Annotated in this window: 43 protein-coding genes and 1 tRNA gene (2 of these 44 only partly in view); 22 read left to right on the top strand and 22 right to left on the bottom strand. The window is 66.9% G+C overall.

Annotated elements, in window-relative coordinates:
- Positions 1-194: the final stretch of a redox-sensitive transcriptional activator SoxR gene (soxR, locus tag AC5RUM_RS05595; RefSeq protein WP_494034019.1), read on the top strand. It extends 262 nt beyond the left edge of the window; the window shows 194 of its 456 coding nt (coding positions 263-456); the start codon falls outside the window, past its left edge; its stop codon occupies positions 192-194.
- Between the two features lie 44 nt (positions 195-238).
- Here soxR and AC5RUM_RS05590 read toward each other — a convergent pair whose 3' ends face one another.
- Positions 239-1,096 carry a prephenate dehydratase gene (locus tag AC5RUM_RS05590; RefSeq protein ID WP_494034018.1) on the bottom strand — a complete coding sequence of 286 codons (858 nt, stop codon included), beginning with the start codon at positions 1,094-1,096 and terminating at the stop codon, positions 239-241.
- Between the two features lie 114 nt (positions 1,097-1,210).
- Complete coding sequence (locus AC5RUM_RS05585; protein WP_494034017.1) at positions 1,211-1,642, bottom strand: hypothetical protein; 432 nt, start codon at positions 1,640-1,642, stop codon at positions 1,211-1,213.
- Between the two features lie 120 nt (positions 1,643-1,762).
- Between AC5RUM_RS05585 and AC5RUM_RS05580 the strand changes: the two genes are divergently transcribed.
- Positions 1,763-2,482: a Maf family protein gene (locus AC5RUM_RS05580; RefSeq protein WP_494034016.1), complete on the top strand. Its 720-nt coding sequence runs from the start codon at positions 1,763-1,765 to the stop codon at positions 2,480-2,482.
- A gap of 124 nt (positions 2,483-2,606) precedes the next feature.
- Positions 2,607-4,463: an acetyl/propionyl/methylcrotonyl-CoA carboxylase subunit alpha gene (locus AC5RUM_RS05575; protein ID WP_494034015.1), complete on the top strand. Its 1,857-nt coding sequence runs from the start codon at positions 2,607-2,609 to the stop codon at positions 4,461-4,463.
- Positions 4,464-4,526: 63 nt separating this feature from the next.
- On the opposite strand, the gene AC5RUM_RS05570 is transcribed toward AC5RUM_RS05575, so the two are convergent.
- On the bottom strand, positions 4,527-5,939 hold the full coding sequence (locus tag AC5RUM_RS05570; RefSeq protein WP_494034014.1) for an MFS transporter: 1,413 nt from the start codon (positions 5,937-5,939) through the stop codon (positions 4,527-4,529).
- 280 nt (positions 5,940-6,219) lie between these two features.
- On the opposite strand from AC5RUM_RS05570, the gene AC5RUM_RS05565 reads away from it, so the two are divergent.
- The 4 genes from AC5RUM_RS05565 (at position 6,220) to AC5RUM_RS05550 (ending at position 12,246) form a co-directional block, all read left to right on the top strand.
- Positions 6,220-7,689: an MFS transporter gene (locus AC5RUM_RS05565; protein WP_494034013.1), complete on the top strand. Its 1,470-nt coding sequence runs from the start codon at positions 6,220-6,222 to the stop codon at positions 7,687-7,689.
- Between the two features lies 1 nt (position 7,690).
- Complete coding sequence (locus tag AC5RUM_RS05560) at positions 7,691-9,922, top strand: molybdopterin oxidoreductase family protein (protein ID WP_494034012.1); 2,232 nt, start codon at positions 7,691-7,693, stop codon at positions 9,920-9,922.
- Positions 9,919-11,481, top strand: coding sequence for an FAD-dependent oxidoreductase (locus AC5RUM_RS05555; RefSeq protein ID WP_494034011.1), 1,563 nt, complete (start codon positions 9,919-9,921; stop codon positions 11,479-11,481). The genes AC5RUM_RS05560 and AC5RUM_RS05555 overlap by 4 nt, the downstream gene beginning before the upstream one ends.
- A gap of 90 nt (positions 11,482-11,571) precedes the next feature.
- Positions 11,572-12,246, top strand: a complete 675-nt coding sequence (locus AC5RUM_RS05550; protein ID WP_494034010.1) for a hypothetical protein — start codon at positions 11,572-11,574, stop codon at positions 12,244-12,246.
- A gap of 51 nt (positions 12,247-12,297) precedes the next feature.
- Here the strand turns inward: AC5RUM_RS05550 and AC5RUM_RS05545 are convergent, their stop codons facing one another.
- Entirely contained in the window at positions 12,298-13,716 is a 1,419-nt protein-coding gene (locus tag AC5RUM_RS05545; RefSeq protein ID WP_494034009.1) for an NAD(P)H-quinone dehydrogenase, read from the bottom strand.
- A gap of 104 nt (positions 13,717-13,820) precedes the next feature.
- On the opposite strand from AC5RUM_RS05545, the gene AC5RUM_RS05540 reads away from it, so the two are divergent.
- Together AC5RUM_RS05540 and AC5RUM_RS05535 are read left to right on the top strand one after the other, a co-directional pair.
- A complete protein-coding gene (locus AC5RUM_RS05540; RefSeq protein ID WP_494034008.1) occupies positions 13,821-14,639 on the top strand; it encodes a purine-nucleoside phosphorylase in 819 nt (272 codons plus the stop codon).
- Positions 14,640-14,729: 90 nt separating this feature from the next.
- Positions 14,730-16,469: a phospho-sugar mutase gene (locus tag AC5RUM_RS05535; RefSeq protein WP_494034007.1), complete on the top strand. Its 1,740-nt coding sequence runs from the start codon at positions 14,730-14,732 to the stop codon at positions 16,467-16,469.
- Positions 16,470-16,502: 33 nt separating this feature from the next.
- Here the strand turns inward: AC5RUM_RS05535 and nirD are convergent, their stop codons facing one another.
- Positions 16,503-16,868: a nitrite reductase small subunit NirD gene (gene nirD / locus AC5RUM_RS05530; protein WP_494034006.1), complete on the bottom strand. Its 366-nt coding sequence runs from the start codon at positions 16,866-16,868 to the stop codon at positions 16,503-16,505.
- 294 nt (positions 16,869-17,162) lie between these two features.
- Between nirD and nirB the strand changes: the two genes are divergently transcribed.
- The 6 genes from nirB to AC5RUM_RS05500 all read left to right on the top strand — a co-directional run bounded on the left by nirB (position 17,163) and on the right by AC5RUM_RS05500 (position 24,283).
- Positions 17,163-19,793, top strand: coding sequence for a nitrite reductase large subunit NirB (nirB, locus tag AC5RUM_RS05525; RefSeq protein ID WP_494034005.1), 2,631 nt, complete (start codon positions 17,163-17,165; stop codon positions 19,791-19,793).
- A gap of 1 nt (position 19,794) precedes the next feature.
- The gene (gene cobA, locus AC5RUM_RS05520) at positions 19,795-20,829 is read left to right on the top strand and encodes a uroporphyrinogen-III C-methyltransferase (protein WP_494034004.1); all 1,035 of its coding nucleotides are present in this window, start codon (positions 19,795-19,797) and stop codon (positions 20,827-20,829) included.
- 14 nt (positions 20,830-20,843) lie between these two features.
- On the top strand, positions 20,844-22,013 hold the full coding sequence (locus AC5RUM_RS05515) for a uroporphyrinogen-III synthase (RefSeq protein WP_494034210.1): 1,170 nt from the start codon (positions 20,844-20,846) through the stop codon (positions 22,011-22,013).
- Positions 22,014-22,240: 227 nt separating this feature from the next.
- Positions 22,241-23,137, top strand: coding sequence for an FAD-dependent oxidoreductase (locus AC5RUM_RS05510; RefSeq protein WP_494034003.1), 897 nt, complete (start codon positions 22,241-22,243; stop codon positions 23,135-23,137).
- A gap of 121 nt (positions 23,138-23,258) precedes the next feature.
- Positions 23,259-23,999: a deoxyribose-phosphate aldolase gene (gene deoC / locus AC5RUM_RS05505; RefSeq protein WP_494034002.1), complete on the top strand. Its 741-nt coding sequence runs from the start codon at positions 23,259-23,261 to the stop codon at positions 23,997-23,999.
- 50 nt (positions 24,000-24,049) lie between these two features.
- Positions 24,050-24,283 (top strand): hypothetical protein, encoded by a 234-nt coding sequence (locus tag AC5RUM_RS05500; RefSeq protein ID WP_400578056.1) that lies wholly within the window; start codon positions 24,050-24,052, stop codon positions 24,281-24,283.
- 79 nt (positions 24,284-24,362) lie between these two features.
- Here the strand turns inward: AC5RUM_RS05500 and AC5RUM_RS05495 are convergent, their stop codons facing one another.
- The gene (locus AC5RUM_RS05495; RefSeq protein ID WP_494034001.1) at positions 24,363-25,187 is read right to left on the bottom strand and encodes a metal-dependent hydrolase; all 825 of its coding nucleotides are present in this window, start codon (positions 25,185-25,187) and stop codon (positions 24,363-24,365) included.
- Positions 25,188-25,191: 4 nt separating this feature from the next.
- Positions 25,192-28,863 (bottom strand): transcription-repair coupling factor, encoded by a 3,672-nt coding sequence (mfd, locus tag AC5RUM_RS05490; protein ID WP_494034000.1) that lies wholly within the window; start codon positions 28,861-28,863, stop codon positions 25,192-25,194.
- Positions 28,864-29,065: 202 nt separating this feature from the next.
- Between mfd and AC5RUM_RS05485 the strand changes: the two genes are divergently transcribed.
- The 3 genes from AC5RUM_RS05485 to AC5RUM_RS05475 are packed head-to-tail and all read left to right on the top strand — an operon-like array spanning position 29,066 to position 31,401.
- Complete coding sequence (locus AC5RUM_RS05485; RefSeq protein ID WP_494033999.1) at positions 29,066-30,631, top strand: SDR family oxidoreductase; 1,566 nt, start codon at positions 29,066-29,068, stop codon at positions 30,629-30,631.
- A 47-nt stretch (positions 30,632-30,678) separates the two neighbouring features.
- Entirely contained in the window at positions 30,679-31,176 is a 498-nt protein-coding gene (locus AC5RUM_RS05480) for a DUF2505 domain-containing protein (RefSeq protein WP_494033998.1), read from the top strand.
- A 3-nt stretch (positions 31,177-31,179) separates the two neighbouring features.
- Entirely contained in the window at positions 31,180-31,401 is a 222-nt protein-coding gene (locus tag AC5RUM_RS05475; protein WP_494033997.1) for an SCO4848 family membrane protein, read from the top strand.
- A gap of 65 nt (positions 31,402-31,466) precedes the next feature.
- Here AC5RUM_RS05475 and sufU read toward each other — a convergent pair whose 3' ends face one another.
- From sufU to AC5RUM_RS05430, 9 genes are all read right to left on the bottom strand, one after another.
- Entirely contained in the window at positions 31,467-31,916 is a 450-nt protein-coding gene (sufU, locus tag AC5RUM_RS05470) for a Fe-S cluster assembly sulfur transfer protein SufU (protein WP_400578066.1), read from the bottom strand.
- A gap of 30 nt (positions 31,917-31,946) precedes the next feature.
- A complete protein-coding gene (locus AC5RUM_RS05465) occupies positions 31,947-33,272 on the bottom strand; it encodes a SufS family cysteine desulfurase (protein WP_494033996.1) in 1,326 nt (441 codons plus the stop codon).
- 492 nt (positions 33,273-33,764) lie between these two features.
- A complete protein-coding gene (locus AC5RUM_RS05460; protein ID WP_494033995.1) occupies positions 33,765-36,599 on the bottom strand; it encodes a LuxR C-terminal-related transcriptional regulator in 2,835 nt (944 codons plus the stop codon).
- The gene (locus AC5RUM_RS05455; RefSeq protein ID WP_494033994.1) at positions 36,577-39,315 is read right to left on the bottom strand and encodes a helix-turn-helix transcriptional regulator; all 2,739 of its coding nucleotides are present in this window, start codon (positions 39,313-39,315) and stop codon (positions 36,577-36,579) included. The genes AC5RUM_RS05460 and AC5RUM_RS05455 overlap by 23 nt, the downstream gene beginning before the upstream one ends.
- Positions 39,316-39,466: 151 nt before the next feature.
- Positions 39,467-40,051 carry an aminoacyl-tRNA hydrolase gene (gene pth, locus AC5RUM_RS05450; RefSeq protein WP_494033993.1) on the bottom strand — a complete coding sequence of 195 codons (585 nt, stop codon included), beginning with the start codon at positions 40,049-40,051 and terminating at the stop codon, positions 39,467-39,469.
- A gap of 121 nt (positions 40,052-40,172) precedes the next feature.
- Entirely contained in the window at positions 40,173-40,778 is a 606-nt protein-coding gene (locus tag AC5RUM_RS05445; RefSeq protein WP_494033992.1) for a 50S ribosomal protein L25/general stress protein Ctc, read from the bottom strand.
- Between the two features lie 306 nt (positions 40,779-41,084).
- The gene (locus tag AC5RUM_RS05440; RefSeq protein WP_400578073.1) at positions 41,085-42,065 is read right to left on the bottom strand and encodes a ribose-phosphate diphosphokinase; all 981 of its coding nucleotides are present in this window, start codon (positions 42,063-42,065) and stop codon (positions 41,085-41,087) included.
- The gene (gene glmU, locus AC5RUM_RS05435; RefSeq protein WP_494033991.1) at positions 42,062-43,549 is read right to left on the bottom strand and encodes a bifunctional UDP-N-acetylglucosamine diphosphorylase/glucosamine-1-phosphate N-acetyltransferase GlmU; all 1,488 of its coding nucleotides are present in this window, start codon (positions 43,547-43,549) and stop codon (positions 42,062-42,064) included. Before glmU ends, AC5RUM_RS05440 begins: the two co-directional genes overlap by 4 nt.
- A 119-nt stretch (positions 43,550-43,668) precedes the next feature.
- Positions 43,669-43,740 (bottom strand) — tRNA-Gln (locus AC5RUM_RS05430).
- 248 nt (positions 43,741-43,988) lie between these two features.
- Here AC5RUM_RS05430 and AC5RUM_RS05425 point away from each other — a divergent pair.
- On the top strand, positions 43,989-44,588 hold the full coding sequence (locus AC5RUM_RS05425; protein ID WP_400578317.1) for a TetR/AcrR family transcriptional regulator: 600 nt from the start codon (positions 43,989-43,991) through the stop codon (positions 44,586-44,588).
- 493 nt (positions 44,589-45,081) lie between these two features.
- On the opposite strand, the gene AC5RUM_RS05420 is transcribed toward AC5RUM_RS05425, so the two are convergent.
- The 5 genes from AC5RUM_RS05420 to AC5RUM_RS05400 form a co-directional block, all read right to left on the bottom strand.
- The gene (locus tag AC5RUM_RS05420) at positions 45,082-46,908 is read right to left on the bottom strand and encodes an ABC-F family ATP-binding cassette domain-containing protein (protein WP_494033990.1); all 1,827 of its coding nucleotides are present in this window, start codon (positions 46,906-46,908) and stop codon (positions 45,082-45,084) included.
- Between the two features lie 70 nt (positions 46,909-46,978).
- On the bottom strand, positions 46,979-47,941 hold the full coding sequence (locus AC5RUM_RS05415) for a 4-(cytidine 5'-diphospho)-2-C-methyl-D-erythritol kinase (protein ID WP_494033989.1): 963 nt from the start codon (positions 47,939-47,941) through the stop codon (positions 46,979-46,981).
- 97 nt (positions 47,942-48,038) lie between these two features.
- Entirely contained in the window at positions 48,039-48,926 is an 888-nt protein-coding gene (rsmA, locus tag AC5RUM_RS05410; RefSeq protein ID WP_494033988.1) for a 16S rRNA (adenine(1518)-N(6)/adenine(1519)-N(6))-dimethyltransferase RsmA, read from the bottom strand.
- A gap of 215 nt (positions 48,927-49,141) precedes the next feature.
- The gene (locus tag AC5RUM_RS05405; RefSeq protein WP_494033987.1) at positions 49,142-50,320 is read right to left on the bottom strand and encodes a resuscitation-promoting factor; all 1,179 of its coding nucleotides are present in this window, start codon (positions 50,318-50,320) and stop codon (positions 49,142-49,144) included.
- A 267-nt stretch (positions 50,321-50,587) separates the two neighbouring features.
- A complete protein-coding gene (locus AC5RUM_RS05400; protein WP_494033986.1) occupies positions 50,588-51,475 on the bottom strand; it encodes a TatD family hydrolase in 888 nt (295 codons plus the stop codon).
- A 220-nt stretch (positions 51,476-51,695) separates the two neighbouring features.
- Here AC5RUM_RS05400 and AC5RUM_RS05395 point away from each other — a divergent pair, with 220 nt between their 5' ends.
- Genes AC5RUM_RS05395 through AC5RUM_RS05385 form a run of 3 tightly spaced genes read left to right on the top strand, consistent with a single transcriptional unit; the run spans position 51,696 to position 56,842 of the window.
- The gene (locus AC5RUM_RS05395) at positions 51,696-52,814 is read left to right on the top strand and encodes an AAA family ATPase (protein WP_400578082.1); all 1,119 of its coding nucleotides are present in this window, start codon (positions 51,696-51,698) and stop codon (positions 52,812-52,814) included.
- Positions 52,815-52,826: 12 nt separating this feature from the next.
- The gene (locus AC5RUM_RS05390) at positions 52,827-54,251 is read left to right on the top strand and encodes a DUF58 domain-containing protein (protein WP_494033985.1); all 1,425 of its coding nucleotides are present in this window, start codon (positions 52,827-52,829) and stop codon (positions 54,249-54,251) included.
- The gene (locus AC5RUM_RS05385) at positions 54,248-56,842 is read left to right on the top strand and encodes a transglutaminase TgpA family protein (RefSeq protein ID WP_494033984.1); all 2,595 of its coding nucleotides are present in this window, start codon (positions 54,248-54,250) and stop codon (positions 56,840-56,842) included. Before AC5RUM_RS05390 ends, AC5RUM_RS05385 begins: the two co-directional genes overlap by 4 nt.
- Here the strand turns inward: AC5RUM_RS05385 and AC5RUM_RS05380 are convergent.
- Positions 56,839-57,671: the 3' portion of an NAD-dependent succinate-semialdehyde dehydrogenase gene (locus AC5RUM_RS05380; protein ID WP_494033983.1), read on the bottom strand. 667 nt of this gene lie beyond the right edge of the window; 833 of the gene's 1,500 nt are visible here — the last part of the coding sequence; the start codon falls outside the window, past its right edge; the stop codon is at positions 56,839-56,841. The genes AC5RUM_RS05385 and AC5RUM_RS05380 overlap by 4 nt on opposite strands.

Here is a 57,671-nt window from a genome sequence, read left to right as displayed (position 1 = left end):
AGCGCGACTGGTCCAGGCTGTCGCGCATGTGGCGGTCAGAGCTGGATGCGCGCATCACTGCCCTGGAGCATCTCCGCCGCGACCTGGACGGGTGCATCGGCTGCGGCTGCCTGAGCCTGAAGGCTTGCCGGCTGCAGAACCCTGAGGATCAACTGGGCGGGAGCGGCCCAGGGCCACGCCGCTGGGACTCCTAAGTCGCCTGGTCAGCCGCTGCGGTTGACAGCTAATCTGGGCGGCATCAGTCGCCGGCTGCCCACTGTGTCCTGGATTCGGCGGCAGGGTAGACGCCAAGGATCCGTACCTCGGTGGTGAAGAACTCCAGTTCCTCCAGCGCCCGGCTAAGCGGTGCATCCTCGGGATGCCCTTCGACGTCCACCATGAACATGGTCGCGGCAAACTCGTTTCCCACCATGTAGCTTTCAAGCCGCGTCATGTTCACGCCGTTTGTGGCGAAGCCACCCAGGGCTTTGTACAGGGCGGAGGGGACATTCCGGACACGGAACACAAAGCTGGTGACTGCCGGTCCGCGCAGTTCTTCCCGTCCGGGCAGCTCCGTCTCCCGGGCCAGGACTACAAAACGCGTGGTGTTGGAGGGATCGTCCTCGACGGCTGAGGCCAGAATCTCAAGGCCGTAGAGCTCGGCGGCGAGCGGGGGCGCCAGGGACAGCTTGGTGGGATCGTTCCATTCCCGTACCTCACGGGCAGACCCGGCCGTGTCGCCGGCGATCACGGGTTTTAGCCCCGCCTCGCGAATCAGCCGCCGGCACTGGCCCAGGGCGTGAATGTGGCTGTGGACCTCGGTGGCCGCCTCGATGGTGCTGCCGGGGATGCCGAGCAGATCGAAGTGGATGGGCAGAAAGAACTCGCCCACGATCTGCAGGCCCGAGTGGGGCAGCAGCAGGTGGATGTCGGCTACCCGGCCTGCGATGGAATTCTCGATGGGGATCATCGCCAGGTCCGTCTCGCCGCTGGACACCGACTCGAAGGCGTCCTCGAAGCTGGCACAGGGAACGCTCACCATGCCGGGGAACATTCGTTTGCAGGCGATATCTGAGTTGGCGCCGGGCTCACCCTGGAACGCAATTTTCTGGGCCATGATCCGTATCGTTTCACGCACTGTGGCAGCTAACCCAGCGACGGCGCCATAACGCCGTCATACGGGCTTCGCCAACCTAAATCCTCCGGTCGAACTCGTGCTCCAAGTCCCCCATCAGCGCACGCGGGTGTAGGTGAGGTAGAAGTCGTGTTCCAAGGGCGCACCCGGCTCGGCGCCCCGCTCCCAGCGGCCCAGAATCGTGTTGCCGTCCTCGCTGAGTTGGCCGACGTAGCGCTGTGGCCAGTCTGGCCCCTCGCGAAAAAGCGTCCAGACGCCGCCCTCGAGAGTCATCTCATAGACGCGTGCGACGCCGCGGGAGTCGAAGTAGTGCTGCTGCAGGCCGCCGTCGGGGCCGGTTGCGCCGATGACGCAGATGCCGTTGGGGAACTCGGGCCGATCGACGGTCGAGCGCTCGATCAGGAAGCCACCTCCCTCAAGCCACTCGAACGTTGTCCTCCCCTCGGCCTCCAGGCCGGGGACTGCGGTTTCCCACTCCCCGACCAGAATGTCGAGGCGCTCCAGCGAGCCACTCCTGTCCGATGCCATCGGTACCCCTCCTCGTTAACGTGCTGGGTTGAGGCGCTGCGAATTTAAGGTTCCAGCGAATCAGGCCCAGCCTAGGGCTCCGGCACCCCAAAGAACACGGGAGGGAATTAGGCTGGAGCGGTGACCCGCCTCATTCTTGCTTCCCAGTCCCCCGCCCGCACCAAGCTGCTCAGCAACGCCGGCATCGCCCACGAAGTTCTTGTTTCCGACGTCGATGAGGACGCCGTCCAGGCCCGCTACGGCGTGACGGACCCGCACGACACCGCCCTGCTGCTCGCACGCGCGAAGGCTGAGGCTGTGGCCTCCCTGCCCGAGGCCGAGGGCGCCCTGGTGATCGGCTGCGATTCGGTCTTTGAGTTCGACGGCGAGGCCCACGGCAAGCCCTACACCGCCGAGGTCGCCAAGGAGCGGATGCTCCGCATGAGCGGCAGCATGGGGGTGCTGCACACAGGCCACTGGCTGGTGGATTGCCGGGACACCGACACCACCGCCAAATCCGAAAACACCGCCAACTCCGGCAACACTGACAACACCGACGACGGCGGCGCCGGCTCCGGCGCGACGCTCGGCACCGTTTCCTCCGCCGAGGTCCACTTCATGGAGATGAGCGAAGCCGAGATCGACACCTACATTGCCACCGGCGAGCCGCTTCAGTGCGCCGGGTCCTTCACCATCGACGGCTACGGCGGAGCGTTCATCCGCAAGGTCGACGGCGATCCCCACACCGTCGTCGGGCTCTCCATCTCCACCCTGCGCGGCCTGCTGGGCCAGGCAAAGGTGGATGTCACCGCGTTGTGGACCGGCGGCGCCGTCGATCCCTCCGAAGTCCGGGCCGAGTGAGTCAATTGGCGGAACGTTGTAGCAACCCTACAAAGCAGCGGCCGCGTACCCGCGGATTCCGCCAGTAATATCGGCGGAATCCTCAAAATCAGGCTAGGCTCCCTGAAGGAAAGAAGGAGACGCCTTGTCAGTTAAGCCGGAGCAGTCCGCAAATCCAGAGCAGTTCACCGCCGCCCCGAGCCACGCAGGCGCCGTCCTGACGAGCTCCAAGCGGCTGAGCAAAGTGCTGATCGCCAACCGCGGGGAAATCGCCGTGCGCATCATCCGTGCCGCCCGCGACGAAGGCATCGCCTCCGTGGCGGTGTACGCAGACCCGGACCGCGATGCCCTGCACGTCCGGCTGGCAGACGAAGCATACGCCCTGGGCGGCAACACTGCCGCGGAGTCCTACCTCGTCATGGAGAAGCTGATTGAGGTGGCCCACCGGTGCGGCGCCGATGCCATCCACCCCGGCTACGGCTTCCTGGCCGAGAACGCCCAGTTCGCTGCCATGGTCATAGGGGCCGGCATCACTTGGATCGGCCCGTCCCCGGAGGCGATCTCTGCGCTCGGCGACAAGGTCCAGGCCCGCCACATCGCGGAAAAGGTGGGGGCGCCGCAGGTCCCCGGCACGGCTGACCCGGTGGAATCCGCCGAAGAAATCCTCGAATTCGTGGACAAGTTCGGCCTGCCTGTGGCCATCAAGGCGGCCTTCGGCGGCGGCGGCCGCGGCATCAAGGTGGCCCGCACCCGCGAGGAAATCCCGGAACTCTTCGAATCCGCTGTCCGCGAGGCAACCGCCGCGTTCGGCCGTGGCGAATGCTTCATCGAGCGGTTCCTGGATGCTCCGCGCCATGTGGAAACCCAGTGCCTGGCGGATTCCTATGGCAACGTCGTGGTCGTCTCCACCCGCGACTGCTCCCTGCAGCGGCGCAACCAAAAGCTTGTGGAAGAGGCACCGGCACCTTTCCTCACCGAAGAACAAAACCGCCGCCTCTACGAGTCGTCCAAGGCGATCCTCAAGGAGGCCGGCTACCTCGGCGCCGGAACCTGCGAATTCCTGGTCGGCCAAGACGGCACCATCTCCTTCCTTGAGGTCAACACCCGCCTCCAGGTGGAGCACTGCGTCTCCGAAGAGGTGACGGGCATCGACCTCGTCCGCGAACAGTTCAGGCTGGCCCGCGGCGAGAAGCTGGGCTATGACGACCCCGAGGTCCGCGGGCACTCCTTCGAGTTCCGCATCACCGGCGAAGATCCGGGCCGGAACTTCATGCCCGCCCCGGGCACCGTCAGCACGCTGAAGAACCCCACCGGCCCCGGTATCCGGATCGACTCGGGCGTGGAGCAGGGTGACGTCATCAGCGGCAACTTCGACTCCATGCTGTCCAAGCTGATCGTCACGGGCGCCACCCGCGAGCAGGCTCTGGAGCGCTCGCGCCGGGCGCTTGAGGAAATGGTGGTGGAAGGCATCCCCACCGTCATCCCGTTCGACCTTGCCGTGGTCAGCAACCCTGACTTCGCCCCAGCCGAGGGTCCGTTCAAGGTCCACACGCGCTGGATCGAAACCGAATTCGTCAATAACCTGCCGGTCTGGACGCCGGCAGGCGCCGCCCCCGAGGCGGAGGAAGCCGGCGAGCGCCGGACCGTGGTGGTGGAGGTCGGCGGCAAGCGGCTGGAAGTCGCCATCCCCGCATCCCTTGGATTCAGCGGCGCGGCATCGGGCGGCGGGAAGCCGGCCAAGTCCAAGAAGCGCAGCCGTTCAGGCGGCGCCGCCCAGGCGGCCGGCGGCAACGCCCTGACCTCCCCCATGCAGGGCACCATTGTGAAGGTGGCAGTGGCCGAAGGCGACGTCGTCGCAGAAGGTGATCTCGTCGTCGTGCTTGAGGCCATGAAGATGGAACAGCCGCTGACCGCCCACCGGTCCGGCACCGTGACCGGGCTGGCGGCAGCGGCCGGCCAGACCGTGGCGGCCGGCGCAGTGATTGCGACCATCGAGGACTGAAAACATGCATGAAAATGCCCGGTGTGGATCACACCGGGCATTTTCATTTAAGGGCCTGAGGAATCAGGCCACGTTATTTTCGTAGTCCGTGTCCTTGGTTTCCCGGGTGATCCACAACGCAATGAAGGTGAGCACCGCCGCGGCCGCCATGTAGACGCCCACGAGCCAGGTGCTGCCGCCGGCGGCCTGCCACAGGGCAATGGCGATGAAGGATGCGGGCGCTGCTCCGATCACGCTGGAGAGGTTGTATGCCACCGCGGAGCCCGTGTAGCGCACGTTGGCCGGGAACAGCTCGGGCAGGATCGCGGCCATCGGGCCGAAGGTAAGACCCATCAGGGTGAAACCCACGATGAGGCCGACGATCGCGGCACCCGCACCGGGGCCGAACATCGTGAACCACAGCGCACCGAACACGAAGATGCCCGCAGTCACGCCCAGCAGGAACTTCCGGCGGCCCCATTTCTCGGCCAACGGGCCGGAGACCAGCGTGAAGATGCCGAAGAAGACGACGCCGAGGATCAGCATCCAGAGGAAGTCGCCGCGTGCGATGCCCAGGCCGGGAACGAAGTTGGCAATCTCGGCCGCGGACATGGGCTTGCCGGCCTTCTCCGCGGCGGCCTGGGCGGCCTCAACCGTGGCGGGCTTGGTGCCGTAGGTCAGGGTGAAGGACGTCATGATGTAGAACAGCACGTAGGTGGCCAGCATGATGAAGGTGCCGGCCACTACCGGGCGCCAGTGGCTCTTGAAAGTTGCCGCGAACGGGACCTTCGCCACTTTGTCTTCCTTGAGGACCTTCTGGAAGGACAGGCTCTCAACGAGCTTCAGCCGGACATAGAGGCCAACGATCACCAGGACGGCGCTCAGCAGGAACGGAATCCGCCAGCCCCAGGCGAGGAAGTCTGCGGGGCTGAGGGTGGCGTTGAACCAGATGAACAGCAGGTTGGCCAGGATGAAGCCGATGGGCGCGCCGAGTTGCGGGAACGTTCCGTAGATGGCGCGCTTTCCCTCGGGGGCGTTCTCGGTGGCCAGCAGGGCCGCTCCGGACCACTCGCCGCCCAGCGCCAGTCCCTGGGCAAATCGCAGCAGGACAAGCAGCAGCGGCGCAAAGATGGCCCAGCCCGGGACGGAGGCCGTGGGCAGCAGACCGATCAGGAACGTCGCAAGCCCCATCGTTAGGAGCGAGGCCACCAGGGTGCCCTTGCGGCCGAACTTGTCGCCGAAGTGTCCGAAAAGAACCGATCCGATGGGCCGGGCGATGAACGCCACACCGAAGATCGCGAAAGAGCTCAGGAGTGCATTGATTTCGGTGGCTTCCGGGAAGAAGAGCCGCGGAAAGACCAGCACCGACGCCGTGGCATAGATGTAAAAGTCGTAGAACTCAATCGTGGTGCCGATGAGGCTGGCAAAGATGACCTTGCCTTTGGAGTTCACCGGTTTGGCGGTGCCATATTCCGTTGACGTTACAGGGGATGACATGAAGTGCCGCTTTCTGAGAACTGGACGGACTTCGATGCCGACGCCGCCCGACTATGGAATAAAACAGAGTTCAATATTAGTTCCCACCATCCAGCGAGTGGACAATTAGTCCACCATCCGGACGATCCAAATCGTCTCACCATGAGGGCTTCCGGCAAGCCTAACCCCGCCACTTTGCCGCCGATAGGCAAATGTCACAGCACGTTAACAAACGGCGACTGTCCTCGAAACGCGGCTTCCCTACCTTGGTAAAGACAACAATCCCCCAAGGAGGTACACCGTGACTGCTGACCGCACCGCAGAATCCGGCACCGGCAATTCCCTCGATCTTGCCGCGGAGCCGACGCCCGGGAGCGGCTCCGCATCCCTGAATGTGCAGACCGCTACAGCCACCGCCACCCCCGCCCTCGAGGTCCGCCCCGGCCGCTGGATTGCGAACTGGGATGCAGAGAACAAGCAGCAGTGGGAAACCCAGGGCCGCTCCATTGCACGCAGGAACCTCAACTGGTCCATCTTTGCCGAGTTCCTCGGCTTCGTCGTCTGGCAGCTGTGGTCGATCGTCGTCGTTCAGCTCCCCGCCGCGGGCTTCACGTTCACCACTTCCGAAATCTTCTGGCTCATCTCCATGCCGAGCCTCGTAGGCGCCACACTCCGCATCCCCTACACCTTCATGGTCCCGAAGTTCGGCGGCCGCAACTGGACCATCGTTTCGGCGCTGCTGCTCCTGATTCCATCCATCGGACTCGCGATGTGTGTCTCCAACCCCGAGACTCCGTTCGGCATCATGCTCCTGGTGGCCGCCCTGGCCGGCTTCGGCGGCGGCAACTTCGCCAGCTCCATGGCCAACATCACCTTCTTCTACCCCGCCCGTGAAAAGGGCTGGGCCCTGGGACTCAATGCGGCCGGCGGAAACCTCGGTGCCGCCGTGGCGCAGCTGGCCGTTCCGATCGCCATCACACTCCTGGCCGCCGGCACCGTGAACCTGCCCATGGCCGGCCTGATGTGGGTCCCGCTCATCCTGATCGCGGCATTCGGCGCCTTCAAGTACATGGACAACCTCACCAGCGCGAAGGGTGACGTGGCCGGCTCCCTGGCCGCGCTCAAGGAACCGCACCTGTGGATCATGGCGCTGCTCTACATCGGCACCTTTGGCTCCTTCATCGGCTTCGCCGGCGTCTTCCCCAAGCTCATCAAGGACTACTTCCCCGCGTTCTCCTCCATCGGAGTCGGCACGGTGGCCCTCTCGCTGGCCTTCCTCGGCCCGCTGGTCGGCTCCCTGGCCCGCCCCTACGGGGGACGCATGGCTGACCGCATGGGCGGCGCCCGGATGACCGTGGCCGCCTTCGCCTCCATGGCCGTGATCACCCTGACCATGATCTGGACGCTGCCCCTGAAGAACTTCTGGCTCTTCCTGGTCCTCTTCCTGATGCTCTTCACCGCCAGCGGCTTCGGAAACGGCGCCACGTACCGCATGATCCCCGTCATCTTCGCTATCTCCAGCCGGGCAGCCCGCTCCGGCGCCAGCTCGGTGACAACCCAGCGCCTGGCCTCCTCTGCCCTCGGCCTGATCTCGGCGATCGGCGCCTACGGCGGGTTCGTGATCCCGCAGGTGCTGAACGCCTCCAACACGGCCAGCGGCTCCTACACGCCGGCGTTCTACGGCTTCGTCGGCGCCTACGTTCTGATGCTGGCGGTCTGCTGGTTCTGCTACATCCGCAACACCAACCGAAATGCGATGGGACACGTCTAACATGACCAAAAGCGCCGACACGCACTGCCCTTACTGCGCCTTGCAGTGCGCCATGACGCTCAAGTCTCCAGCGGCTTTGGCCCCGGCTGTCCAGCCGGGGTCAAAGCCCGTGCCTGCCGCACCTGCCCAGGACGGAACCGCCCACAACGTGCCCGCGCTGGAGGTGCCGGCCCTCGAAGTGAACGGCCGTGACTTCCCCACCAACCGCGGAGGCCTCTGCCGCAAGGGCTGGACCTCTGCCTCGCTCCTGCAGCACCCCGGGCGCGTCACGGAGCCCATGTTCAAAGGGCCCGACGGCGTCTTCCGCCCCATCACGTGGGACGAGGCGCTCGCCCGCATCACCACCGCCGTCCGGGACACCCGTGCCAAGCACGGAGCGGACGCCATCGGCGTTTTCGGAGGCGGCGGCCTCACCAACGAAAAGGCCTACCAACTGGGCAAATTCGCGCGCCTCGCGTTGGGCACCTCCCGCATCGACTACAACGGCCGGTTCTGCATGTCTTCCGCCGCCGCTGCCGGCATGCGGGCCTTCGGCCTGGACCGCGGCCTGCCGTTCCCGCTGGAGGCACTGGACACAGCCAGCACCATTCTGATGCTCGGCTCCAACGTCGCCGAGACCATGCCGCCCTTCGTCCAGCACCTGCGGGGCGTCCGCGACGCCGGCGGCCTGATTGTGGTGGACCCGCGGCGTTCCGCGACGGCAGCCTTCACCTCCGACGGCGGCGGAATGCACCTCCAGCCGCTGCCCGGCACTGACCTTACTCTCCTGCTTGGCCTGTCCCACGTGGTGATCCACGAGGGCCTCGTGGATGCCGACTACATCGCAGCGCGCACCACCGGCTACGATGCCGTGGTCCGCAGCGTCAACGCCTTCTGGCCCGAGCGGGTCCAGTCCATCACGGGTGTTCCCGCCGAGCTCATCCGTGAAACCGCCCGCCTGCTGGCCGAGGGCGCCCGCCGCGGCGGCAGCTACATCCTCACCGGACGCGGCGTGGAACAGCACGTGGACGGCACCGACACCGCCACGGCGGCCATCAACCTCAGCCTGCTGCTGGGGCTGCCCGGAACGGCCCGCAGCGGCTACGGCACGCTCACGGGCCAAGGCAACGGCCAGGGCGGCCGCGAACACGGCCAGAAAGCCGACCAGCTGCCCGGCTACCGCAAGATCACCGACCCCGCCGCGCGGGCACACATGGCCAAGGTCTGGAACGTCCCCGAGGAGCTCATCCCCGGCCCCGGCCTGCCTGCCGTGCAGCTGCTCAAGTCACTGGGAGAGCCCGACGGCGTGCAGTGCCTGTTCGTGCACGCCTCCAACATCGCCGTCGCCGCCCCCGATGCCAACGACGTCATCCGGAGGCTCCGCACCCTGGAATTCCTGGTTGTCTGCGACTTCTTCATGTCCGAGACCGCGGCCGAAGCGGATCTGGTCCTGCCGGTGCTTCAGTGGGCTGAGGAAGAGGGCACGCTGACCAACCTCGAAGGCCGCGTGCTCCGCCGCCGCCAGGCCATCCAGCCACCCGCCGGTGCCCGCAGCGAACTGTGGATCATGGCCAGGCTGGCAGAGGCACTCGAGGCGCCGTCCACCTACAGCGACGATCCCGAGACAGTTTTCGAAGAGCTCCGCCTGGCCTCCGCCGGCGGCGCGGCCGACTACTCCGGCATCGACTACGCCATGCTCGACGGCGGAGCAGCCGCCTACTGGCCCTACCCCGCGGGCAGCACCGGAACGCCGCGCCTGTTCCTGGATGCGTTCGCGCACGCCGACGGCAAGGCCGTGATGACTCCGGTGGCGCCCCGCCGCCGTCGGACGCCGGCAGCGAATCCGGATCCCGAGGCCAAAACGATGACCCTCATCACCGGGCGCCTGCTGGAGCATTACCAGTCGGGGGCCCAGACGCGGCGCGTGGCCGAACTCCTCGCTTCCCAGCCAGAAGCCAGGGTCCAGCTTCACCCGGCGGCCGCTGCCGGGATGGGCATCACCGACGGTGCGCTGGTCTCCGTGGCGAATGAGCGCGGCGAGGTGGTCTGCCGGGCGGAACTCAGCACGGCCATCCGTCCGGAAACCGTGTTCCTGCCGTTCCACTTCCCGGAACTGGAAAGTGCGAACCGGCTGACCGAAGCCGCCACGGATCCCATCTCGGGGATGCCCGAATTCAAGTACAACAAAGTCTGGGTCCGGTTGGCAGCGAACCTACAAGACACCAGCGTTCTTCAGACATCGGAGGCCTCATGAGCGAGCAGATTGTAATTGTCGGATTCGGTCCGGTGGCGGCGCGGCTGGTCGACGAGCTGCTTCCCGCGCTACGCGCAGGGCAGGTAGGGCTGACGGTGATCGGCCAGGAGGCCGAGGCCGCCTACAACCGCGTGCTCGTCGCTGATCTCGGCGTAGGCCGCACTACCCCTGAAGCACTGGCCCTGGCCGACGCCGCCGCTCTCGCGGTGGACGGCGTCGATGTCCGGCTGGGCGTAAAGGTCAAGCGCGTGGACCGGGCCAGGCAGCACGTCCTGCTCGCCGACGGTACATCGGTCCACTACGACCGGCTGGTCTTCGCCACCGGTTCCCGGCCGGTCATCCCCAATCTCACCGGCATCAACCCTGACCCCGCAGCCCCGGTCCTGCCCGAAGGCGTCACCGCACTGCGTGACCTCCGTGATGCCGAGGTTCTGCGACAGGCCGTTGCCGGCCGGAAGCGCGTCGTGGTGCTGGGCGGCGGCGTGCTCGGCCTCGAGACGGCCCTCGCGGCGGCCGAGGAAGGCGCCACGGTTACCGTGGTGCACAACGGGCCCCACCCCCTCGGCCGGAACATCGACCGCGGCGGCGGAGCAGTGCTCGCCGCCAGCCTCCGGAACTGCGGCGTCCGCGTGGCCGCCAACGCCCGCTCCACGGGCGTTGAGCACAACGCTCCCGGCGGCGGGTTCTCGGCTCTGCTGCTCGACGATGGTTCGGCCATCGACGGCGACCTGCTGGTTCTCTCCTGCGGCGTCCGGCCGCGGACCGAACTGGCGGAGGGCTGCGGGCTTTCGACGGGCACCGGCATCCTCGTGGACCACCACCTGCGCGCGCACCATGAACACCACATCTTCGCCATCGGCGACTGCGCCGAGGTCCGTTGCCCGGATCCGGGCTGCCTCGAGTGCCGTACGGCGCGCGGTCCGTCCGGCCTGGTTGGTCCGGGGTGGAGGCAGGCCGAATGGCTAGCGGAATACCTGCTGCGGCTGGCCGAGGGACCGCAGGGTGACGCTGAGTCGCTGCCCCCGCTCCCCCAGGAGAAGCCCGGGGTGATCGTGCTCAAGGCCCGCGGCATGAACATGGCCGTGGCCGGGGACAACTCCGCCGAGCCGTGGGATGAGGACGTCCTGACCGCCGGAGCCGTCAACGGCAGGCCACGGCTGCAGATCGCACAGTGGGCCGATCCGGAGCACGGCCGCTATGTGAAGATGACCACCCGCGGCGGCATGCTTGAGGGCCTGGTCAGCGTGGGAATGCCCCGCACCGCCGGCGAACTCGTGCAGCTCTTCGAGCGCGGCGCCGAACTGCCTGCGGACCGTTCCCTGCTCCTTCGCCTGGACGGTCCGGACCAGCTCGCGCCGTCCGCTGCTTCGAGCGATCCAGAAAGCACCGTCTGCCGCTGTGCAGGTGTCAGCGGCGGCAAGATCACCGAAGCCGTCACGGGCGGCTGCTCCACCGTGGCCGACGTCTCCTCAGCCACCCGCGCCGGCACCGGCTGCGGCGGCTGCCACGAGGACATCAAGGGGCTCATCGAAAAACACTTCCAGGCGGCAGCCGCCTAAAACCTGACCAGCACCACCCTTGTACAAGGGGTCTCCGCCCCAGCGTCACAGAAATCGGGCATGCCGCGGATGGCAGGTAGCATCTGAGCCATGAGTGCCGACGAAGACGACGACATTACAGATGAGCTGCTGGCCGACGCCGAAAAGCTCACGGGGCTGAGCCTTGAGCTCCTTGGGCTCGACCCGCATCCCGATGACATGACCGCCGAGCAGCGGCTGCAGTTCGACCCCGACGACCTGGCAGAGATGGCGTCCGTAGCTCCTGATGAAAGGCAGCGGTCCGTGCGCCAGACGCACCTGCTGGCGGGCCTCCTGTGGAATTCCTCAAGCGTCCTCATGGACCAGCTGTTCCGTGACCTGGGAACGCTGGGCGACCTGGACACGGTCACGCCCGCCCACGTCGCCGGGACCTCCGTGCTGTCCTCGCTGCCGGCCCGGTTCGCCCACAGCTACGACGCCACGTTCACCCAGAAGTTCATCGTCGTCGCGGCGGACGTCACCGCCTCGCTGGCGCGCGGCTGGACCGCTCCCGGCTGCCTCGCGGCCGAACTCGCTGTCCGCTGCCTGCTGGACCAGGCCCAGGTCACCGAGGAAATCTACGACCTGGACCTCCCCGGTGAGTGGCGGGCGATTGTTGAGGAAGTCCTGCTTGAGGACGCAGAGTGCGAAGCACTGTATTCGGACACTGCCGGCACGCCGGACATCCAGCGGTGGTTCACCCCCTTCACCCCGGGCGACAGCGTTCCGGCGTACGCCTTCGCCTGACCCTAGATGTGTCTGACCCCTGGATGTGCCTGATCCTGGACGTGCCCGACCCTAGTTGTGAACGTGCAGGCGCCTGGCTGCTTCGGAAATCGAACCGCTGAGCGACGGGTAGACGGTGAAGGTGCTGGCGACGTCGTCCACGTGCAGTTTCTGCTTCACCGCAATGGCGATGGCGAAGATCAGCTCGGAGGCATTCGGACCCACCACCACGCCGCCGATCACAGTGCCCGATCCCTTGCGGGCGAAGATCTTGACGAAGCCGTCCTTGACGTTGCGCATCTTGGCGCGGGCATTGCTCTTCAGGGAAAGCTTGATGATGTCGCCCTGGTACTTGCCGGACTCGATCTCCGCCTCGGACACGCCCACGGACGCGATCTCCGGTGAGGTGAAGATGTTGGACGCGACCTGGTGCAACTTGATGGGGGTCACCTGGTCCCCCAGGAAGTGCGCGATGGCGATCCGGCCCTGCATCGCGGCGACGGAGGCCAGCGCGAGGACGCCGGTGCAGTCGCCGGCGGCATAGATGTTCGGTGCGGTGGTGCGGGAAACGCCGTCGACCTTAATGTGGCCGCTCTCGGTGACCGCAACGCCTGCCTCTTCGAGGCCGATACCGGCGGTGTTGGGGATCGAGCCCACGCAGACCAGGCAGTGGCTGCCGGTGACCTTGGTGCCGTCGCCGAGGGTGACCACCACGCCGTCGGCGGTTCGCTCCACGGCTTCGGCGCGGGCGCGGGACAGGACCGTCACGCCGCGGCGCTCGAACACCTCTTCGAGCACCTCGGCGGCGTCAGTGTCGGAGCCGGGAAGCACCCGGTCACGGCTGGAAATCAGGGTGACCTTCGAGCCAAGGCCGTTATAGGCGGAGGCGAATTCAGCGCCGGTCACACCGGAACCCACCACGATGAGCTCTTCAGGCAGTTCATCCAGGTTGTAGATCTGGGCCCAGTTCAGGATGCGTTCCCCGTCGGGCCGGGCGGTGGGCAACTCGCGCGGGTGCGCACCGACGGTCAGCAGGATCGCATCCGCCTCGACCGTTTCCGTGCCCTCGGCGGTAAGGACTTCGATGGTGCGGTTGTCAACGAGCTTGCCGGAGCCGATCAGGATTCGGACGTTCTGGTGTTCCAGGCCCGCAGTGATGTCGCGGGACTGCTGGCGTGCGAGGCCGAGCAGGCGGTCGTTGATGTGCTTGAGGTCCGCGCGCATGACGGGCACGAAGTCACCGCCGCCGTCGACGTCCAGCTTCACCCCCAGCTCGCCCGCCTCACCGACCCGGGTCATGAGGTCCGACGTCGCGATCAGCGTCTTCGAAGGCACGACGTCGGTGAGTACGGCGGACCCGCCGAGGCCGGCGCGCTCAATGATGGTGACCTTGGCCCCCAGCGCAGCGGCAACCATGGCGGCTTCGTAACCGCCCGGGCCTCCGCCGAGAATTGCGATTCGGGGTGCGCTGAAATCAGGATGCATAGTCACAGTCAACCATTCTCGCCCATTGGCTGCAGCACCACCAACAAACTGCTGGGCAGGCGTGGGCTCCGCCGCTGGGCACCGGCGCTGCCGCACGATAGCTTGTACCAGTGAGTAATACAGAATTCCTGAACACTGACCCGTTCGAGGTTGCCCGCACCGCCGCCGACTACATCGCGGCCAAGACCGGCGTTGAGTCACACGATGTCGCGCTGGTCCTGGGCTCCGGCTGGGCCGAGGCCGCCAGCCTGATCGGCGAGACCACGGCAACCCTGGCGGCCTCCGAGGTGCCGGGCTTTTCCGCCCCTGCCGTGGAGGGCCATGTGGGCACCATCCGGTCAGTGCTGACGAGGGAAGGCAAGCGCGCGCTGGTTCTAGGTGCCCGTACGCACTACTACGAAGGCAAGGGAGTCCGCGCCGTGGTGCACGGTGTGCGTACCGCGGCAGCCGCCGGCTGCAGGACACTGGTGCTCACCAACGGCTGCGGCGGACTCAATGAGAACTGGGCGCCGGGGACGCCGGTTCTGATCAAAGACCACATCAACCTCACGGCCACCTCACCGCTGGAAGGCGCCACTTTTGTGGACCTGACCGACCTGTACTCGGCCCGGATCCGCAGCCTCGCGCAGGAAGTGGACGCTTCCCTCGACGAAGGCGTGTACGCGCAGTTCACCGGGCCGCACTACGAAACCCCAGCCGAAGTGCAGTACGCCAAGCGCATCGGCGCCGACCTCGTGGGCATGTCCACCGCCCTGGAAGCCATCGCGGCACGGCACGCGGGCATGGAGGTCTTCGGCATCTCGCTCGTGACCAACCTTGCCGCCGGCATCAGCCCGGTGCCGCTTAGCCACGAGGAAGTGCTCGAGGCGGGCCACGCTGCCGGGCCACGCATCTCCAAGCTCCTGGCCGAAATCATCGCCAGGCTCTGATCCGGCCTTCCGAAACAGTCGCGAAGATGTGACCGGGCGGCTGGCTTATCCGGCACCCAACGGCCCGGGTTTGACGATAGTTTGGACTTTATGATGTCCTCCGACGCCGACTCCCAGCTGTTCAGCGAGGCCCGCGCCTGGGCTGAGATGGACCCGGATCCCGCCACTTCCGCATCCCTGGCCGAGCTCCTATCCCAAGCTGAGGCCGGTACTCCTTCTGCCCTCCAGCTGCTGAAGGACAGCTTCAGCGGCACTCTGCAGTTCGGCACGGCCGGCCTCCGGGCGCCCCTTGGCCCCGGCCCGAACCGAATGAACCGGGTGGTGGTCCGCCGCGCAGCGGCAGGTTTCGCGAACTTCCTGACCCAGGCAGTCGAGGAGGCCTCACCGGGAACCCGGCCACGCGCCGTCGTCGGCTACGACGCGCGATACAACTCGGACATCTTCGCCCAGGAGACTGCCGCGATCTTCACGGCGGCGGGAATCGACACCCTGCTGATGCCGGCCGCGCTGCCCACGCCGCTGCTTGCCTACGCGGTCCGGGCCCTCGAGTGCGACGGGGGCGTGATGGTCACAGCCAGCCACAACCCGCCGCAGGACAACGGCTACAAGGTGTATCTTGGCCGCCACGCGGTGGAGGAAAGCGGCCGCGGCGCGCAGATCGTGGCTCCGTACGACGCCCTGATCGCGGCCGAGATCGACAAGGTGCCTGCCCTGGATTCCATCATTCTGGCCCAGGACGGCTGGGGTGTGCTCGAAGCCGGCATCGCCTCAGACTATGAGGCAGCCATAGCCGCCCTGGCAAAGGCGGATCTCTTTCCGGCCCGTGACCTCAAGATCGTCCTCACGCCCCTGCACGGAGTAGGCGGGGACACCGCCGTGGCCGTTCTCAAGGCAGCGGGATTCACCGACGTCACAGTGGTCAGCGAACAGTCCCAGCCGGACCCGGACTTCCCCACCGTCAGTTTCCCCAACCCCGAGGAACCGGGCGCACTTGACCTCGCCCTCGCGGCGGCCGCACAGGCCGACGCGGACATCGTCCTGGCCAACGACCCCGACGCCGACCGCGCGGCAGTGGCGGCCAAGGATCCAGACTCGGGCGCGTGGCGGATGCTGCGGGGCGATGAAGTGGGGGCGCTGCTGGGCGCGCATGTCGTGGCGCGGTTGTCCGCGCCCACCGGGGAAACGCACGACGGCGTGTTCGCCAGCTCCGTTGTTTCCTCGCGGCTGCTCTCGCGCATCGCGGCAGCGGCAGGCTACGCCCATGAGGAAACCCTGACGGGGTTCAAGTGGATTTCCCGGGTTCCGGGCCTGGTGTACGGCTACGAGGAAGCGCTGGGCTACTGCGTGGCCCCGGACCTGGTCCGGGACAAGGACGGCATTTCGGCGGCCGTCCTGATCGCCGAGCTCGCGGCAACGGCCAAGGCGGACGGTAAGACCATCTTTGACACGTTGGACGAGCTGTACCTGGTCCACGGGCTGCACGCCAGCGACCAGCTGAGCATCCGCGTGGCGGACCTGGGCCTGCTCAATGCCATGATGAACCGGCTCCGCGTGAGCCCGCCGGAGTCGTTCGGCGGTTCGGCCGTGGAATCCTTCATTGACCTTGCCGAAGGCAGCGACAAGCTGCCGCCGACGGACGGGCTGCTCTACCTCACGCGCGATCTCAGCCGCGTGATCATCCGTCCGAGCGGCACGGAGCCGAAGCTCAAGTGTTACCTGGAAGTCATCCAAAGCGTGGGCTCCGCGGCCGAGCTGCCCGCGGCCCGGGCAGCCGCGCGGGCCGCACTGGACCGGGTGCTGGGCGACGTCCGCGAGGCCCTGGGGCTGTAGCGCCGGCTACAGGGCTGGGGTTAAGGGGTGGGGCTACAGCTCGATTTCGACGTGGCCGTCTGCAATCCGTGCGGCGAACGTGGCAAGGCGCAGTTCGGGGTTGCCAAAGCACTCGCCGGTTTCCAGGTCGTAGACCTCTTTGTGGAGCGGCGACGCGATGGTGGGACGCGTGCCGCGTGATCCGAGGATGCCACGTGCCATGACGAACGCGCCGGTGGCCGGGTCTTCCTGGGCCACGGCGAAAACCTCACCGGGCGCGGTGCGGAACAGTGCTACCTGGCGGCCGTCAACGAGTGCCGCCTCACCCCAGGAGAGCTCCAGTTCGTCCACGGCGCAGACCCGGTGCCAGCCAGTGGCATACCCGGTGGTCAGATCCTCAAGTTCCAGTGTTGCCGTCATGTCGGCTCCTCTCCCATTGCCTGCATCCCGGCGCCAATGGCCGGTTTCCGCGAGGCGATTTCGCCTGCTTTAGCCGCCACTGCGGCGGTATATCCAAAGTAGGTTCCCGGTGTTTCAAAGGCGTGCAGCCAATGTGTCCGGAACGTAAAAGACACCTCACTTGCCCGGAAATGTGTTCGTGATGCAGAAGTTAAGATCACGAAACAAAAGGGAAACTGAAGCGAAACTGCCCCTGCCTAGTCTGGATGGACAAGCTGCAGAGCCCCGTCTGCGGCCCATGCGAAAGGCCCCTAAGTGACCGGACAGACTTCAAGCACAGAGACACCGCGCCGCATCGTCGTCGCCGGAGGCGGCCCTGCTGCCCACCGTTTTGCGGACGCCATGCATGCCCGTGGCCTCGAAGGCTGGCAAGTAACTGTACTTACGGAAGAAGCGCACCTGCCCTACGACCGCGTTGCGCTGAGCAAGGCACTCACGGACAGCACCGTTGACCTCACGCTCGGCGCCGCCTCCATGTGGGACCACGAGGCAATCACCCTAAAGACCGGCGAGCGCGTTGTTAAGATCGACGCCGCCGCCAAGGCCGTCGAGACCGCCGCCGGCCACCGCTATGAATACGACGAGCTCGTGGTGGCTACCGGTTCTGACGCCGCCAGGCTCCCGATCCCCGGCGCCGAGCACGTGCATGTCTACCGCACGCTCGAGGACGTCTGGGCCATCAACAAGTCCATCGCCGAACTCACGGAGAAGCTTGGCCGCAAGATCAACGCCGTCACCATCGGTGGCGGTCTGCTGGGTCTGGAATCCGCGGCCGGCACCGAACAGCTCGGCGCCACTCCCGTGGTCATCAACGGCGCCCCGTGGCTCATGAACACGCAGCTCGACGAGGGCGCCGGCCAGGCGCTGGGCCGCCTGATCGAGGCCAAGGGCTTCGAGGTCCACGGCGGCGTGTTCCCGTCCGAAATCCTCGCCGACGACGACGGCCAGGTCACCGGCGTGCTGATGGCCGACGGCCGCACCATTGCTGCCGACCTCGTGGTAGTGGCCATCGGCGTCAGGCCCCGCGATGAACTCTTCCGCGCCGCCGAGGGCGAGGAGCCCCTGTTTGATCTTGGCCCCCGCGGCGGCGTCGTCATCAACGATGACTGTTCCACCCAGGTCCCCGGCATCTGGGCGATCGGTGAGGTGGCGAACTTCGGCGGCATGTGCCTGGGCCTCGTGGCCCCCGCCAACACCATGGCTGAAATCGTGGCGGACCGCCTGCACGGCGGCGAAGCCACCTTTCCCGGCTTCGACACCGCCACCAAGCTGAAGCTGTCCGGAGTGGACGTGGCCAGCTTCGGTGACGCCTTCGCCAAGACCGAGCACGCCCTCGAAATTGTCTACGCGGACCCCGCCCGCGGCGTGTACCAGAAGATCGTCACCACCGACGATGCCAAGACCCTCCTCGGCGGCATCTTTGTTGGCGACGCCGCCCCGTACACCAGCCTCCGCCCGCTCCTGGGCCGTGAGCTTCCGGCCGAACCCGGCGCCTACCTGACGGCGGCCGGCGGCGGCGAGGCCCCCGAAACCGAGCTGCCGGACGACGCAACCCTGTGCTCCTGCAACAACGTGACGGCCGGCAGCATCCGCGACGCCATCAACGGCTGCGGCGCCTGCGACGGCAACGCCCCCGTCCAGGAACTCGGCGAGCTGAAGGGCTGCACCCGTGCCGGCACCCAGTGCGGTTCCTGCGTGCCGATGCTGAAGAAGCTGCTGGAAACCGAACTCACCAAGTCCGGCGTCGAGGTTTCAAAGGCACTCTGCGAGCACATCGAGCTGTCCCGCCAGGAGCTGTTCGACGCCATCCGTGTCCTGGAGCTGACCTCCTTCGAAGAGATCATGGCCAAGTACGGCACAGGCGCCGGCTGCGACATCTGCAAGCCGACCATCGCCAACATCCTGGCCAGCCAGAACAGTGCCTATGTCCTGGACGCCGGCCGCGGCACCCTCCAGGACACGAATGACCGCGCCCTGGCCAACATGCAGAAGGACGGCACGTACTCGGTGGTCCCGCGGATCGCCGGCGGTGAGATCACCCCGAAGAAGCTGGGCGTCATCGCTGCTGTGGCAGAGAAGTACGGCCTCTACACCAAGATCACGGGCGGCCAGCGCATCGACATGTTCGGCGCCCGGCTGGAGCAGCTGCCGGAAATCTGGAAGGAACTGGTGGATGCCGGATTCGAGTCCGGCCAGGCCTACGGCAAGAGCCTCCGCACCGTGAAGTCATGTGTCGGCTCCACCTGGTGCCGCTTCGGTGTCCAGGATTCGGTGGCCATGGCCATCCAGCTGGAGCTGCGCTACCGCGGGCTCCGCAGCCCGCACAAACTCAAGATGGGTGTCTCCGGCTGTGCCCGCGAATGCGCCGAGGCCCGCGGCAAGGACGTCGGCGTCATCGCCACTGCGGACGGCTGGAACCTGTACGTTGGCGGCAACGGCGGTGCCACCCCGGCCCACGCCCAGCTGCTCGCGAAGGACCTGGACGACGAGACGCTGATCAAGTACATCGACCGCTACTTCATGTACTACATCCGAACTGCCGACCGCCTGCAGCGCACCGCACGCTGGCAGGAGGAGCTCGACGGCGGCATCAAGCACGTCGAGGACGTCGTAGTGCATGACACCCTGGGCATCGCCGAGGAACTCGAGGCGGCCATGGCCAAGCACGTGGACACCTACGTCGACGAGTGGGCCGACACCCTGACGGACCCCGAGCGCCTGCGCCGGTTCCGCTCCTTCGTCAACGCCCCGGACCAGAAGGACGACTCCATTACCTTCGTCCCCGATGAGCGCGGCCAGATGCGCCCTGCCACGGCTGAGGAAAAAGGCAAAGTGCTGATTGGGGCTTCCATCCCCATGAGGCCCCGCGATGAGAACGAGGTATAGCATGCAGCTCAGCATTGATCTCACCGGACGCGAGGTCCTGGTTACGGGTTCGGACGCCGCTGCCCGCCAGGCGGTCCGCCGCTTCGAGGCGGCCGGAGCCATCGTCTACCGCCTCAGCACGCCGCAGGGTGCCGGTCACGACGGTCCCCTGCCCGAGCGCCCCTTCCTGGTGGCGGCAGTCAACGACGGCCAGCCCGGCTGGGAACCCCTGCTGGAGCGCTGCCGCGCCGCCGGCATCCCTGTTTCCGCAGAGCCGGCCGCCGGACTGCCGGGACACGTCACGCTGGTCGGCGGCGGTCCGGGCACGCCCGAACTGCTGACCGTCGCAGCCGTCAACGCCCTGCGCGATGCCGACGTCGTGTTCTACGACCGGCTGGCCCCCTATCACGAGCTGCCGTCCATGACCTCGGCTGAACTGGTGGACGTGGGCAAGAAGCCCGGCCACCACAAGGTGAGCCAGGGCGACATCGAAAAGCTCATGGTGGAAAGCGCCCTGGCCGGCAACAACGTGGTGCGCCTCAAAGGCGGTGACCCGTATGTCTTCGGCCGCGGCGGCGAGGAAGTCGCCTCCTGCGTCGCAGCCGGCGTCCCCGTCCGGGTGGTCTCCGGCGTCACCAGCGCCATCTCGGTGCCGGCCGCTGCCGGTATCCCGGTGACGCACCGCGAAGTCAGCCACATGTTCACCGTGGTTTCCGGCCATGCGCCGCTGACCGAGCAGGAGCTCACCCATCTGGCAGGGCTGGGCGGCACGATTGTGGTCCTGATGGGCATCGGCACGCTGCACCACCTGGCCGCAGGCCTGCGCCGTGCCGGGATGCGCGCCGACATGCCCATGGCGGTGGTGGAGCGCGGGTACCGTCCCGGCCAGCGCACCACCATCGCGGAACTGGGCACGATCGCCTCAGCCGCGGCAGGCTGCAGCAACCCCGCCGTCCTGGTGATCGGTGAGGTGGTGCGGGTGGCTGAGGCCAACCGCGGGCATGCCGAGGCCGCCGCCGACCTTGACCGCCTGGCGGCCTCCCTGCTGGAATCGTGAACGTCATGAGTGCACTGAATGCCATCGCCCCCGCCGAAACAGAACCCGTAGCTCGGGAACCGCACGAGTCGGCCGCCGCGGAGTCGGCCACCGAGGCTCCGCTCGAAGGTTTCCGGATCGGCGTCACCTCACACCGCCGCTCCCGCGACCTGATCGAGGCCCTGGAGCGCCGCGGCGCTGAAGTGCTGCATGCCCCTGCCCTCAAGATCGCCCCGGTGAACGAGGACATCAGCCTCATCGAGGACACCAAGGCCATCATCGCGGCGAAGCCGGACCTGTGCATCGCCACCACCGCCTACGGCATGCGCCGCTGGTGCGAGGCCGCGGACGCCTCCGGCATTGGCGAGGAACTGCTCGATACCCTGGCGGCCTGCCGGATGTTCGTCCGGGGGCCCAAGGCCCGCGGCGCGGTCCGTGCGGCCGGCCTCGCCGACGTCGGCATCAGCAGCGACGAAACCACGGCGACACTCGTGGACATGCTGCTCCAGGAAGGCGTGCGCGGCAAGACCGTCGCCGTGCAGCTGCACGGCTACACGGATGTCCGCCAGCTTGAGCGGCTGCGGATGTCCGGTGCCACGGTGCTCACCGTCACGCCCTACCGCTGGGTGAAGCCCGACGGCGCAGACCGCCTGCCGCGGCTGATTGAGGCCGCCTGCAGCGGCAACCTCGACGTCCTGACCTTCACCAGCGCACCGGCCGTGGACGCGATGTGGAGCACTGCGCACGAAATGGGACTGTACAAACAGCTCGTGGAGAGCCTGAAGACCACGGTCACCACCGCCGTCGTGGGTCCCGTGACCGCCCAGCCGCTGCTGGACGCCGGGATCAGTCCCCTGGTTCCTGAGAGGTTCCGGATGGGTGCCCTGATCAGGCTTGTGTGCGAACACCTTGCACTGAACCACGTCCGCCGGCTGGAAACCCGCTCCGGCAGTGTGGAACTGCGCGGCCGCTCGCTGCGGATCGACGGCGAGCCGGTGGACGTTGCCCCGGCGCCGCTCCTGCTGCTTCGCGCCCTCCTCGGGGCAGGAGGCGCCGTGCTCTCCAGGGAGTCGCTGTCCGAACTCCTCGAACTGCGCGGATCGGTGCACGCCCTCGACATGACGGTAAGCCGACTGAGGTCATCGCTGCCGGACGGCCGTCTCGTAGAGACCGTGGTCAAGCGCGGCTACCGGATCCGCGTCTAGCGCCTCAGCACGCCGCGGGGCCGCACCCCGCCCACCCCGCCTGCCGGGGTGCGCGCGGAGCGGCCCCGTGTTTCGTGTATTACCGGCGGGTAAAAACTGGCGAACAGGCGGGGACAATTCCGCAACAGCCGGGAAATATGTGCGAAAAACCGGCCGTCTACGCTGTGTCCTGTCAGCACATCAGGGCCGGAATCCGGCCCGCCTGCAGTATCTGAAAGGGCCCGCACATGTCCGCTCCGGCACAGTTTCCGTTCACCCCCACCGCTCCTGGCTCCGTCCCTGCTTCCGCACGGACCGACACCGCACCGAAGGTGGTCATTGCCGGCGCGGGTCCTGCAGCCCGGGCGCTCGTCAGCCAGCTCGCAAAAGTCAGGTTCCCGGGAACTGTCACGGTATTGAGCAGCCGGGACGACGCACCGGATGAGCTGCTCGAGCTCGCGGCCCTGCCGTTTGTCTCGGTACGCTTCGGCCAGCCCGCAAGCCATGTCGACGCCGCAGCCCGCGTGGTGACCACGGCCGACGGCCTGGAATTCAGTTATGACCAGCTCGTGATCGCCACGGGCTCGGCTCCCGCGCAGTCCCCTGTCGAGGGCGCCGGCCGCTGCCTCAACTACTCCACGATCGATGACGCCGCCAGGATCGCTGACGCCGTCAGGGAAGTCACCCGGGTCCTGGGCAGGCGCCCCCTTGGAATCCTCGTCGGTACCGGAGCCGCCGCCGGGCAGGCCGAGGCTGTGCTCCGCGCCCGCGGCGTCCGGCCGGTCCGCACCACCGCCAGGCCCGCTGCCGTTGTCCCCACGCTGACCGGTTCCGTCCTGCCCGCGGCCGGGATCGTTTTCGGCGACGGCAGCCGCATGAACGGGGACCTGGTGGTGATCGCGGAGGACCGGATCGCCCGGGACAGCCTCGGCGCCGCCGCAGGGGCGGAGACGGCCCCCAGTGGCGGAATCGTGGTCGGCCGGGACTACCGGACGTCTGTGCCCGGCATCTGGGCCATCGGGGACGCGGCGTCGTTCGACGGCGTGCGGCTCGGACTGCTGGTGGCCTCCGGTTCCGCCGCGGGCGTCTGCGCCGCGGAGCTGATGTCCACGGTCCCCCGGACGCCGCTGGCTGCCGTCGCGTAGCCCCCGCTGGGTGCCGCCGCGTTAGCCCCGGCTGGCCACCTCGGGCTATGGCAAGATGGTCACTCAGGGACCCGCGACACCCGCGGATCCTGTGGCCACGAGGCCCGTGGAAAGGACCAGCATGAGCAACGAAGCCAGCCCGGGAGCGGGCACCGCAACCAGCCCCGAAGGGATCCCTGCCGGCGCTGAACCGTCCAACATGGCGTCCTACATTGACCACACACTGCTCAAGCCGGAAGCCAGCGCGGCGGAGATCCTCAAGGTCTGCGCCGAGGCTGCCGAGTACCGGTTCAAGTCCGTCTGCGTTAACCCCGTCTGGGTGAAGACCGTGAAGAAAGCGCTCAAGGGCTCCGGCGTGCTGACGTGCTCGGTGGTGGGGTTCCCGCTCGGAGCCACGCCCAGCGATGTCAAGGCCTTCGAGGCGCGCGGCGCCGTGCTGGACGGGGCGGACGAGATCGACATGGTCATCAACATCGCCGATGCCCGTGCCTCGGACAAGGGCGCGCTCGTGGACGACATCAAGGCCGTGGCCGAGGCCGTGCACGGCGGTGAAGCCATTCTGAAGGTCATCATCGAGACCGCCCTGCTCGACGACGACCAAAAGGTCCTGGCCTGTGAGGCCGCCGTGGAGGCAGGAGCCGACTTCGTCAAAACCTCCACCGGCTTCAACGGCGGCGGTGCCACGGTGGAGGATGTTGCCCTGATGCGCCGGACGGTCGGTCCCCGCATCGGTGTCAAGGCGTCCGGCGGAGTGCGTTCCCTGGCAGACGCTCAGGCTATGATTGCTGCAGGTGCAACACGTATTGGTGCCAGCTCCGGAATCGCGATCGTCAAAGGCGAACAGGGTTCGTCCGCCTACTGATCCGCCGGCAGCCGCCACAGTTTGAGCCCCGCGGGGCCGAGGAGGAATGAATGTCCAGCAAGACCACCACGCAGGTCAAGACACCCCAGAACGAGAACAGCCTGGTCACCAGCATTGTCCTCTTCGTCGTAATGATGGCCCTGTTCCTGGGGTCCATTTACTCGCTGTCCTTCCTGACGCTGGGCAACCCCTGGCCGATGGCCGTGTGCCTGGGCCTGTTCGCCCTCGCGTTCTGGATCCCGCAGACCATCCTCGGCCGCTCGGACTCCGCCGGCGAGCACTGAGCCCCCTTACAAAAAGCCGCAGCCCCGGAACGTCCCGGGGCTGCGGCCTTTTAGGTACCCGCTCAAGCTAAGTGCCTGCTCAGGGAATGCCAGGCAGTCCGCTCGCCAGCTTGGCGACGAGCGCCGCAGCCGCCGGAACGTGCATGCCGGCCAGGGACCACGCTGCCCCGAACATCCCCGCCATCGCATAGCCGCTGACCGGTATGAGCACCAGCCATTCCCGCCGGGATCCGGCACGCCCCAGGACCGGAATGGACAGTGCCCCGTTGGGCCGCCAGACATTTTTCAGCAGCGGCAGCCGGCGCAGGGCCTTCGGCGGCCTGATGACGAGCGGCCAGAGCAGCGGCACGCCCCCGACGGTCACGAGGTCCCCCACGATGTGGACCACGACGCCGATCAGCATGGAGACCGGCAGCCAGGTCCACTGGTCCGGTGCGAACCACGTCACCAGCCCTGCCATTGTCAGGGCGAAGATCCAATTGCTGATGAAGCCCGACTTGGGGAACAGTTTCAGGGCCTTCGCCGCGATATTGATCATGAACATGCACAGCAGGCCGGCGCCGACCGAGAGCAGTCCCCAGTGGGTCTGCAGCTGGATCTGCCCGGCCATGGCAGCGAGCACAACGAAGAAAGCCGCCCCAAGCACCGAATGCGTCCCCTGCCGGTGCCCTCCGCTTGCGTTCTCGATCCCCCGCGCAATCGCATTGGACAGTGGCGGCAGCGAGTGGGCAATGGTGCTCGAGCGGTGGTCCCAGTCGCATACCAGGGCGGTGCCCGCCGTCGCCATCCCGCCGATCAGCACACCGACGGGATCCAGCGGATACCAGCCCAGCGCATAGGGGCCAGTCGAGGCAACAGCCACCCACGCCGCGGCCCCTGACGCGGCGTGGTGTCCTCCCATCATCGGCTCAGCCGCCGACTGCCGGCGCGGCAAGCGGGGCGTCGGAGAAGATATTCCTGATCACGCCGTTGGCCCACTCCAGGATCTCGGCGTCCTGCAGGTCGCGGCCGCCGATCTTCGCCGTCTTCGGCTTCGGGATGAGCACCGCGTCGAGGGCCGGCTTGGACTGCGCACCTGGGTACATGCGGTTGAGCCGCATGGTCTTCGATTCCGGCAGCTGCGCGGGAGAGAAGCGGATGAAGTTGCCCTGCAGCGCGACGTCGGACAGCCCGGCTTCCCGCGCGCCCACGCGGAAACGCGCCACGGCCACGAGGTTCTGGGCGGGCAGCGGCGGCTCGCCATAGCGGTCCACGAGCTCCGCAAGGACCTCGTCGATCGCCTCGTTCGTCACGGCTGCAGCAAGCTTCCGGTAGGCCTCCAGTCTGAGGCGTTCGCCCGGCACGTAGTCGTGCGGCAGGTGGGCGTTGACGGGAAGCTCGATCTTCATCTCGGCGGCCTTTTCCTCGGCCTCGCCGCGGTAGTCGGCCACGGCCTCGCCCACGAGCCGGATGTAGAGGTCGAAACCGACGCCCTGGATGTGGCCGGACTGTTCACCGCCAAGCAGGTTGCCCGCGCCACGGATTTCAAGATCCTTCATGGCCAGCTGCATGCCGGCGCCGAGCTCGTTGTGGGTGGCCACGGCCTTGAGCCGCTCCAGGGCCACTTCTCCCAGGGGCTTCTCCGAGGGGTAGAGGAAGTACGCGTAGGCCCGCTCGCGTCCACGGCCCACACGTCCGCGGAGCTGGTGGAGCTGTGACAGCCCGTACTTGTCCGCGCCGTCCACGATCAGGGTGTTGGCGTTGGAGATGTCCAGGCCCGTCTCGATGATGGTGGTGCAGACCAGGACGTCGAAGCGCTTTTCCCAGAAGTCCACGATGATCTGCTCCAGGCGGCTTTCGGACATTTGTCCGTGCGCCACCTCCACCCTGGCTTCAGGGACCAGCTCTCGGATCTTTGCGGCCGTGCGTTCGATGGTGGAGACGCGGTTGTGCACCAGGAACACCTGGCCCTCGCGCATGAGTTCACGGCGGATCGCGGCCGACGTCTGTTTGTCCGTGTACGGGCCCACGTAGGTGAGGACCGGGTGGCGCTCCTCCGGCGGCGTTGCCAGCGTGGACGTTTCGCGGATCCCGGTCAGGGACATTTCCAGGGTGCGGGGAATAGGCGTGGCACTCATGGCCAGGACATCCACGTTGGTGCGCATCTTCTTGAGCGCTTCCTTGTGTTCCACCCCAAAGCGCTGCTCCTCGTCCACGATGACGAGGCCCAGGTCCTTGAAGTCAAAGTCCTTGGAGAGCAGCCGGTGCGTGCCGATGACGACGTCCACGGTGCCGTTCTTCACGCCCTCCACCGTTTCCTTGGCCTCCTTGGCACCCTGGAAACGGGACAGCGGCTTCACACTCAGCGGAAAGCCGGAAAACCGCTCGGTAAATGTCTCGTAGTGCTGCTGGGCCAGCAGCGTGGTGGGGACGAGGACCGCCACCTGCTTGCCGTCTTGGACGGCCTTGAACGCGGCGCGCACGGCAATCTCGGTCTTGCCGTAGCCGACGTCACCAGAGACCAGCCGGTCCATAGGGATTTCCCGCTCCATGTCCGCCTTGACCTCGTTGATGGTGGTCAGCTGGTCAGGGGTCTCCACATAAGGGAACGCCTCCTCCAGCTCGCGCTGCCACGGGGTGTCCGGGCCGAAGGCGTACCCGCGGGAGGCCATTCTCGCGGAGTAAAGCCGGATGAGTTCCCCCGCGATCTCCTTGACTGCCTTGCGCGCCTTGGATTTGGTGCTGGCCCAGTCGGCGCCGCCCATCTTGCTGAGCACCGGCGTGTCTCCGCCGACATACCGCGTCACCTGGTCCAGCTGGTCGGTCGGAACAAACAGCCTGTCGCCCGGGGCGCCGCGCTTGGACGGTGCATACTCCAGCACAAGATACTCGCGCACGCCGTCGCCGCCGCCAGCCACCTTGCGCTGGATCAGCTCCACGAACCTGCCAATGCCGTGCTGTTCGTGCACCACGTGGTCGCCCGCCAGCAACTGCAGGGGATCCACGGCGTTCCGCCGCTTAGACGGCATGCGGCGCATGTCCTTCGTTGAACCCGCCGAAGTGCGCCCCAGCAGATCGGCCTCCGTCAGCAGCCCGAGTTTGAGCCCGTCCAGGACAAAACCACGCCCGACGGCGGCGGTGGTCACCTCGATAATGCCCGCCTGGGGCTCGTGGTCCAGGGAGTCCACGCGGGCACAGGGGATATCGGCGTCATGGAACAGCTCCGCCAGCCGCTGTGCCGGACCCGGGCCCTCCGTGGCCACGACGATCCGCCACTGGTCCTTCACATGGGAGCCGATGAAATCCATCATCTCCGCCACGTCGCCCTGGTAGCCCCGGGGTTCCCGGGCATGAAGGTTGAGCACGTCGATGTCAGGCGCAAGCTCCTCATCGGTGGCCAGCGAGGTGATCGACCACCAGGACACCTCGTGCGCCAAGGCCGATGAACGGGTCTCCCCCAGCGAGCGGAAACTGGCCGAGTGCAGGGCCGTCGAAGCCTGCGAACCGAGGACAGTATCCAGCGCCAGAGGCGCCTTGCCGCCGTCGGACGCCGTGGACCACGCCGCCTCCAGGAACTCCTCGTTCGTCGCGGCGAGGTCGTGGGCGCGGGTGCGCACCTTTTCCGGCTCGATCACCACGGAGATGGACCCGGCGGGCAGCTGCTCCATGAGGGGAACCATCGCGTCCACGAGCACGGGGGCAAGCGACTCCATGCCTTCCACGGCGATGCCGCCCGCGATCTTCTCCAGCATGTCCGCGGCCGCCGGCAGCTGGGATTTGAGCGTGGCGGCCCGGGACATCACCGACGGCGTGATGAGGATTTCGCGGCACGGCGGCGCGTGGAGCTCGGTGGGGTGGTGCAGGCCGGGCGAGGAGAGGGACCGCTGGTCGGCAACGGCGAACCAGCGCATCTGGTCCACCTCGTCCCCGAAGAACTCCACGCGGATGGGGTGGTCCTCGGTGGGCGGGAAGACGTCCAGGATGCCGCCGCGCACGGCGAACTCACCGCGGTGCGTCACCATGTCCACCCGCGCATAGGCGGCGTCGGCGAGGCTGCGGATCACACTGTCGAAAGGGACCTCCTGGCCCACCTTCAGGGTGACCGGGATCAGGTCGCCCAAGCCGGCGACGATCGGCTGGACCACGGCGCGAACGGGAGCCACCACCACCCGCAAGGGCCCCGCCGTCGAGGTTTCCGGGTGGGCCAGCCGGCGCAGCACGGAAAGCCTCCGCCCCACGGTGTCCGAGCGCGGCGACAGCCGTTCGTGCGGCAGCGTCTCCCAGCTGGGGAACTCCGCCACGGAGTCGGCGGGGAGGTACGCGCGCAGCGCCGCCGCGAGATCCTCTGCCTCACGGCCGGTCGCCGTGACGGCCAGCACGATGCCGGGACGGACGCCGCCGGCATTCTCCAGCCCCTCCGCCATCTCGGCCAGCAGCACCGCGCGGAGACCTGCGGGTGCGCTGACCTGGTAATCCTCACTGCGCACGCTGAAGCTCCGGGACGCCTCCGCCTGGACGCGGGCGAAAGTCTTGTCTGCGGCAAGGGCGCGCCGCAGGCCGTTGAGGGGCTGGCCTTTGCTGGGCTGGCCGGTGGGGCTCATGGCAGGATCTCCTGGAATATTCACTGTGAACGCAGGCAACACGAAAACCCGAAATTCGGGAGAATGCCGGGTCATCCCAGCCTACCGCGCCGGGAACCGGGCGGCATCCGGCGGTCCCCGGCGGGGCGGGACAGGCACGTTGCTAAGCTTGCTTGGCAGGTGGCGTCGGACCCGGCAATGCCGCCATCCCAAGGAGGCTCCCGTGAGCGACCAGACCGGAAATGACAGCAGTGCAGACACCCGGAAGGGCAACAGCAGCGGCCGGACTGTGCTGGTCACCGGCGCCACGGGCTACATCGGCGGCAGGCTGGTCCCCCGGCTGCTCGACGCAGGGCACCGGGTCAAGGTGCTGGTCCGCTCCCCCGACAAGATCGCCGGCGTGCCGTGGTTCAACGACGTCGAGGTGGTGCGTTCCAGCCTCGACGATGCTGCCGCCGTGGAGGACGCGCTCAAGGGCGTCGATGTCCTGTATTACCTGGTGCACTCCATGGCGGCCGGCTCCGGCTTCGAGGCCAAGGAAAAGGCCATGGCTGAGCTCGTGGCCAACGCGGCTGCGGCAGCCGATGTGCAGCGGATCGTCTACCTGGGCGGGCTCCACCCCCGCAACATCGAACTGTCGACGCATTTGCGCTCCCGCGAGGCCGTCGGCGAAGTCTTCCTGTCCGGTCCCGTGGATGCCATCGTGTTCCAGGCCGGAGTGGTGATCGGTTCCGGCTCCGCGTCCTTCGAAATGATCCGGCACCTTTCGGAAACCCTGCCCGTCATGCCCGCGCCCAGCTGGGTGCGAAACCGCATCGAAGCCATCGCCGTTCGGGACGTGCTGCACTACCTGGTTGGGGCCGCGTCCTTGGAAGAGCGGGTCAACCGTACCTTCGACATCGGCTCTCGGGACGTTCTGAGCTACGCCGGCATGATGAAGGAATATGCGGCCGAGGCCGGGCTGCCGCTGCGGCTGGTGCTGGCGCTCCCCATCCCCGCGCCCCGGCTGGCCGGCCTCTGGGTGGCGCTCGTGACCCCCATTCCGCTGTCCATGTCCGTCCCGCTGGTGCAATCGCTGCAGCACGACGCCGTCTCCGCCGAACACGACATCGACAACTACATCAGCCAGCCCGACGGCGGCCTGACCGGCTACCGCACGGCGGTGGCCCTCGCGCTGGGGAAGGAACGCGACGGACAGGTGGAGACAACGTGGGCCAATGCCGGGGCGGACGCGGATCCCCTGCCGAGCGACCCGGACTGGGCGGGACACACAGTGTACGTGGACGAGCGGAGCTTCCACGGCGACGTGGACCCCGCGCACGTGTGGACCGTCATCGAGGGCATCGGCGGCCGCAACGGCTGGTATTCGCTGCCGCTGGCCTGGAGCGTGCGCGGCTGGCTGGACAAGCTCTCCGGCGGAGCAGGCCTGCTCCGGGGCCGCCGGCACCCCCACCACCTCGTCGCAGGCGAGGTGGTGGACTGGTGGCGCGTGGAGCGGATCGAGCGGGGAAAGCTGCTCCGGCTGCGGGCCGAAATGCGCGCACCGGGACGAGCCTGGCTGGAACTTGGCGTGGAACCCGACGGGAACGGGAGCCGTTACCGGCAGCGGGCCATCTTCTTCCCGAAGGGACTCAGCGGGCGGCTCTATTGGCTGGCCGTCCTTCCGTTCCACAGCCTCATCTTTCCGGCCATGTCACGCAATATCATCGCCGCCGCCCGGAAGATCGCCGGTGCGGAACAGGCCGGCGGCAATGGACACGGTGCCAGGGAGACGCAGGCAACCCCGTAGGATGTGTGGAGCAAAAAGCGTTTTGACCCCACAACAATGGAGGATCCATGGCACTGAGTGCTTCCACTACCCTGCCCCACGGCGTCGAAAGCGTCACCGCCGTCTTCACGAACGAAGACTTCCAGCGCCACACCAGCGAATACGTTGGCGGCAGCCTCGAATCCTTCACCGTGGACGGAGACGTTGCCGGAGCCTTCAGCACCACGTCCGTGCGCACGCTCCCGACCACCCGGCTGCCGGAAATTGCCCGCAAGTTCGTCGGCGACACGCTCAAGGTGACACAGGTGGAAAACTGGGACGCCCCCGCCGTCGACGGTTCCCGGCAGAGCACCATCTCCCTGAAGATCGCCGGAGCCCCGATCGATGTCTCGGCGGTCCAGCGGCTCGTTGCAGACGGCGGCAGCACCCGGGTTGAACTCGAGGGCAACGTCAGCTCTTCCGTGCCGTTCCTGGGCGGCAAGATCGCCGACGCCGCCGAGCCCATGGTTGGCAAGGCCCTGAACATCCAGTCCCAGCAGGCGCAGGCCTGGCTCGAAAGCCACTAGGCGATGGACATCCCCGCGATCCTTGCCTGGGTCCTGATTATTTCGGGGTTCTGGTCGCTCGTGGTGTGGCCGCAGTTCCTGCGCCGGGTCATGAAGGACCCGAGGGCGCGGGACGCCGCAGGCAAGGCCACCAAGTTCCTCACGGTGCACATCGTGCTGGTGACGGTGTCCATGATCCTGGGGGCGGCCACGGCCGGGATCGGGATTGCCGGGCTGATGAGCTAGCTGGCTGCCCCAGCTGTACGGCCAGCGCTTGGCTGTACAGCCGGGCCGCCTGCCTGGCTATATAACTAGGCTGCCTGGTTGAGCGCGTCCTCCGCGGCAACCCAGGAAATCATGGCGCACTTCACGCGCGCCGCGTAGCGGGCCACCCCTTCAAATGCGGCGGCGTCTCCCAGCACCTCGGGATCTGCGTGGACCTTGCCGCGTGAACGGAGGACCTCCCGGAAATTGCCGATCACCGAGCGCAACTCCTCAACCGACATGCCTTCGGCCATCTCGCTCAGGACGGAGGCGGAAGCCATGGAAATGGAGCAGCCTGCACCGTCCCACGCCAGCTGCGCAACGGTGCCATGGTCCACGGCAACCCGGAGGGTCACCTCGTCGCCGCAGACAGGGTTCAGCTGGTGCGACTGGCCGGTGGATGCGCCCTCCGGCACTGGCGTTTCTGCCAGGCCGCTGCCATGCCGGGCTTTGGAGTGGTCCAGGATGATCTGCTGGTAAAGCTGGTCGAGGCTCATGCTGCGGTACCTGTCTTCAGGGTTCCGGCACTAGGCGCGGAAGTAGGCGCGGACTCCGGAGACGGCATCCAGGAATTCGTCGACGTCGTCGGTGGTGTTGTACAAGTAGGCGCTGGCCCGTGTTGTGGCCGTCAGGCCAAGGCGCCGATGCAGAGGCTGGGCGCAGTGGTGACCCACGCGGACGGCGATTCCACGTGCGTCCAGGAACTGGCCGACGTCGTGCGCGTGAACACCCGCGACGTCGAACGCTGCCAACCCGATGCGGTCCTGTCCGGCAGCCGGTCCGAGGACACGGATGCCTTCAATGGCTTCAAGGCCCGCCACCATGCGCTGGCCGAGTTCGGACTCCCAGCGGTGCACGCGGTCTATGCCGGTCTCGGTCAGGTAATTGACGGCGGCGGCGAGCGCCACGGCCTGGGAGATCTTCTGGGTCCCGGCCTCGAACCTCTGCGGCGCGGCCAGGTATTCGGCCCGTTCCATGGTGACGGTGGTGATCATGGAACCGCCGGTCAGGAACGGCGGCAGCACGTCCAGAAGGTCCTGCTTGCCGTAAAGCACGCCAATGCCGGTGGGGCCAAGCATCTTGTGGCCTGAAAAGACGGCAAAGTCGACGTCCAGCTGCTTGACGTCGAGGGACAGGTGCGGCGCCGACTGGCATGCATCCAGCACCACCAGTGCTCCGGCCCGCCGGGCAATGGCGACGAGCTCCGCCACTGGATTGATCGTGCCGAGCACGTTGGACGCGTGCGTAAACGCAAGAAGCCGCGTACGCTCCCCCACGATCTCGGCTGCCTGGTCCAGGTGAAGTTTCCCCGAGTCGTCGACGGGGATGTATCGCAGCACGGCACCGGTCCGGTACGCCAGCTCCTGCCAGGGAATGAGGTTGGCGTGGTGCTCCATTTCGGTGACCACGATTTCGTCCCCGGGGCCGAGCCCGAGCTCCCGCAGCCGGGCATCACCGCGGCCCTGAGCAGCCCACAGGCTTGCATTGGAGAGCGCGTAGCTGATCAGGTTCAGGCCTTCGGTGGCGTTGGATGTCCACACGATCTCCCCGTACTGCGCGCCTACGAAATCGGCAACGGTCTGCCGTGCGTCCTCGAACACCTCAGTGGCTTCGACGGCAAGGTGGTGGGCGCCGCGGTGCACGGCGGCGTTGCGCTGCTCGTAGAATTCCTGTTCGGCCTCGATCACGCTCAGCGGATTCTGCGACGTGGCACCGGAGTCCAGATAAACGAGGGGGCGGCCGTTGACCAGCTGGTCCAGGACCGGAAAGTCGTTTCGGATCCGGAGGACCTCGGCATTATCCATCGCGGGAAGCGCACGCTCCAGCGTGGTTGGCGTTGTTACTACGGCCAATGGGACTCCTTGGGATGCCTTGAGGTACCCCTCAATTGTCCCACAGCGCCGTATCCCCGCGGATAGTCATGGGCAGGGCCTGTCAGAAGGCAGAAGTAAGGGCCGGCGACGGCTGGGGGGAGAGCCTCGGTCTCAGAAGGCTCTGACGTCGCCGGCCCCGCCTGAACCCGGCCCCTCGGACCGGAAGTTCTTTCACTGCGAGACCTGGAAGATCTTGGTGGCAGCTTCGGCGGTGACTTCGCCACCGGTTTCTGCTGCCAGTAACAGTTAATCGCGTACCGGGTCCTACAGCACGAGTATCGAGTACTCGTTTTTTCGGGTAGTCGGCTACTGGTTTCCGCAGGTAGGGGTGTCGCCGGCGGGACAGGGGACAAATGCCGAGCAGGGCGCAGCGCAAGAGGGCTCAGACGGCAGGCAAAAGGGGCGTTTCCACTGCGTTTGCGCCGCGTGTGGAGGGTTTCGCGCACCATGCGAAGCTACTTCTTCGGCAGGCTACTTCTTCGGAAGGGCAAGGGCGAGCTCGTCCCGCCGGCGCACACCGAGCTTGACGTAGCTCCGGTACAGATGCCCCTCAACGGTCCTCACCGACACCATCAGCTGCTGGGCGATCTCCCGGTCGGACAGCCCTTGCACTGCCAGCTCGACGATGTCACGCTCGCGGCGGGTCAGATGGACGCTCGGGACGGAGGCAACGAACGGGCTCTCCCGGAACCGCTCACCCAGCTCCTGGTCGCACTTTTCGCGGTGGGCCACGGCCTGCCGCGCGCGTCGCCGCTCCCCCGCGGCGTCCAGGATGGCACCGGCCCGGGCATAGCCTTCCCTGGCCAGGTTGACCAGGCCTGCCTCCTCAAGGCCGGCAGCCGTTTCCATGAGCACGTCGGCATCCTCGCTGGCCCAGGCCTGGGCAAGCTGATGCCAGCCCGCGGCCCAGCGGCCTTCAACGTAGTCGGCAAGGGACGAAATCTCGTCGACCACCGATCGGTCCCCGAGATCGGAACAGAGGATCAGGCATTCCAGCCTGGTTCCCGGCTGGGCAACAACACGCGGTGACGCTGCCAGCTCCCGAAGCTTGGCCAGGCCGCTGCCCTTGCGGTCGAGATATTCGGCAGCCGCTGCCGCATAGGCCTCTGCGAGGAGCTCACAGCCGGGCCCGCTGGCGTGCCTGGCGGCAATCAAGTCCTGTTCGAGGCGCTGGGCCTGTGCGCCGTCCCCCAGCCGTGCGGCCGCGTAAAAGGCGAGCGCCGTGCCGAACCGGAACTGCTGGAGTGGATCATTGATGCGAAGGGCTTCGACGGCGGGCAGTAGCACCTGGTAGGCACGCTCCAGCTGTCCTTGCCGGAGGAGACCCAGCCCGCGGAGGACGTGGAAACCCCCGCCGAAGGTGGCCGCCCCTTCGTTTTCCTCAGCATGGGGGCTGGCCAGTTCGTGCTCCGAAGTCTCCCAGTTGCCGGCCGCGAGCGAGGCTGAAACCAGGCGCGTCAGGACGAACTCGTTGAAGAAGTACAGGCCGCCCTGGAGTGCCTCCATGGAGGGTGCCGCTGCGAGAGCGGCGTCGTGGGCCTGATGGGCAAGCCCGGCCGAGACGAGGGTCTCGGCGAGCAGGGCATGCGCGACGGCGCTGGTGGCCGCAGTCACCGCCGCAGGCAGCGGCTCGATCCTCTGGCGCTCGATTCCGGCGTCCCCAGATTCGCCATATCCCGATGTGCTGCCCCGCGTCCCTGCGGCTCCGGCCACGGCCACCTTGGCTTTGACGGCTCCGGAACCAGGGCCTCCCGATGCTGCCTCCAAGCCTTCGTCATCGTCCAGGGAGGAGATAACGTTCCGGATCCCCTCGTGGTCAGCGGATTCAGCCATCTCCAGCAGATGGTGGATACGGTCCTGCCACGAGGCCTGGGGGTCGTTCCCGGCATCGGCGAGCTGCTGGCGCGACTCGGCCCTGATCAGCTCGGCCGACTTACCGAGCGCCAGGTGTGCCGATGCCCTGAGCATGAGGACGTGAGGAGCCTCCGGGGCTGCTGCCAGTTCCAGCCAGCAGCCGTCCAGGAGACCCGCAGCCTCCCGGTATTTGCCTTCATTGAAGAGTGCCCTGGCCGAGATGGACTGAGCCCGGGCCCGCAGCGCGGGTTCCGTCACGTGGTCTGCCATGAGTCTCGCACCGGAGTTGTTGAACATCGCCGCGGCGAGCAAGGCAGCGTCCAGCAAGTCGGGGTCGGACACATCCATCCCGCACTCCAGCGACCACTCGACCAGCCGCAGCCTGCCTTCGGCACCGGCCGTCACCGGATCAATGTGGCCCTCCATCTTCTGCCGCAGCTGGAGGCTTCGGGAAACTGACACCTGGTGCCGCATGGCTTCGCCAAGGATGGCGTGCCAAATCCTCAGTTGGCTGTGCTGTCCGCTGGATTCGCTCACCAGCTGGTGATCCAGCAGGGACCGGACCACGGCGGCACCACACAGGTCTTCGATGAGGCCGCGGTCCACGGGCTCGGCCAGGGCGATGAGCCGCAGGGCGTCCTGTTCTTCGGGCGTTCTGCGGAGGAGGTCTTTGACAACAACATCGGACAGCCTGGGCCCGTCCGCCGGCAGAGGCCCCAGCAGCAGCCAAATCCCGTTCCTCTTGGCAAGGATGCCCGCTTCGACCGCATCACGCAGAAGGCAGTCCAGGAGCATGGGGTTTCCGCCCGAAGCGGACCACAGTGACTGCACCGTGTTGGCCGGGACCGTCCCGTGGAGCGCGTGCTCCACGACTTCCGTCACCTGCTCCCCGTTGAGGGGCCGGAGATCGATCCGCTCTGCCTGGCCGTCGTACCACAACTGGTTCAATGCCTGCGGCAGTCCGGGGCGGGGACGCCCCGACGCCAAGACGCCGGCCCACCCGGCCGACATCATGTCCACCACCATGTTCGCCGTGGCTTCATCAAGGTGGTGGGCATCGTCAATGACAAGGAGCAACGGCACGTCCTTGCCTGCCTTGAGCTCCTGGAAATAGGCCCACACAGCCCTCAGTACTGCCACGGGCGAGTCTGCCTCTTCCAGCGGGAGAGAGGCTGTGTAGGGCGCCAACACGCCATAAGGGACCTTGGCGAGTGAAGAACTGCCGTGGATCCGAAGGATGGTCATTTCGGCGGACAGATTCTCACTGACGGCGTCCGTGAGCGAGGTCTTACCGAGGCCCGGCCCGGCCATCAGGAACACGGCCTGGTTTGACCGGCTGCGGATGGTGCCGCAGACGTGGTCAATCACTTCACGCCGTCCGGTGAGCTGGCGGTGGTCTGCTGCCGGTTCCGACTTCTGGGTACGGCCCTTAGACGAGTCCAGGCAGATCACCCCTCGAAGTCACGCCGAGTTTCGTAAACACCTGGTACAGGTGGCCCTCGACTGTGCGGACGGAGACACCGATTTCCAGTGCAATGTCCCGATTGGACACCCCCCGCCCCGCCAGGCGGGAAATCTGGCGTTCCCGTGCAGTAAGGAGCGGGCTGCCGCTGCTCGGGACGATCGGCAGGCTGGGAACTGTGGCTGTGAGGGCGTCCAACCGGGCCTGGGCAACACGCGCCGATGCGGAATCGCCTGAATGCCTGGCAAAGTCCACGGCGAGCGCGACGCACCGTGCCTCGACGGCGTCCAGCTCGAGTTCCGCGGCGAGGTGCGCGCCTTCCAAGAGCACTTTGGCGTCCTTGGTGCGGCTGCCGACGGCGATCAGCCGCGAAATCTCGGCCAGCTTCCCCTGCCGGTGGCCGGCCACCTCCTCCATGAGCCGGAAATCGTCGTCGCTTCCGTTGACCGTGGCACCAAGCAGGCTGATGCCGGCGAGCGTATAGCGACCCGCCGAGATGTCCCTGCGGGCGGCGTCCAGGAGCCGTCTCACGGCATCCGGATCGCCGAGCCACCGTCCTGCCATGTCTGCGCAGAAATCAGTAATGCTCCGCGTACGGAAATTGCAATGCCCGCGTACGCCCCGCAGCTTGTCGAGGTACTTGTGGGCCTGGCCGGCGTTGCCGATCTGCGCGTAGGCAAAAGCCGTAGCGGCATAGGCGGCCTGCAGCATGTTCACGACCGGACGGAGTTCCAGCTGGGCCACGGCGGACAGCAGGGAATCCAGGGCCACGGCACCGCGGCCCGAGTATACGTAGGCGATGCCTGTGGCCAGTTCCATGGCGGACGTCCTGTGTGCCAGCCGGCGTTCCTCATGCCCTTTGGGCGGACCCACCAGGTCAAGGCAGCGCCGCCACTGCCCCGCATGGAGCAGCACGGAGAAAGCCGTCATGGCAAACATCTCGCGGAGCCCCGTCATGGGGCCTGCATCCGAAAGTTGCCCCCCGACCCGCCGCATGAGCTGGAGGGCGTCCATCTCCCTGCCCACCGCAGATAGGGCGTGCATCAGGATCAGGGCCGACTGGATGCGGAAGCCTGGATCCCTGTTGATCGCAGGATCGGCGGCCTCCTCAAGGGCCGGGATCATCGGCGCGTAGTCGCCTATGAAAGACCGGTATTCAAACTCTGCCAGCGTGATGACATTGGCAGCCGCGCCCAGCGCGTCCGGCCAGCTGCTCGCCAGTCCCGGTGCAACGCCCAGGCGCCGCCGGGCGTCGGTAATCTCCGCCGGCACCTTGTCGCACAACTCCGGCAGCCACATCATCACCCTGCACTTCGCAGCCACAACCCGGGCGAATTCCTCCACGCCCAACTGGTCGAGCTGGGCCTGGGAAATGCCGTCCAGGGCGTCCATTGCCTGGAGCGGCAGGTCCAGCAGGAGGTAAGCCGTGGCCTTGTGTTGCTGCCCGGCCACCCACTCCGGGTCGGTCCTCTTAAGTCCTTCGACGCAGCTCAGGGCAAAGCGGGGGTCGAACATCTGCACGGCCGCCTCGGCCGCGGCCACCGCCATGGCCGGGCTGAGCTCGGCCTGGCATTCCCTCGTCCATGCGGCGAACTCAATGCGCTCTTCCAGGCTCAGTTTTGTCAGCTCGGGTTCCTTGTCGCCGAGCAGCTCCCTTCTTAGCTCCCGGCGCCGGGAGATGCTCAGCCAGGACCGTACGACATCCCCCAGGTACTGTTCCCGCAGGGACACCCAGCGGACCTCGGTGTCCCCCACCTTTAGAAGCCCTGCGTCCTCCATGTCAGCCACGATGTCCGTGCCGTACAGCTCGGTCAGCCGCGAGAGCGGCACCCGGCGGGCGCAGGACAGCATTTCCATGACCTCGCGGCTTTCCGGTGTTTCGCGGGACCAGCGGGAGCGGACAATGTCGTCCAGGCCCGCGGCACCGTCAAGGATGACTTTGTCCCGCAACGTCCATACAGAATCGGAGAGGACGAGGTTCCCGGACTGCTGCTGCTCCGTAACAAGGGCCTTGAGCAGCAGCGGGTTACCGCCGACGATGGCGTGGTAGGTACTCACGAGGGATGCGGACACACGGTGCCCCAGCAGGGTCAGCAGTACCTGCCGGGTCTGTAGCTCGTTCAGGTTTTCCAGCCGCACCTCGGTGAGGCGGCGGTCCGTCAGCAGCCAATGGAAGTCTGCGGGCAGGTCGCTGGTACCGGGGGCGATTGCGATAACCCGTGCCGTGCGGGTCAGCATGATGTTCAGCAGGATGCCGGCGCTCATGTCATCGATCATGCCTGTGGTGTCCAGGGTGATGATGCATTCCCTGCCGCCGGCGTCGCTCTTGATCAGTGACGTGATCCCCTGAAGGATGGCCGTTGGTGACCCCATCGCTGACTGCGGGAGGCGGGCCAGGAGGAAGGCCAGGCAGCCGTAGGAGGTCTGCGAACCGGTGAGCGGGCTGCGCAGCTGGAGTGCCCAGACGTCCGGGCCAAGGTCGGCCACGGCGGTCCTGGCCAAGGAGGATTTGCCGACGCCGCGGGCACCGGTGATGACGACGCCGAGGGAGTCGGGATCCGTCAGGGCATTACGGATGGATTCAAGGTCGGCGCTGCGCGCTGGGACCGACCAACGTTGAAGGTCCGTTCCGCCGGCTGAAGCGCCTGGTCCCGCCAGCACCCCCGCCGTAGACCCACGCCCCCAGCTCAGTGGCTCATTTGACATGAACTTTTCCTTACATCCCGCTTTGCAGGATAAAGGCCCCATCGCCTCCCCCGCTTAGGAGACAGACTACCCCGTTACCCCTGACATAAAACAGGGCAAGCGTTCCACATTTCCCCGTGTCCCCCAGCGTGGCCGCCGGCAGCCGCCGACGTCAGACCTTGGCGGGATGGAATCGCTGCTGGGCCGCTGTGAGGCCGTCCCGGATCAGGAGCTCGACGGCGTCCGCGGCCTCGTCGAGCAGGAAAGGCAGTTCCTTCTTTTCCGCCAGTGCGAAGTCGCGCAGGACGAAGTCCGCTGTATCCATCCGCCCGGGCGGCCTGCCGACCCCCACCCGGACCCGGAGGTAGTCTTTGGTGGCGAGGGCCTTGGACATGTCCCGGAGACCGTTGTGGCCGCCCTCGCCGCCACCGGTCTTCAGCTTCACGGTGTTAAAGGGAATGTCGATCTCATCATGGACTGCGACGACCCTGGACGGGTCGACGTCGTAGAATCTGGCCAGCGCAGCTACAGGCCCGCCCGAGACGTTCATGTAGGTCACCGGCTTTGCCAGGACCAGGCGGGGACCACCAATGCCCAGCCGGCCTTCAAGCACCTGCGCCCGCGCCTTATGGATCTTGAAGTTTCCGCCGATGCGGGCCGCAAGCTCATCGAGGACCATCTGGCCGACGTTATGCCGGTTGCGGCTGTACTCGGGCCCAGGGTTTCCAAGGCCGACGATCAGCCAGGTATCAGTCATGGATCAATCCTAAAGTGGTTGCTTGAACACTCCGCCCGGCGGGTACACCAGTGGCCGGGCCCAAAGGACCCGGCCACTGGTGTGCACGCAAGAATGCGGTGCAGGTGAAACAGTGCCCTGATTACTCGGCGGCAGCTTCTGCGGCAGGAGCCTCTTCTGCTGCGGCACCCTCTTCGCCTTCTTCGGCGGATACAGGGGCCTCGGAGATGTTGACGACCAGAGCCTCGGCGTCGGTCAGCAGGACGGAACCCTTGGGGAGCACGAGGTCGGAGCCGTGAATGTGCTCGCCGGCGCCGCGGCCTTCGATGTCAACCTCGACGGCGGTGGGCAGGTGGGTTGCCTCGGCCTCGAGGGACACGACGGTCAGTTCCAGGTTGTGGACGGTCCCGGGTGCGGTTTCGCCGCTGAGGTGCACGGGAACGTCCACGGTGACCTTCTCGCCCTGGCGGACGGTCAGGAGGTCGATGTGCTCGATGATCTGCTTGATCGGGTCGCGCTGGACGTCCTTGACGAGGGCGAGGTGGCCTTCGCCGTCGATGTCCAGGGACAGCAGGGCGTTGGCGGTGCGCACGGCCAGGGTGGTGGCCTTGGCCGGGAGGGTGATGTGGATGGGCTCGGCGCCGTGGCCGTAGATGACAGCCGGGATCTGGCCGGCCATGCGGGCGCGGCGGGCGAAGCCCTTGCCGAATTCGGTGCGTACTTCTGCTGCGAGCTTCTGCTCAGACATGGATATCTCCTGGTGGATTTGGGGTTTCGGCAAGCTTCTTGAGCTTCAGCAAGGGCGGAGGTCTGGAGCGACCTTCAACGCCGGGGCCCGGAGGCGCCCATCCAGAAGGGAGGTTCAGACCCAGTCGATAACGGAGACCAGCAGTCCGGGTTCCCGTGTGTACGGTTTTCCGGTGCTCTCCCTCGCCAAGGTATCGGGATAGATCCTACCAGCGTCGGGACCGATTACTGAAAACGGACCCGACGCCTGCTGGTTGAGCTGCCGAAACGCGGTCCCGGCAAGCTCAACCGGCGGAATCAGCCTGCGTCAGGCGTTGCCGTCGAACAGGCTGGTGACCGAACCGTCGTCGAACACTTCACGGACGGCCCGGGCGATGAGCGGCGCGATGGACAGCACCGTGAGCTCCGGGAAGCGCTTGTCTGCGGTAATGGGCAGCGTGTCCGTGACCACCACTTCGCGTGCGCCCGACTCGGACAGCCGGCGGGCCGCAGGGTCGGAGAAGACCGCGTGCGTCGCCGCGATGATCACGTCTTTGGCCCCGGCGTTCTTGAGTACCGCGACGGCTCCGGAGATAGTGCCGCCCGTGTCAATCATGTCGTCGATCAGGACGCAGGTGCGTCCCTCGATCTGGCCCACCACAGTCTTGGATACGGCCTGGTTCGGAACCGTAAGGTCGCGGCTCTTGTGGACGAAGGCCAGGGGCGCGCCACCGAGGCGTTCGGCCCACTGCTCGGCGACGCGGACGCGGCCGGTGTCCGGAGAGACAACGGTGATGTTGTCCGCTGCGACCCGGGTGCGGATGTAGTCAGCAAGCAGCGGAATGGCCATGAGGTGGTCCACGGGGCCGTCGAAGAAGCCCTGGATCTGCGACGTGTGCAGATCCACGCTCATGATGCGGTCCGCTCCGGCCGTTTTGTACAGGTCTGCGACCAGGCGCGCGGAGATCGGTTCGCGGCCGCGGCCCTTCTTGTCCTGGCGGGAGTAAGGGTAGAAGGGCGAGACCACCGTGATCCGCTTGGCCGAGGCCCGCTTCAGCGAATCGATCATGATCAGCTGTTCCATGAGGTGGTTGTTCAAGGGTGCCGGGTGGGACTGGATGACGAAAGCGTCGGTGCCGCGGACGCTCTCTCCGGCGCGGACGTAGATCTCACCGTTGGCGAAATCGTAGGCGTCCACGGGCAGCAGGTCCGTGCCGAGCTCCTTGGCGATCTGCCGGGCAAGCTCCGGATGCGCCCGCCCTGCGGCGAGCACCAGCCTCTTTTCGCCGCGAGCCGTAATTTCGGTCATGGTTGCTTGCCCTCTTCTGTAGATACTGGGGATTTGGAACTGCGCGTTTCGCCTGCCGCCGCAGCCAGGGCTGCGGACACCGAACCCGGACGGTTGGCGATTACCCAACCCTCCGCATTGCGCTGCGCTGCCACGGACAGGGCCAGGGCCCCTGCGGGAACGTCCTTCCGGATCACGGCACCGGCGCCGCTGTAGGCGCCGTCCCCCACCGTGACTGGAGCAACGAATACTGTGTTGGAACCGGTGCGGACGCCCGAGCCGATCACCGTGCGGTGCTTCTTCTCGCCGTCGTAATTGGCGGTGATGTTGCCGCACCCGATGTTGGTGTCCTCGCCGATCTCGGCGTCTCCGGCGTAGCCGAGGTGGGACAGCTTGGAGCCGCGGCCGATGGTCACGTTCTTGGTTTCGTAGAAGGCGCCGATCTTGCCGGTCTCGCCCAGCACGGTCCCGGGACGCAGGTACGTGAAGGGGCCGACGCTGGCCCCCGCGCCGATGTCCGCGCCGGAGCCGTGGGTGCGGGTCACCTTCGCGCCCTCGCCGATGCGGACATCGGTCAGGGTTGAATCGGGGCCGACGACGGCGTCACGCGCCACGATGGTGCTGCCGTGCAGTTGCGTATTGGGCAGGATCCGGACGTCCTCTGCCAGGGTGACAGTGGAATCAATCCATGTGGTGGCCGGGTCAACGACCGTCACGCCCGCGCGCATCCAGGCCTCCACGATGCGCCGGTTGTGCTCCGCTCCAAGGGCGGCGAGCTGCACCCGGTCATTGGCGCCTTCCACCTGCCAGCGGTCCTCCGTGATGACGGCGGCAACCCGGCCGCCCGCCGCGCGCGCCAGCGCCAGGACGTCGGTCAGGTACTTCTCGCCCTGCGAATTGTCCGTTGTGACGTGGCCGAGGGCGTCCCTGAGCACTGCTGCGTCAAAGGCATAGATTCCGGAGTTGATTTCCAGGATCCCGCGCTCGTCATCGGTGGCGTCCTTGTGCTCGCGGATTCCGGTCACCGTGCCGTCCGCGCCGCGGAGGATGCGGCCGTAGCCCGTGGCGTCCTCGAGCAAAGCCGTCAGCACTGTGATCGCGTTGCCTTCGGACTCGTGTTTGGCGACAAGTTTGGCGAGCATGTCGCCGGTCAGCATTGGCACATCACCGTACGTCACCACGACGGTGCCTTCGAGGAGCGCGTCCGCGTCCAGCGCTTCAAGGGCGACCTCGACCGCCCGGCCCGTACCGGGAATCTCGTCCTGGTCGACGATCACGGCCTCGGGGTCAAGCTCCTTGAGGTGGGCGGCCACGCGGTCGCGTTCGTGCCGGACCACAACGGCCACCCGCTGCGGGTTGATGGCGCGTGCGGCGAGCAGCGCGTGTCCGACCATGGAACGGCCGCCGATTTCGTGAAGAATCTTGGGGGTACGGGACTTCATCCGGGTACCGGCACCTGCAGCTAGGACGATTACGGCGGCTGGGCCGGACTTCTCGGGGCTCACGTACGGGCTCTCCTTGCTCGGTTGCGCGGTCCTGCATCGGCTGCCTGCGCGGCGGTGCCCGAGCCTGCGCCCGGAGCCGGCAACAGGCTTCATCCTACTGGACACCGCCGATGCAGCAGTTCCGCCCATAGGATTCGAACCTATACTCCACGGCTCCAAAGGCCGGGGTGCTGCCATTACACCAGAGCGGACCGTGCCGGGCGCTAAGCCCGGGCACGAGAACCAATTCTGCCACGAACGTTGAGGCTCATGCGACCTCGCCCCGCGCTGGCCCTCCGCGAGGATCCCTGAACAGCAGCAGGCAACACGCCGCCAACCACGGCGCCTTCTTGGCATGGGGCATGATGGGACGGTGAGCAAGAGCACAGGGAGAACTGAGGGGGCAGGAAACCCGGCAGCGACGGCGGAGGCACGTCCCGTGCGCATCCCCCGGCCGCGCATGACGGGCCCACAGCGGCGTTCACAGTTGGTTGACGTGGGGCGGGGCCTGTTCGCCGTGCGGGGCCTGGACGGCACCACGATCGAGGAGATCGCCGCCGCCGCAGGTGTTTCCAAGCCCGTGATCTACGAGCACTTCGGCTCCAAGGAGGGCCTGTACACCCAGGTGGTGGAGTTCGAATACAGGTTCCTGCTGGCCGCCATCAATGATGCCCTCACCGAGGAAGCGAAGCCGCGCATCCTGGTGGAACGTGCCGCCTTGGCCCTGCTGACCTACATCGAGGACCGAACCGACGGCTTCCGCATCCTAATGCGCGACGCTCCCCCGTCCCAGCCCGAAGGCGCCTTCTCCACCCTGCTCTCGCACGTCACGGAGCGCGTGGAACACATCCTGTCCGACGAGTTCTCCCGCCGCGGGTTCGGCGCAGCTGACGGCGCCATGTACGCCCAGATGCTCGTGGGCATGGTCGCCATGACCGGCCAATGGTGGCAGGACAGCCGCCAGCCCGACAAACGCGCCGTAGCCGCGCACCTCGTGAACCTCGCCTGGAACGGCCTGACCGGCCTGAAGAAGGAACCGGAACTCCGCAGCGAGCCATAGCCCGTCGCCGTCTGTCACCTACGCGGTGCTGGGGACCTTCGCCGTCACTTAGACACAGCGCATAGGGGCCCCTGCGGTCGCTGAGCGACCTCCGGAGCCCGATGCGCCGCGATGCGCTCCTACGCGAAGGTCCCCAGCACCGCTCGTGATTTGTTTCAGGACCGCTGTTTATTCAGGACGCTCAGAGCGTCGCTTGCCCGCCTGCAGGCAGGCGGGCACTTAGCGGGCAACTGTGGCGGATTGCCAGGACGTTGTGTCCGGTCTCGCGGTTGAGGGTAGGAAGGGTTCCGAGCTCAGAGTGAGCTTGGATCTCATCTCTTCCTTCCCAACGACAATCCATCGGTGAGGTAGGCGACGTCGGCGGTCGGCGGTGTTTCGCGAAGGAGCGCATCGCGACGCGTCAGGGCATGGAGGTCGCCCGGCGACCGGAATGCCCTCTACGCGGTGTGTCTAAGCGACGGCGAAACGCCGCCGACCGCCTACCGCACCACAATCACTCGCCGAGGACCTCGAGGGCTTCGAGCCATTCGAGTTCGAGGGCTTCGCGGTCGTCGGCCAGGGTCTTCAGCTTTTTGTTGAGCTCAGCCATGGTGTCGAAGTCGTTGTCGGCCGTGCTCTTGACCATTTGGGCGTGGATCTTTTCTTCCTGCTGGGTGAGCTTGCCCAGCTGGCGCTCGATGCGGTTCTTGGCCTTGCGGGCATCGCGCTTCTCCGCTTCGGAGGCTCCCGAGACGGCCTCTGCCGGGCCGGAGCTTGCGGATGTGACGGGGTTTCCGCCGCCGGTGATCGTGGATCCGGCCAGGGCGGATTCGCGGAGCTCAAGGTACTGGTCGACTCCGCCGGGCAGGCCGCGGATCTTGCCGTCGCCAAGGAGCGCCATCTGGTGGTCGGTGACGCGTTCCAGCAGGTAGCGGTCGTGGCTGACGACGACGAGCGTGCCGGGCCAGCCGTCAAGGACGTCTTCGACGGCGGCGAGGGTGTCGGTGTCGAGGTCGTTGGTGGGTTCGTCCAGCATCAGCACGTTGGGCTCCCCCACGAGCAGGCGCAGGAGCTGGAGGCGGCGGCGTTCACCGCCGGACAGGTCCCGGACCGGGGTCCACTGCTTCTGGTTGGTGAAGCCGAGCTGCTCCACGAGCTGGCCGGCGGTGAACTCCTTGCCGCCCACATTGAAGGACCGCTTTTCGCGCTCGATGACCTCGATAACGCGGAGGTCTGCAACGTCGTCGAGCTCTTTGACCTCCTGGGTCAGTACCGCGGTGACCACGGTCTTGCCGCGCTTGACCTTGCCGGAGGTCGGCTCGATCTCGCCGTTGAGGAGTTTCAGCAGTGTGGTCTTGCCTGCGCCGTTGACCCCCACGAGTCCGAGGCGTTCGCCCGGCGCCAGGCGGAGGGTGATGTTGTTGAACAGCTTCTGGCCCTCGTCACCGCCGAGGAAATCCAGGGACACGTTTTCCAGGTCCAGGACGTCCTTGCCCAGGCGGGCGGTGGCCATCTTGCTCAGCGCCATGGAGTCGCGGGGTTCGGGGACGTCGGCGATCAGCGCGTTCGCAGCCTCGATCCGGAACTTGGGCTTCGCGGTCCGGGCAGGGGCGCCGCGGCGCAGCCAGGCGAGTTCCTTCTTCACAAGCTGCTGGCGCTTGCCTTCGACCACGGACGCCATGCGGTCGCGTTCCGCGCGGGCCAGCACGTAGGCGGCATAACCGCCGTCGAACGGGTCAACGATCCCGTCGTGGACCTCCCACGTCTTGTTGCAGACTTCGTCAAGGAACCAGCGGTCGTGGGTGACCACGAGGAAGGCGCCCTGGTTGGCCCGCCAGCGCGTCTTCAGGTGCCGGGACAGCCAGGCGACGCCTTCGACGTCGAGGTGGTTGGTGGGCTCGTCGAGCATGATGACGTCGTGGTCCTCGATGAGGAGCTTGGCGAGCGCCACGCGGCGCTTCTGGCCTCCGGAGAGGGCATGCACATTGGCGTGCCAGTCGACGTCGGACACCAGCCCGCCCATGACCTCGCGGATCTGGGCGTTGGCGGCCCATTCATAGTCCGCCTTGTCCCCAACAATGGCGGCGCCGACCGTGAGGTCGGCGTCGAGGACGTCGCTCTGGTCCAGGTAGCCGATATTGACGTCTCCGCGCTTGGTGACGCGGCCGGAATCCGGTGTGGACCGCAGCGCCAGCAGCCGCATCAGCGTGGACTTACCGTCACCGTTGCGGCCCACCATGCCGATGCGGTCGCCCTCCTCGAGTCCGAGGGTGACGCCATCGAGAACGGTGCGGGTTGCGTACGAGACCGTGAGGTTCTCGCCGCCGAGCAGGTGTGCCACGGGGAACTGCTTTCTTCTGCGTTTCTTCTGGGAATTCTTCTGCGAACGGGGGGCAGAAAGTTAAAGGGTCTTAAAGGAGCGTATCGGAGATGATGCGCGCGCCGGGCACCGGGCCGTGGACCGGGAGCGCTGTGAGCCCCTTGTGCCGGAGCTCTTCGGCGAGCCCTTCGGCGGCTTCCGGGTTGTGGGCGAGCAGGGCAATGGTCGGACCCGATCCCGAGACGATCCCTGCGATGGCTCCGCTTGATTCGCCGAGGCCAAGGGTGTCCCGGAGGGTGGGTGCCAGTTCAATGGAGGCCCGCTGAAGGTCGTTGACGAGCACCCGGCTCAGCGCGTCGGGGTCACCGCTGCGCAGGGCCTGCAGGATCTTCGGGTCCACGGCTGTGGGTTCCTCCACGTCGAGCCCTTCGGCCTCCCGCAGCCTGTCCAGTGTTTTGAAGACGTCCGGTGTCGAAAGCCCGAACTCGGCGGTGACCAGGACCCAGTCCATCTGGGCTTTGGCCAGGGCGGGAGAAAGATCATCGCCCACGCCAAGCCCCACAGCCGTGCCGCCCAAGAGGGCGAAGGGCACGTCGGCGCCCAGTTCCGCGGCCAGCTGGGCCAGTTCGTCCCGGGACAGTCCGCTGTTCCACAGCGCATCGCAGGCCAGCAGCGTGGCTGCAGCGTCAGCGGACCCGCCGCCCATGCCGCCGGCCACGGGAACCCGTTTGGTGATGTCGAGGTGTACTCCGGTGGAATGCTCGGACACCTCTGCCATGAGGGCGGCCGCCTTGTAGGCGAGGTTGCGCTCGTCGAGCGGAATGTCGACGCCGTCCAGGTCCAGCGTGCTGTCCGCATTGATTCCGACGGTAATGCCGTCCCCGGGGGTGCTGGTGGCGGCCACTTCTTCATACAGCGATACGGCCAGGTAAACGCTCGCCACGGAGTGATAGCCGTCGGGACGCAGCGGGCCCACATTCAGGGAGACGTTCACTTTGCCCGGAGCCTTGACCCGGACAGTCCTCGCCGCAAAGCGCCCTCTCACTGCGTTCATGCGTCCACGCTAGGGCATGGCGGTGCCGGGCTCCAACAAGGGCGCGGCGGCTCAACACCATCCGCGTCCGCTGTTTCCGGCGTCAGACCCGCGCCAATCAAGCGTCCGCAGCCTGGCGGGCTTCGGCGATCCGGGCGAAAGCGGCAATGTCGATAACCTCACCGCGGGCAGTGGGGTCCACCCCGGCCGCAACGAGGCAGCGCTCCGCCTCTGCCGCACTTCCGGCCCAGCCGGCCAGGGCAGCCCGAAGGGTTTTCCGGCGCTGGGCGAACGCGGCGTCGATCACTGCGAAGACCTGCTCCCGGCTGGCCGTGGTGGCCGGTGGTTCCCGGCGGGTGAACGCCACCAGCCCGGACTGGATCTTCGGGGCAGGCCAGAAGACGTTCATGCCGATCACTCCGGCCTTGCGCATGCTGCTGTACCACGCAGCCTTAACCGACGGCACCCCGTAGATCTTGGACCCGGGACCGGCGGCAAGGCGGTCAGCCACCTCATCCTGGACCATCACCAGGCCATGCTGGATCGACGGAAAGTGCTGCAGGAGATGAAGGACCACGGGAACGGCCACGTTGTAGGGAAGGTTCGCAACGAGGGCCGCCGGCTCGGCCGGCAGTTCGGTGACCTTCATGGCGTCTGCCCGCACGAGATGGAAGTTGCCGGCGGCCTCCGGCCGCCACTGCCGCACAGTTTCCGGCAGTTTGGCTGCCAGCACCGGATCAATTTCGACGGCGACAACGGACTTCGCGGCGTCCAGCAGCCCCAGCGTCAGGGATCCGAGCCCGGGCCCGACTTCGAGGACTGTCTCCTCCGGCCCGATGCCCGCCGCGGCGACAATCCTGCGGATGGTGTTGCCGTCGATCACGAAGTTCTGCCCCAGCGTCTTGGTGGGGCGCACACCGATTTCCTCGGCCAGCCTGCGGATATCAGACGCGCCGAAGAGAGGAGCAGGCGCGGTACCGGGGGCGGAGGGGGTCGGGTCAGTCACCTAGGTATCCTATCCCGGCGCCACGCCACGGCAGGCAAGGGCGGGCCTTGGGTCATGCGGGACGGCGGCAGGCGGGACACAGGTGGACGGGAGTCAGGTATGTGGGACGGCAGAGGCCGGGCCCGGAGGTTCCGGACCCGGCCTCTCGCAGCCCCCGCAGCCGTGGTCAGCTGCCGCGGAGGGCCTTGATGCCTGCGCTTCGCGTCGGGGCGTGTTTAGCCGCCTGCCGCCCAGCCGCAGCCCCAAGGCTGCAGGCCGCGTTCGGCGTAGACGCGGTTGGCGATATCAATCTGCTGGGCCTTCGTGGCCTGGCTGGCATTGGGGGCGTAGGCACCGCCACCGGCACCGATCCAGGTCTGGATGTCGAACTGCAGGCCGCCGTAGTAGCCGTTGCCGCTGTTAATCGACCAGTTGCCGCCCGATTCGCACTGCGCGATCTTGTCCCACATGGCCACGTTCATCATGGCCGGGGCGGCGGCGCCGGTGTTGGCGTCTTCCTGCGTCGGTGCGGGCTTCTCCTTCGTACCTACGGTGATTTTCTCCGTCACCGGCTCCAGCGTTGCGGCCCGTGAGACCAGCGTCCGGCTGGCTTCCCGGCCGTCGACCAGGACGAGCTTGTACTTCTTCGTCACAGTCCCGGGGACACCGGCCTGGGTGACCTTCTCTTCACCCTTGAGCATGTCGGCGCTGTCCGTGGTCAGCGTCTTGAAGGGGACCTCTTCGGTGACGGTGGCCGTCTTGCTGGTATCGACGCGTGACACCTTGATCACCATGTTGTTGACGACGTGCGCGTTGCCCGGCTGCGAGGTGCGGTCGGCAGTTGCCAGCTTCACTCCGGCGTCCTTGAGTACCTCGCCAACAGTGGTGGCTGTAGTGGTGGTCTTCGCAGCCTTGCCGTCGGCCAGGATGCTCACGGTCTTCGGCGTCGAAATGGCTACAAAAGAGCCGTCGACAGACAACTGGGCAGTCTTCGGCACCGAAAGTTCGGATGCGCTGGCCACTCCGAGCTGGGTTACAAGGCCGGCCACGTCCTGGGCCGTGGTGCTGACGGTCTTTTCTGCGCCGTCGAGGCTCACTTTGACTTCCTTGGCCAGGTTTACGTTGATGACGGAACCGTTCTCAACGTGCGCATCCAGTGAGGGGGACACGCGGTCGGAGGCGTGGAGGTCCACCTTGGCGGCCTTGACGACCTGCTCCACTGTGCCGCCGAACGTCTGGACAGAGCTCACTTTGCCATCAACATTCAGGGTGACTGTTTTGTTGTTGCCCACAAAGGCCACCAGCCCGAGTACCAGCGCCGAGAGCACCGCCACCTGGACGGCTACCTTGACGAAACTGAATTTGCCGTCCGACGTAAAGAACTTGACCACGATTGCCCATATCTTTGGAGCCATCCGGGCACGGGGAAAAACGCACAGGAGTACCTACGGCAAATCACCCGGGGGTGGCTCCGGACCAGCCCGGAGGTCTGCAGCAGGCTTGTGCGCCGCCACACTCACAAGGCAGGACACCAGAGGCGCCCTGCCTAAAACGTGAGTGACATCATCCGGAGGCCTTCCCCGACCCCGGCTAATTGTTGTTCACTGTAACCGATCCGTTATAAACCGGCCAAAAATATTACATACCGGGTATGCATGGCTGGCGCCGGGACGCCGCCCGCCTCACTCCCAGGACCCGTACGCCCGCACGGTATTTTCGCTGATCCGGCTGCACAGCCCGGCCAGGTCCGAGCCTGTCAATTCCGCCATGGCCCGCACCGTGTACGGGACCATGTAGCTGGCATTGGTCCGGCCGCGGTAGGGGTGGGGGGTGAGGAACGGCGCATCAGTTTCCACCAGGACCAATTCCGGGTCCGCAACCGCCAGCGACGCCCTGAGGTTGGCTGCGTTCTTGAACGTGAGTGTCCCGGCGAAAGACATGAACCACCCTTCCCGGTTACAGATCCTGGCCAGGTCCTCGTCCCCGGAATAGCAGTGAAAGACCACACGGTCCGGAGTGCCCTCCTCCCGCAGTACCTGGACGACGTCATCGTGGGCGTCCCGGTCATGGATCTGCAGGGTCAGGCCGAGCCTCTTGGCGATGTCGATATGCCGCCGGAACGAATACCGCTGGTGGATCAGCCCCTCACCCTCGGTGCGGAAGAAGTCGAGGCCGGTTTCCCCAATGGCCCGGATCCGGGGGTGCGCCGCCAGCTCCTCGATTTCGCGGAGCGCCGCCTCAAGCTCGCCGCGCCGGGCATAGTCGGGGGCGTCGTTGGGGTGGATTGCCACGGCGCCGAGCAGCCGGGGGTCCAGATCAACCGCACTGACCGTGAACCGCGAGGATTCAAGGTCGGTGCCGACCTGGATGGCTCCGCGGACCCCTACGGCCTCGGCAGCGTCCAACGCGGCCCCGAGTTCCACCTGGGGGTCCGCGGCGGGGTAGTCGAGGTGGGTGTGGTTGTCCATCACGGGGACGGGCAGGGGCTCCGGAGCAGGAGCGTAGCCCTGCTTGCCGGACCCGTCGGTTCCGGGCGCCCGGTACGCCTCGGGAGTCAGGGAATTGCACATTCCCCCAGCCTAGCGGCGGCGGCACTCCACGCGTTGACGGGCCGGCGCCAGCCCGGGCATCAGGAGTCCCGGCACTGCGCCCAGAATTACCCGGAACTCTCTGTCAGGTACGGCAGTTGTCTTAGTACGCTGGTACGGAGAGATGTGATCGCCCAAGACGGGCCAACGGCAGGCTGCTGCTGCAACGTTTCCCGCGTCACTCAGGGCTGAAAGGTTGCCGATGGAACCGCACCGACGCACCAGGATGGATGATGACATAGTTCCCGGAGGGAAAGGATTCGCCGAACGGGCTGCGCACGGCGGAAACCAGTTCAACGGCCACAAGCCCGGCGCCCTGGGTCCCCAGGCGTTCCGCGCCGCAAGTGAACGCATCCTGACCGCCATCAACACGGTTATCGATGGCAAGGCTGAAGCCGCCAAGCTTGCCCTGACAGTGCTGCTGGCGCAGGGCCACCTGCTGCTGGAGGATGTGCCCGGGGTGGGCAAGACCCTCCTTGCGAAGACACTGGCGCGCACCATCGACTGTTCCGTCAGTCGGATCCAGTTCACTCCCGACCTTCTCCCGTCCGATGTGACCGGCGTTTCCATCTACAACCAGTCCTCTCGGCAGTTTGAGTTCCGTCCCGGTGCCGTCTTCGCCAACATCGTCATCGGCGACGAAATCAACCGCGCCTCGGCCAAGACCCAGTCCGCCCTGCTCGAATGCATGGAGGAGCACCAGGTGACGGTGGATGGCCACTCCTACAAACTGGCCGAACCGTTCATGGTGGTGGCCACTCAGAACCCCATCGAGATGGAAGGAACCTACCCCCTCCCGGAAGCCCAACGGGACCGGTTTATGGCACGAATCTCCATGGGTTATCCGGACCAGGACTCCGAGATCGAAATGCTGGAAACCCACCAGGCCACTTCTCCGCTGGCGCGGGTGACCTCCGTGGTGACATCCGCGGACGTCGCGGCGATGATTGCCACAGTCCAGCAGGTCTACGTGTCCCAGTCCGTGAAGGAGTACACCGTTGCCGTGGGTCGCGCCACGAGAGACAGCGCCATGCTGCGCCTTGGTGCCAGCCCGCGTTCGATGCTCCAGCTGCTTCGCGCGGCAAAGGCCACAGCGGCACTGGACGGCAGGGACTTCGTGCTTCCGGACGACGTCGTGGCCGTTGCCGAGTCGGTGCTGGCGCACCGCATTATCCTGGACCGCAAAGCCGTCAGCACCGGAGAGACGCCCCAGAGCGTGATCCGCGGTGTACTCGCCAAGCTTCCGGTCAGCCAGGAGATGACCGAGTCCGCCCACGCCTCCCGGCAGGCCAGGGCTGCCGAACTGCGACCCAGCCGCTAGCAAGGATTCGCCATGGCACTGCTGGACCGTCTCCCCCGACATCTGTTCACCTCCCGCGGATGGGGACTTCTGGGCGCAGGCATTATTGCCCTGCTCTGCGCCCAGGTCATGGGCCGCCGGGACCTGCTCGGCCTGGGTGTCCTCCTGGTGGTCCTGCCTCTTGTCTCGCTGGCCGGCATCAGGCTGGTCAAGCCCCGCTTCCGCGTGTACCGGGAGTTCAGCCCGGCCACGGTGGAGACCGCCTCCGCCACCACCGTGCGGCTGGCCGTCGCACGGACGGGGCCGGAGACCGGAAGGATCATCATGGAGGAACGGATCCCGTCAAGGTTTGGCGAGTCGCCCGCGTTCCGCTTTCCCTCCAGAACCGCCAGCGGGGGTACCAGCCGCTACGAGTACCGCCTGCGCTCCGGGAGGCGGGGCCAGTTCACGATCGGCCCGGTCACGGCCGAGTTCACGGATCCTTTTGGGCTTTCGCTGCACAGGCACACAATTGACGACGGCGACACGCTCACCGTGACGCCGGCCGCCGTCGAGCTTCCCGCCACGGGACTGGCCGGCGCCAGGGGCAACGACGGAATCACAGCCACGCGGATCCGGGCCAACCCCAGCGACGATGACGTCATGACGAGGGAGTACCGGCACGGCGATCCGATGCGGCGGGTCCACTGGCCTGCGACTGCCCGCCACGGCGCCCTTATGGTGCGGCAGGAGGAATCGGTGACCACGCCGGAGGCGACGATCATTCTCGATCAGCGGTATGGTGCCCACTCCGCCGGTTTCGGCGCGGTCTTCAGCGGCCAGGGCGACGACGGCAGCGACCTCGTCACGAGCGACACCTTCGAATGGGCCGTCACGGCCGCCATGTCAGTAAGTGCGCACCTGTCCGAACGGAATTACGCCCTCCGGTTCCTGGACGCCGCCGGCGATCCCGCCTTCCACCGCTCCCCCTCCGCGCCGGAACCTGACAGCGAGGAATACAGCGGCGCGGCAGGACTCCAGTCCATCGCCGAGAGCCTGGCGGCCATCCAGCTTTCCGGTCCGCACCACATCCGCCGGGAGCACGAGACGTCGCTCCGTGAGCACTCCGGAGGCGGCGACTCCGGGCAGTCGGTGTTCGATGACCGGCTCATCGACAAACTTGCAGCGCACCGGATGCGCGGCCCTGTCCTGGCGGTCCTCGGAAGAATCTCGCTGGCCGAGGCACGGGCGTTGTCGCCTGCGGCCGGTTACGCGGCGAACGCCTTTGCCATCGTGATCAGCGACAGGCCCGCGGAGTCCTCCGAGGTACTCGAGGCCTTGCGCCTCGGCGGCTGGCGTGCCGTGGCCGTGGATGCGGCCACGTCCCTGCCGGCCGCATGGACGTACTTCGATGAAGGCGACGCCACGCTGGCAGCGGCGGCTGCCGACGTGCGGCGTGGTGCGGGGGTGGCCCGGTGACTATCGCTCCCCAGCGCCAGACCGGCGCCGCCGCGCCGCAGCCACTGGCGGCCCCCTCGGAAGGTCGCCGTCGTCCGGGTGCCGGTGCTTATCCCTGGGCGATGTCGGGGGCGGTGGCGGTCGCCGTGGCCGGGGCGTCCGTCTCCCTCAATGGCGTGCTGCGTGGATGGGCCTGGTTCCTCCCCGTGCTCACCACCATCATCGTGGTGTCGCTGACCATGGCGGGACTCCGCGCCCTGAGGGCGCAGCCGCTGCTGGTCACCCTGGGCGGCTTCGTGTCCCTGCTGTTCATCCTGATATTCACGTTCTTGCGCCGGGACAGCTTCGCCGGGTTCTTTCCCACGGAGGCCACCATGGCGGCGCTGGGCAGGCACCTCCGGCGGGCCAGCGAAACCGTGCTGTCGGAAAGCTCTCCTGTGGCGCCGAACGCAGGCATCGTCCTCGTGACGTGCGCCGCCCTGGGGCTGGTTGTCATTCTCGTGGACGCGCTTGCCCTCCCGCTGGGCATGCCTGCCACGAGCGGCCTGGGCCTGCTGGCCGTACTCGTGGTGCCGGCCATGATCAAGCCACAAAGCGTCGGGCTGGTGGGGTTCCTTGGAACGGCAACAGGCTTCCTGCTCATCCTTGCGTGCAGCCAGTGGTTCGCCCCGGACGCCCGGGTCCAGGCCGACACCGCGCGGAATCCCGGGCAGATCAAGCGTGCCGCCATGACCGGCGGCGTGGCGCTGGTGGTCACGCTTGTGCTGCAGCTCATCATTCCCGGCTTCGACCAGGGCACCTTCCCGCAAGGTTCGCGACTCAACCCGTGGGCCTCCTCCAGCGGCCTGAACCCCATGATCAGCCTCGGCAACAGCCTCCGCCGCCCATCCGGCGACGGGCGAATCACCTATGCCACCAATGCAACCACTCCCCTCTATCTGCGCTCCGTGACAGTGGACCGGTTTGACGGCGAGGCGTGGTCCCCCGACGACCGCAACGCGTCCCGCCGGACCGGGCCAGGACGCATGGAGGTGGGCCACGAGATGCTGGCCCCGGAGCAGGTCCGCCAGGTCACTGTGGTCAACACCGGGGACTTCACCAGCCCGTACCTGCCCGTCCCCTATGCGCCCGAAGCCGTCAACGGACTGACCGGCCGGTGGAGCTGGGATCCCGCCACCCTGAGCATCAGGGGCACAGACACCAATTCGAGGAACCAGCAGTACCTGGTTCGGTCCTCGGCGCCAAAGCTGACCCAGGAACTTCTGGACGGATCTTCGGCGCCCGTGAGTGGAATACCCGAGGAGTTCATCAGGCCGCCGGTGAACGTGCCGGAAATCGTCCGGACCACCGCCGACTCGGTGACGTCGGACAGCAGGACCGCGTACGAGAAGGCGATGGCCCTTCAGAGGTACCTGCGCGGCGGAGCGTTCACTTACTCCCTCGAATCACCAATCCAGGGCGGCTATGACGGCAACGGCCTCTCAGTGCTGGCGGACTTCCTGAATCAGAGAAGCGGCTACTGCATCCACTTCGCGTCGGCCATGGCGGTCATGGCCCGCATTGAGGGAATCCCCAGCCGGATCGCGGTGGGATATGCCCCGGGCCGGCTGACAGGGGCCACGGTGTCGGTCGCCGGTCAGGGCGCGCTTCCCGAATTCGAAGTGGATGCCCGTGACGCCCACGCCTGGCCGGAACTGTACTTCCAGGGGCTCGGCTGGGTCCCGTTCGAGCCCACTCCCTCGCGCGGCGTAGTTCCGCCGTACGCCCAGGACTCCTCATCAGGCGGCGCCAGCACGAACGACGGCACCAATGACGGCCTGCTACCCACCAACGGCGCCACTCCCCCGCCCGCACCGGACCCCGCGCCGCTCCCCCTCCCCGGCGCCGGAGAGGCCGGGGCAGGGAACCAGATGGTTGCAGCGGTCTATGCGGCGGCAGGAGCGCTCCTGCTGGTCCTGATCGCCGCAGCCCCGCGGATGGTACGGATGCGACTGCGCTCCAGGCGCCTGCGGGGACCGGCAGCCCGGGGCGGGCAGGCTGCGGCACCGCTGGCATGGGCGGAGCTGCGGGACCTCGCCACGGACTACGGCGTCCGCCCACTTCCCAGCGAGACGCCGCGCGCGTTCTCTGCCCGGCTCAGCGGTTCGCCAGCGCTGGGGCGGACTCCCGCCGCGAATGCCGCTGAGGCACGGGCCCCGAGGCCAACAGTGCACGCCGAGGCGGACACCGCCGTGCGTGATCTCACCGCGGCCTTCGAACGCCACCAATACGGCCGGCCCGCCGCAGGGGCCGGGACGGCTGCGTCCGCTGACCCCACGGCCACGGATTCGTCCATGGCCACCGGCTCGTCCACGGCCACTGGCAAGTCGTCGCCGGCTGACCCGTCCACACCACAGAAGATCGCCGCAGTCCGGAAGGTGCTGCGCCGTAATGCGGGACTTATGGGACGCCTGCGCGCCGAATGGCTGCCGCCGTCGGTGATGTCACGTTGGGGCAGCATCGCCGGTGCACCGTTCCGGGCCGTCGGCAGCACGGCCGCGCATGCAGCAAAGGCCGCCGCGGGCTCCTGGACAAGGGCCCGCGACGGCCTCCGGCGGCTCCGTAACGGCTAGCCGGCGTACGGGTCGGCGATGCCGATGTACTGGGTGTAGAGGTATTCCTCGATGCCCTCAAGGCCGCCCTCGCGGCCGAGCCCGGACTGCTTGACGCCGCCGAACGGCGCCGCGGCGTTGGAGACGACGCCGGCGTTCAGGCCGAGCATGCCGGTCTCGAGCCGTTCGCCCATCCGGATGCCGCGGTTCAGGTCCTTCGTGAAGACGTACGCCACGAGCCCGTACTCAGTGTTGTTGGCCAGGCGGATGGCCTCGTCCTCGGTGCCGAACGTGATGATCGGTGCGACGGGTCCGAAGATTTCCTCTGACAGGATCCGCGTTCCCTCGGTGACGCCCTTGAGGATGGTGGGCTGGTAGAAGTAGCCCGCACCGTCCACCGGCGCGCCGCCGACGACAGCCTTGGCGCCGGAGGCCAGGGCATCAGTGACGAGTTCGTGGACCTTGTCCCGGCTCTTGGCATCGATCAGCGGCCCGACCTTGGAGTCGGGTTCGGTGCCCCTGGCCGTGGTCATCTCCGCCATCTTCGCGGCAAACTTCTCCGCGAACTCGTCGGCGACGGATTCGTGCACGATGAACCGGTTGGCGGCGGTGCAGGCCTCACCCATGTTCCGCAGCTTCGCCAGCATGGCGCCGGCGACGGCGGCGTCGACGTCGGCGTCCTCGAACACCACGAAGGGGGCGTTTCCGCCCAGTTCCATGGAAGTCCGCAGGACAGTTCCGGAGGCGTCAGAGAGCAGGCGGCGGCCCACCTCGGTGGAGCCGGTGAAGGACAGCTTGCGCAGCCGGGCATCCTTGATCAGCGGGCCGGTGGTGGCCCCGGCCGTTGACG

The organism is Arthrobacter sp. B2060, assembly GCF_059090445.1.
This window is presented reverse-complemented; position numbering and strand designations above follow the sequence as displayed.

Excerpts from the sequence above, each read along its gene's own strand:
- AC5RUM_RS05590 (WP_494034018.1), bottom strand. The coding sequence starts at position 1,096 with ATGGCCCAGAAAATTGCGTTCCAGGGTGAGCCCGGCGCCAACTCAGAT.
- AC5RUM_RS05585 (WP_494034017.1), bottom strand. The coding sequence starts at position 1,642 with ATGGCATCGGACAGGAGTGGCTCGCTGGAGCGCCTCGACATTCTGGTC.
- AC5RUM_RS05570 (WP_494034014.1), bottom strand. The coding sequence starts at position 5,939 with ATGTCATCCCCTGTAACGTCAACGGAATATGGCACCGCCAAACCGGTG.
- AC5RUM_RS05560 (WP_494034012.1), top strand. The coding sequence starts at position 7,691 with ATGACCAAAAGCGCCGACACGCACTGCCCTTACTGCGCCTTGCAGTGC.
- AC5RUM_RS05555 (WP_494034011.1), top strand. The coding sequence starts at position 9,919 with ATGAGCGAGCAGATTGTAATTGTCGGATTCGGTCCGGTGGCGGCGCGG.
- AC5RUM_RS05550 (WP_494034010.1), top strand. The coding sequence starts at position 11,572 with ATGAGTGCCGACGAAGACGACGACATTACAGATGAGCTGCTGGCCGAC.
- AC5RUM_RS05535 (WP_494034007.1), top strand. The coding sequence starts at position 14,730 with ATGATGTCCTCCGACGCCGACTCCCAGCTGTTCAGCGAGGCCCGCGCC.
- nirD (WP_494034006.1), bottom strand. The coding sequence starts at position 16,868 with ATGACGGCAACACTGGAACTTGAGGATCTGACCACCGGGTATGCCACT.
- cobA (WP_494034004.1), top strand. The coding sequence starts at position 19,795 with ATGCAGCTCAGCATTGATCTCACCGGACGCGAGGTCCTGGTTACGGGT.
- AC5RUM_RS05510 (WP_494034003.1), top strand. The coding sequence starts at position 22,241 with ATGTCCGCTCCGGCACAGTTTCCGTTCACCCCCACCGCTCCTGGCTCC.
- deoC (WP_494034002.1), top strand. The coding sequence starts at position 23,259 with ATGAGCAACGAAGCCAGCCCGGGAGCGGGCACCGCAACCAGCCCCGAA.
- AC5RUM_RS05500 (WP_400578056.1), top strand. The coding sequence starts at position 24,050 with ATGTCCAGCAAGACCACCACGCAGGTCAAGACACCCCAGAACGAGAAC.
- AC5RUM_RS05495 (WP_494034001.1), bottom strand. The coding sequence starts at position 25,187 with ATGATGGGAGGACACCACGCCGCGTCAGGGGCCGCGGCGTGGGTGGCT.
- mfd (WP_494034000.1), bottom strand. The coding sequence starts at position 28,863 with ATGAGCCCCACCGGCCAGCCCAGCAAAGGCCAGCCCCTCAACGGCCTG.
- AC5RUM_RS05480 (WP_494033998.1), top strand. The coding sequence starts at position 30,679 with ATGGCACTGAGTGCTTCCACTACCCTGCCCCACGGCGTCGAAAGCGTC.
- AC5RUM_RS05475 (WP_494033997.1), top strand. The coding sequence starts at position 31,180 with ATGGACATCCCCGCGATCCTTGCCTGGGTCCTGATTATTTCGGGGTTC.
- sufU (WP_400578066.1), bottom strand. The coding sequence starts at position 31,916 with ATGAGCCTCGACCAGCTTTACCAGCAGATCATCCTGGACCACTCCAAA.
- AC5RUM_RS05455 (WP_494033994.1), bottom strand. The coding sequence starts at position 39,315 with ATGTCAAATGAGCCACTGAGCTGGGGGCGTGGGTCTACGGCGGGGGTG.
- pth (WP_494033993.1), bottom strand. The coding sequence starts at position 40,051 with ATGACTGATACCTGGCTGATCGTCGGCCTTGGAAACCCTGGGCCCGAG.
- AC5RUM_RS05445 (WP_494033992.1), bottom strand. The coding sequence starts at position 40,778 with ATGTCTGAGCAGAAGCTCGCAGCAGAAGTACGCACCGAATTCGGCAAG.
- AC5RUM_RS05440 (WP_400578073.1), bottom strand. The coding sequence starts at position 42,065 with ATGACCGAAATTACGGCTCGCGGCGAAAAGAGGCTGGTGCTCGCCGCA.
- AC5RUM_RS05425 (WP_400578317.1), top strand. The coding sequence starts at position 43,989 with ATGACGGGCCCACAGCGGCGTTCACAGTTGGTTGACGTGGGGCGGGGC.
- AC5RUM_RS05415 (WP_494033989.1), bottom strand. The coding sequence starts at position 47,941 with ATGAACGCAGTGAGAGGGCGCTTTGCGGCGAGGACTGTCCGGGTCAAG.
- AC5RUM_RS05405 (WP_494033987.1), bottom strand. The coding sequence starts at position 50,320 with ATGGCTCCAAAGATATGGGCAATCGTGGTCAAGTTCTTTACGTCGGAC.
- AC5RUM_RS05400 (WP_494033986.1), bottom strand. The coding sequence starts at position 51,475 with ATGTGCAATTCCCTGACTCCCGAGGCGTACCGGGCGCCCGGAACCGAC.
- AC5RUM_RS05395 (WP_400578082.1), top strand. The coding sequence starts at position 51,696 with ATGGAACCGCACCGACGCACCAGGATGGATGATGACATAGTTCCCGGA.
- AC5RUM_RS05390 (WP_494033985.1), top strand. The coding sequence starts at position 52,827 with ATGGCACTGCTGGACCGTCTCCCCCGACATCTGTTCACCTCCCGCGGA.